This window comes from Moraxella bovoculi 237 (assembly GCF_000696305.2).
GTDB classification, from domain to species: Bacteria; Pseudomonadota; Gammaproteobacteria; order Pseudomonadales; family Moraxellaceae; genus Moraxella; species Moraxella bovoculi.
In genome coordinates this window covers 57672-115342 of sequence record NZ_AOMT01000022.1, presented here as the reverse complement: position 1 = coordinate 115342, position 57671 = coordinate 57672, and the positions used below count along the sequence as shown (strand labels likewise).

Genomic DNA, 57671 nt, shown 5'->3' with positions numbered 1-57671 from the left:
GGTAACACACCTGTTACCATCACCGTATATACCGAAGATGGTAAATACAGTGCCAGTGCTGAAGATATCTTCATCTACAAGCCCAAGAAATAAGATGGCACATCAACCAAAATTCCCAAAGTCTGCTTTGGGAATTTTTTTGTGCATACTGCCAGCTTGCCTTGTATATTTTGGGTGCCCCGCCCTTTAGCCCTACCCCAAAATATGCTAGAATACTGGTCAAATTTATCATACAGCCTGATTTCATGACCAACACTCAAAAAGAACCTTGGTACAAAAACCCCTTCATGACTATATTCGTCATCGGTCTGCCTGCACTCGTGGTGGTGATATGTATTTTCTTCATTATCTATGCCATTCGAGTTCAAGACAGCACTGTGCGTGATGATTGGTATATGGATGGTAAGATGCTCTATCAAGATGCCACGCGCGACCAGTTGGCGCATGACTTAGGCATCTTTGGTATCATGCGCTTCGATGGTGACAATGTCAGCTTTGAGCTGCGCTACCCTAGCGACACCCTGTTATCGGGTAAACTACGCGATAGTACACCATTAGAATATCCAAAGATGCTCGCTGTCAGCATCTCGCACGCCACCGACAGTACTAAGGATAAGGATCTAAGCATTCGCTACGTTGGCGAGAATCGCTATGAAGGCAAAGTCACGCTGGATGAAACCCCTGCCAAATACTATCTACAGGTAAGCAACGATGGCATCCATAACTGGCGTCTCGTTCATGTTCAAAAGCTACCTGCTAAGAACGTTGCTTTCTCACCGCTTGATAGCTTCGATGAAGAGCGCCAAGTCCTGCCTGATCAACGCGATCTACGTCCTGCTCAAAATCAATAATCCTGTTAGGATTGCGCTGGCATGGCGCCATTAAGAAGTCAATAATAAACCGTCCAAATGGATGATTTGGGCGGTTTATTATTACTGTGATTATGTGCTGCTTTTGATGAGTCTGGCGGATTGTAATGCCGCTTCTTCTTCAGCGATGACTTGGCGGGCGACGTGTAGGATGAGCTGTCTTAGCCAGCGGTGCGCCGGATGATGCTGTAGCAGTGGCGACCACGCCATTGTTAGTTCAAATTCAGGGATGAAGAATGGCGGCTCTTTCACCACAATCTGTGGATTATTATGCGCCTGTAGCTTGGCGACACGCGTGGGCAGAGTAGCGATCAAATCCTTATTCGCAGCGAGCATCGCAGGCATCTGATAATGACGGGTGAAGACGCTGATTTGGCGTTTTTGACCCAGTCGTTGTAACGCTTGGTCGATCGAACCTAGACCACCCGACTTCTCAGGATTCACCCCAAAGCCCACGCCCATGCCTGTCTTAGACACCCAGACGTGCTGAGCCTTTAGGTAGTTCTTAAGGTTAAATCGACTCACATATGGGCTGTCCGCTGACAGCAGGCAGCTGAACGTATCGCGCCATACCAGGACCTGATGGAAGCTCTGGGGAATTTCGTTAAAGCGGTTAATCGCTAAGTCCACACGCCCCTGCTCCATATCACGATAAGAGACATCCGACGGTGTCAAAAAGTCCAAAATTACGTTCGGTGCTTCGCTACGCAGTGCCTTAACCAGTCTAGGTACCAAGGTCGCCTCAGCGTAATCGCTCGTCATGATGCGAAACACGCGCGAGGTGCTATAAGGACGAAACTCGGTACGCGGCTCTAATAGCGCACTGACATCCGAGAGTATCTCTCTGATGCGCGGCTGTAGCTCGCCTGCGCGCTCGGTTGGCGTCATGCCCTCCGATGAACGCACTAGAAGAGGATCATTAAACAAAGAACGCAATCGACGCAAGATATTACTCATGGCAGGTTGTGTGATGCCAAGCTGCTCAGCAGCGCGCGTTACGTTCTTCTCACGCAGCAGCACATCCAAATACACCAATAAATTTAAATCAACTTTTTGTAAATTCACGCTTTACCCTTTTATTATTTTGACCGATGGCAGTCAATCATTGTAGACACACCGTTTGGCTTTTGGTGATTTGAATGACGCCATCGATCCGCTTGTAGTCATTAATGCGCCCATTTATATCTTCAGCACTGATCTTAATCGCCAGCATACTGCCCAAATTCTTGTACTCATATAGCATCTCATCTGCATGATGATGGATGGCTTGCATGAGATTGTCTTTTTTGTCTTTATCGTACGATATGATGTACACGCCCGTCTGCTTAGCAGTTATAGACATCAGATCTGTGCTATTCGTCTGCTTAGTATTTGGCAGACTCGCACAAGCCGTCAGTAGGCCAACATCGCCACCGATAGCACCTTAACCATACCTGATGATTTTAATACATCATCCATCAATTTAACGTCACTCATACAATATTTACCGCCGTACCGACATCCACCACATCATAAAGCCACACGATATCCTCATTGCGCATGCGCACGCAGCCATGCGACATAGGCTTGCCCATCGGCTCGGTATCGGGCGTGCCATGGATATATATGTAACGCGAAAAAGTATCGCAGACGCCATCGGCATTCTCACCCTTATTTGCGCCATCCTCACAGCCATCAAGCCACAGAATTCTGCTCAATATCCAGTCATGATCTGGGTTCTTAAGACCTAGCTCATCATCATAGATCTCGCCCGTAAATTCCCGACCGACGAACACGGCATTCATGGGATATTCGCCGCCGATTTTTTGGGCGACGGTGTGTCTGCCCAGCGGCGTACAACCCGTGTTCTTGAGCTGACCTGTGCCATTTTTAGCGGTGGATACGCTAAACTGCTTGATCAATTCATCACCATCATAGACATCAAGGGTCTGATTGGCGGTATCAATCAATAAATGAACTTTGGAAGTCGCTTGGCTCATGGGTTATCAAATTAAAAAATGATGGATATTTTATAAATTGTTAGTTTATCAAAAAATTTAAGCTTTGGGGGAAATTTTGCGCGAATTTTTGATGATGCTATTAAAATATTTTTCGGCAAATCAGCCAAACCATGCCCAAAAGTGCTATAATCCTAGAGATTCATTTGGCTCTTATTTTTAAGTTTTTTAAGGAATGTTCATGTCAAACGCCACCATCTTACAAAACCTACCTACCGGCAAGAAAGTCGGTATCGCCTTCTCTGGCGGTCTTGATACCTCTGCCGCCCTACTATGGATGAAACAAAAAGGCGCAGAACCTTATGCCTACACCGCAAACCTAGGTCAGCCTGACGAAGACGACTATAACGCCATCCCTGCCAAAGCAGAGCAATACGGCGCAGTCAAGGCACGCCTTGTCGATTGCCGACTACAGCTCGCCCTAGAAGGTATCGCAGCCATTCAGTGCGGCGCATTCCACGTAACCACAGGTGGCATGCCTTACTTCAACACCACACCGCTGGGACGCGCTGTAACTGGTACGATGCTCGTCTCTGCCATGCGTGAAGATGACGTGAACATCTGGGGTGACGGCTCAACCTATAAAGGCAATGACATCGAGCGCTTCTATCGCTACGGTCTGCTGGCCAACCCTGAACTAAAAATCTACAAGCCTTGGCTAGACCAAACATTCATCGATGAGATGGGCGGTCGTGCTGAGATGAGTCAATTCCTCATCGACAATGGCTTTGACTATAAGATGAGCAAAGAAAAAGCCTACTCAACCGACTCTAACATGCTGGGTGCGACCCACGAAGCCAAAGACCTTGAGTTTCTTAATGTCAGTCACAAAATCGTAGATCCCATCATGGGCGTGGCGTACTGGGATGAAAATGTAAAGATTGATGCTGAAGAAGTTAGCATCACCTTTGAAGAAGGCACGCCTGTGGCAATCAATGGCGAGCGCATCGAAAGCCCAGTTGATCTTATCCTAAAAGCCAACGAGATCGGTGGCCGTCACGGTCTGGGCATGACCGATCAGATCGAGAACCGCATCATCGAAGCCAAATCTCGCGGCATCTATGAAGCCCCTGGCATGGCGCTATTGCACATCGCTTATGAGCGTCTGGTGACTGGCATCCATAACGAAGACACCATCGAGCAATACCGCATTAACGGTCTTCGTCTAGGCCGCCTACTGTACCAAGGTCGCTGGTTCGATTCTCAAGCCCTGATGCTAAGAGAGACCGCTCAGCGCTGGGTGGCGCGCGCCATCACAGGTACAGTCACGCTAGAGCTACGCCGTGGCAACGACTACAGCATCTTAAACACCAAATCAGAGAACCTAACTTACGAGCCAGAACGTCTGTCTATGGAGAAGGTTGAAGATGCTGCATTCACTCCGCTTGATCGCATCGGCCAGCTAACCATGCGCAACCTTGACATCGCTGACACTCGTCACAAGCTTGGCATCTACACCCAAAGCGGTCTTCTGGGCGTGGGCGGTGGCAATGCCGTACCACAGCTTGAGAATAAGTAAGCATTTATATTCACCAAAAGCACGCTCAAATGGGCGTGTTTTTCATGTGCTATCTTTGGATAAATGATGAATTCTATTGCCTTGCAAGGGTTTTTTTGTTTGGTTTGATTGTCGCAATCGGCGCTCAGAATGGCTTTGTATTAAAGCAAGGTTTATTGCGCCAGTATGTCTTTTGGGTGTGCTTGATTTGTTTGTTATGCGATTTTATTTTAATGAGCATGGCATGCTTGGTCTAGGAAGCCTGATTAGCCAAAGTCACATTGCCACGCTCATGCTGTCGCTCGGTGCTGCGTTCTTACTTTGGTATGGTTTTCGTGCCTTCAAATCCGCCCATCAAGGCACGAGCGCATTGGCATTAGACGATCAGCGTCAAACCCACGCACTGGGCAAGACCATTGCCACCACGCATGCTTGAACATTATTAACCCCGCACGTCTATCTCGATACCGTCGTTCTGGTAGGCAGCATTGCCAGCCCACTTAGCTTGGGCGACAAATACTACTTTCTCATCGGGGCAGTGCTGGCTTCAGCGACTTGGTTCTTTGGGCTTGGTTATGGCGCAAGACTGCTTACGCCATTATTCAAAAAGTTTGCCACTTGACGAGTGCTAGACACGTTTATCGGCATCGTCATGTGAGCGATTGCATTTTCGCTAGTGCGCCATGCGCTCACGTTAGCAACCTAAGCCGTGAAATCATTTTGGCAAATGCCCGTTTCATGCTAAAATAATCAAATCATACTTTAGCGAGCCAGATCATGACCACACTCACCCTGATTCAGCCAGACGATTGGCACATCCATCTGCGCGATGGTGACGCCCTGCGCACCACCGTTACACACGCCGCACAGAGCTTTAACCGCATCATCTGCATGCCAAACCTCGTCCCACCTGTCAAGACAACCGAGCAGGCGATCGCCTATCGTGGACGTATCTTGGACGCGCTGGCCAATGCTGACATCAGCGCCGAACGCAAGCAGAGCTTCGACCCCTGTATGGTGCTATATCTCACTGATCACACCACAGCTGATGAGATCGCTGCCGCTAAGGCTTCCGGTGTAGTACGCGCTGTTAAGCTCTACCCAGCAGGTGCCACCACCAATTCAGCTGATGGTGTTACCGACATTCTAGGGCGCGCAGAAGTCTTTGAAGCCATGCAAAAACATGGCATCCCACTGCTGGTACATGGCGAAGTCACGCACAGTGATGTGGATATTTTCGATCGTGAAAAGCGTTTTTTGGATGAGATTCTGTCGATTATTATCAAAAACTTCCCCGAGCTAAAAATTGTCATGGAGCACATCACAACCGCTGATGCGGCCGATTTTTGTTTGGCTCAGGGCAGTCACATCGGTGCGACCATTACACCGCAGCATCTGCTATTTAACCGTAATCATCTGCTGGTTGGTGGTGTCAAGCCGCACTATTACTGCCTACCTATCCTAAAACGTGCCGACCACCAAAAGCGTCTATTAGAAGTGGCAACCAGTGGCAACCCCAAATTCTTCTTGGGCACAGACTCAGCACCGCATGCCACTCACACCAAAGAGAATGCTTGTGGCTGTGCTGGCTGCTATTCTGCCGTACACGCCCTGCCGTTATATGCGACAGCCTTTGAAAGCGTTGGCGCGCTTGATAAGCTTGAGAATTTCTCTAGCGTCTTTGGTGCTCAGTTCTATGGCTTGCCTGTCAATACCAGCACCATCACGCTCATTAAGCAAGAACAAACCATCCCTAAAGCCTACGACTACCTAGACGGTAAGACCTTAACACCACTAATGGCAGGTCAGAGCCTAGCTTGGACACAGGTGTCGTGATGACATCGGATAAGCCTACCGCCCTAAAGGAGCGTTTTCGCGGTTTTATGCCTGTGGTCGTCGATGTCGAGACAGCAGGCTTTAATGCACAGACAGATGCCCTGCTTGAGATTGCCTGCATTCCCATTGTAATGGATGAACAAGGTCAGCTCATCCAAGGCGAGCCACTAAACGCCCACATCGAGCCGTTCATCGGAGCGAATCTTGAGCCTGCCGCACTCAAATTCACCGGCATCAATCCTGAGAGTCCCTTTCGAAAGGCGATCAGCGAGGATGAGAAAGTCGCCCTGCGCCGCATCTTTAAGGCGTTAAAAGAAGTGCGTAGACAATACGAATGCCGTCAATGCATTCTGGTCGGGCATAATGCGCATTTTGATCTGGGTTTTTTGAATGCTGCCATCGCGCGCACCAATTCAAAGAATCACTCGCCATTTCACGCCTTTAGCGTGCTCGACACGGCAAGTCTATCCGCCCTTGCTTATGGGCATACCGTGTTGGCGCGAACCTGTGTGATGGCGGGCATCGAATTTGACAACAATCATGCCCATTCTGCATTATACGACACCCAAAAAACTGCCGAGCTGTTTTGTAAGATTTTTAATGAATTGCCTATGCTGACCGCCATGCCAAGTGTTGATGCTGAAATAGAATCGGCAGAAACAAGCGAATCATAATATTAATAATACATCATGCCATTAATTTGGTATGATGTATTATTAAAAACGCAAAATAATTATGTTGTGTTTACAATCTAAAATCACCAAAACACAGATTTTATCTTTTAGTACACCCTTGGCTTAATTCAAAGTTTAGCCAATTCGATCAAATAATGTTTATATTCTCTTCCAACTCTAAACCACTTTCTTTAATAAGTGTGAGGTAAGCCATCAAGAATTTATATTTAGTCTCTGCAAGTTTTTGCTCTGCCTCTGTTACTCCCTGCCTAGCCTGTATTACCTCCAAATGGTTTCTTATGCCGTATATTTGTCCTGTTTCAGTTGATTTGAGTTGGAGTTGTCTGCTTTTAAGTACGCGTTCTTGTGCAAGAATTTGATGGTACATAGCATTACTTTCAGTATAAGCTTGGCGTATTGCCAGTTTAATTTGTCTCTCCATAGCAACTAATTGAGCATAGGTTGCCTCATATTGATTCATTGCTTCACTTATTTTACTATTTAGGTCTCCACCTGCGAACAAAGGAATATGAAACTGCAATTGTATTGTAGCATTTCTTTGTTTATCATCAACTTTGTAGTTATTGGGAGATGATACATCTTGATATTTAATCCGCCCTTTGAGTGTAGGTAAACGATTATTTTTAGCAGCTTTAACAGCCTCTTCTTGGCTGTTAACAGCATATTTTTGTGCTAAATACCTATGATTATTCTCCAAAGCAATCGATTGCCATTCATCTAGGCTATATTTTTTAATCTGCAAAAGATAATCATCAATTTGATCAAGGATAGAAATAGGCTCAATTTGTTTACTATCCAACCCTGTATAGTTATTAAGCTGATTTTCCAAAATTTGTCTTTTTGCAATTGCGGCAATCTCTTGTGCTACAGCATTGTCATAACCCGCTTGAGCTTCGTGTATATCTAGTGCTGTAGCAACACCTTTGTCAAATAATGCCTGAGCACGCTTGACCTGTTGTTCATAAGATATTTTTTCTGCTGTATAAGCAATGATTGTTTCATTACTAAGTAACAGATTAAAATAATTCTCTGCCACATTGTATAATAGTTGCTCTTTAGCATCACTATAATTCTTCTCAGCCGCCTTACTATTGTAGATACTTTGACGATATTTGGCAATCTCACTTCCATCAAATAAAGTTTGACTAACCTGTAAATCCCAACCATAATTTTCTTTAATAGGGGTTGAAGAATGAGGTTGATTCTGATAATTGATATTCCCTGAAAGATGTGGATAGAAAACTGATTTGGCCTGCCGTTGTTTTTCTTGAATAACATTTTTTTGATAAAACGCCTCCTGATAATCTGCAGAATTTTGTTGTGCAGCAACCCACGCTTCTTGCAAATTAAACGCATAAGTAGGAGAACTATTCATAAAAAAGAGTAAAGAAAGTGAATAAGGATAAATATACTTTTTCATTTTTATATTGCTCATGGTTTCTCTGTTTGATTTGGGAGCTTTTAACAATTCTTATTACAACACTCAGTTGATCAAATTAAATAAAAGCACAGGAAAAATTAACGCTCACGAAAACTTTCATCAACTTTTGTCTGCAATGGACTTAACATATAATCCAAAACACGGCGTTTACCCGTTTTAATTTCAGCAGTAACATTCATTCCTGGTGTTAAGTTGATTGTTGCTCCATCTATATTTAATGTGCTTTTATCAAGAGAAACAAGTGCAGTATATACCAGTCCTAAATGTTGGTGATCTACGGCATCATGGCTAATGCTTTTGATTTTGCCTGTTAAATAACCATAACGCGTATAAGGAAAACTCTCAACTTTGACAATAACATCCTGACCAACCTTTACAAAGCCGATATCTTTATTTAGCACCAATACCTCTACTTCCACTTGATTGTCATTAGGCACCACAACCATGATTTTTTGTGCTGCTTGTACAACTCCACCCAAAGTGTAAGTTGCTAATTCCTGTACAGTACCACTAACAGGCGATTTAATGCTTAGCAATTTCTGTCGCTGCTTAGCTTTATTAGCTTGACCAGTGTATTGATTAATTTGCTCATTGGTTTGACGCAAAGATTCTAATGTATCGCGTTTTAGATTTTGAGTATATAACATACGGTTTTGTTCAGCTTGCATGATTGCAGCTTGTATTTTTTGAATCTGACTACGCGTACTTTGTAAATCATTCTGATTGCTAAGTAATTTACTTTCTTGCTCCAGATAGGCATGCTCGGATATAAAGTTTTCTGCTTTGAGCTTTCGATAGTCATCAGTCTTTTGGCGTTCAATTGCACCAACCGCAACCAACTTTTGTTCTTGAGATCGGGCAGACTGTAATTCTGCCTGATGCCCCTTTAAGATTAATTTTAATTGTTCATCTTGTGCCAACCATGCTTGATATTGATTTTGGGCCAAAGTTTGGGCTTCATTAATTTCCGATTCTGAAATATTTAAAGACTTTGCATATGCTAAATCAATCTTAGGATTGATACGGTGATTCAATGCTGATAAAATTGCTTCAAGGCGTAGTTTGGATAATTGTGCTGCTCGCAGGGCTTTTTCGGACTGAGCGACATCACTATCTGAACCAACCGCCACCAAATCTACCAATACCTCTCCTTGTTGAATATTTTGACCATCACGCACATGCACAGCTTTAACTATGGCCGTTTCCAAAGATTGAATAGTTTTACTACGACTACCTGAAGAAATTTTTCCCGAAGCTGTGGCAACAATATCAATCTGCCCAACCCAGGACCATAGCAAAGCAAATAGGACGAATATCATGATTATTCTAGCTGTCCACTTAGAAGAGCTGGATACAGGTGTGTCAGTGAGTTCTAGATGTGCAGGAAGAAAAGCGAGTTCTTCTTTAGTACGCTTAGGAGGGGTTAGTTGGTCTCGCACTGCCCATGTATTTCGCCAAACGGTCACATAACGAATAAAAAAATCTTTAAGTGCTTGTATAAACATGAATTATTTTCCTTGAATGTTTAATAATAGCATTAATAGAACAAACTTATCCATTCTGCAAATCATATAAATAACGATAGTAACCATCTTCTTTTTGCAACAACTCTTGATGTGTACCCTGCTCCACAATCTTCCCTTTGTCCATCGCAATAATGCGATGTGCCATTTTTACAGTAGATAGGCGATGTGCAATAATTAAGACTGTTCTATCTTGACAAATTGCCTGCATATTTTGCATGATGGCTCTTTCCGACTCATAGTCTAATGCACTAGTAGCTTCATCAAAAATCAAAATACGCGGATTTGTAATTAAAGCACGCGCAATAGCGATACGCTGGCGTTGTCCACCTGACAAGCCTGCACCTTGCTCTCCAACAATCGTATCATAACCCTCAGGCAATTCCATAATAAAGTCATGTGCCCCAGACATCTTGGCAGCCTGGATAATCAACTCTAATGACACGCCCGTATCAGTCAAGGCAATGTTATCTCGAATACTACGATTAAGTAACACATTTTCCTGCAAAACAACACCCACTTGGCGGCGCAGCCAAGCGGGATCAGCTAATGCCAAGTCGTTTCCATCAACCAATATTCGCCCATTTTCTGGTACATATAAACGCTGTACTAATTTTGTCAATGTTGATTTACCTGAACCAGAGCGTCCTACGATACCTAGTATCTCTCCAGCGTTAATCTGTAAATTTAAATTCTGTAATATTAAATGCCCATCTATTTTGTAGCGAAAATCAATATTTTCAAATGTAATATAACCCTTAATATCAGGCAAAGTTAAGCGAGATGTAGAATGCTCAGTTGGAGTATTTAAAATATCACCCAATCTCGCCACTGAAATACCTACTTGCTGAAAATCTTGCCATAGCTGTGCCAGGCGAATAACAGGGGCGGCCACCTGACCTGCCAGCATATTAAATGCTATTAATTGACCTACCGATAGCTTGCCTTCAATTACCAATTTTGCACCAATCCATAGAGTTGCCACAACAACCAGCTTTTGAATGAGTTGCACTCCTTGCTGCCCAACCATTGCCAACTTAGCAACCCGAAAACTAGAAACCACATAAGCTGCTAATTGATTATCCCAGCGACGGGTCATTTGAGGTTCAACCGCCATTGCTTTTACCGTACCAACCGCAGTAATACTTTCCACCAAAAAAGATTGATTATCTGCATTGCGTGCAAATTGATCATTTAGTCGAGTGCGTAAAATTGGGCTAATAAAGGCAGACCAAAACGCATATATTGGTAATGATGCCAAAACTACCAGTGTTAAAGTAGGGCTGTAATACCACATTACAAACAAGAATATAAAAGAAAACACCAAATCTAAAACTGAAGTAAGAGCTTGACCAGTTAAGAAATTGCGGATATGTTCCAGCTCCCGTATGCGTGCAACCGTATCACCCACCCTTCTGCTTTCAAAATAAGCAAGTGGTAAAGCGAGTAGATGACGAAATAATCGTGCTCCTAGTTCTACATCAATACGAGAGGTTGTATGAGCAAAAATATAAGTGCGTAGACCACTTAAAATGACTTCAAATAAACTTACTACCAATAAGGCAATCGCTACCACATCCAGAGTAGAAAAACCACGATGCACCAATACCTTATCCATCACAACCTGAAAAAACAATGGCGTAATCAGAGCAAAAATCTGTAGCACCACTGAAATAATAATAACTTCAAAAAAAATATAACGATATTTGATTACCGCAGGAATAAACCAAGTAAAATCAAATTTAGCCAATGAACCCAATATTGACGCACGGGAAGTTACTAGCATTAACTTACCAGAATATCTTTCAGAAAACTCACTTGCATCTAATATCATAGGACGATTTTCGATCAAATCATAGATGAGATATTTTGCAGCAGATCCCACCCCATCAATTTTAGTTAGTATAAAATGAGAGTTTAAATTTTGATCTAAATCGGGCTTATTATCACACCACACCAAAGCAGGAAGTGTTATCATTGACAATCGAGCTAAAGGCTGTTTTATAATCTTTACCTTTAATTCCAATTTCTTTGCTGCCAACATCCATTCAATTTCATTCAGGTCTCCTTTTGCATTATCAGAAAACTGATGCATAATGTCTGCTGGACTTGCAGAAATACCATAGTATTTGGCAAGGATAACCAGAGCAGATAGAGCAGGTTGTTGAGCATAATCTATCATAACTAAATTACTATTAAGGGTTTGTAAATTAAGTCTAATTAAAGAAGTATCACCACCCATATCACTAGTTTCATAATCTATAACCAATGATATGGGTGGTGATATCGTCTAGTAAATTAAATCACTAAACACTTGGAGCTAAAATACCGTGAACCGGTTGTGTAGTTGGTTGCAGGGTATTGGAGCTCACAGGATTCTCTGTACCAAATAACGCCATTGAGCCAATTAGCTTATTTAAACTGCTTGCAATGTCCGATACAGATATCTCTTGACTCTTATTTTTGTTTGCAAGCTCTTGCAATTGTTGAGATGTGATTTTCTCACCAACTTGTTTGTTTTCCAAAAGGCTATCAATTTGCTCAGAGGTAATATAAGTACCATCTTTACCAATAAGGTGCTCAATTTTGTTATCAGTTTTATGACCATGGTAATTCACTAGCTTGGATGCAATGTACCAATTTGATACATTAATACTACCAGAATTGTCATTTAGCTTGATCAATATACCTTCTTGAGTACGCTCAATAGTTAACTCTGATAAATTAGCATCTGCGAATGCCAATTTATCATTACCTTTAGAATCGTACAGTGTATCATTCCCACCCCCTTTTCGAACAATGTATACATCATCGCCAGTACCGCCATTTAATACATCATCGCCAGTACCGCCATCAAGTAGATCATTTCCATCATCACCTAAAAGTCGATCTGCACCTTTGCCACCAAATAAACGGTCATCGCCAGCACCGCCATCAAGTAGATCATCTCCATCTCCACCGTGGAAGATATCAGTGAATTTGGAGCCGTTGAAGTTATCATTAAATTGAGAGCCAATTATTTCTTCTACGGATTTTAATTGATCAGTAGACTTATACCCATATCCAACTTGTCTCAATTCATAATCACGATACTCAAGGGTCTCTGTGCGTTTACCTACCGCAGTATCTTGGCGTTTCACAACTTCATGATAAATATCACCTTTAGCCACTGTACGATTAACGATATAGCTGCCCATTTCAGTTGCATGTGTGCCGTCTACGATAATATTACCCAAGCCACCATCTTTGCTATATAAAACACGATCGTGTCCGGCTCCGCCGTCCACATTCATTTTACCTTGCCCAGCAAAGATATCATCGTTACCAGCACCAGCATTTACAATCAGCTCAATTTCCTCTACAGTTTCCTGCTCATTAATACGCTGAATAACTTTAGAGAAGTCTAATTTAGAGCTTGCATCACCATCAGTGATCTGCCAATTTTTAACACGCTCAAATTTCAATTTATTGATATAAGAATATTTACCATTACTTATGCGTTCGCGAGATTCATTACCTGCACTTAATAATGGTGAAGTAAAGTGTAATGCTTGAGTTTTCTTGCTATCTGAATTACTGATGTCTACAATTCCAGTCTTGGCATCTAATGTAATATTAACACCGGCCTCCACTTTTTTACCATCTTCAAAAGCATCTACATAAGCTTTTCCGCTCTCAACTTTCTCTCCCAACTTGGTAATACCTGCCAACTCACCGATATTATTATCCCAGCGTTGTTGTGTAATGGCAATAACACGCTCAGCTTCCAACTCTTTATTTAGCTCAGACAAAAATTGTAAGTTATTAGCCAAATAAGCAGCATAACGAGAGTCATAACCTTTGTCAAAATAGTTCTGACCACCATTTTGCTTTTCCCACTCTAGAATTCTACCTTGCAAACGATTCGCAACACTTTCAAACATTGCTTGCTTAGATGCCTCTAGAATACCAGAGATTAATCCCGTTACTCCAGCGACCAATAGGGCAATAGGTGCACCAACAGCAGATCCTACAGCAGCGGCAGAAACACCCGCAGAAACTGCACCTAATGCCGTATTAATTGTAGTTAACGAAGCTTCAATAGTGCCTACACCACGCTGATATTCAGCCAGTAGATGGTCTCCATCATAGCCGAATTTTTGGAATTGTTGTGCAAATTCATCAAGAGCATTGGCATGGTTAAATTTATCCACCGCATTCACAAATGCCAAAGGACTAATTGCCAACATAATTGAAGAGGTGATTAAAGCAGCAACTGCGCCGGTAGTTGATAGACCAGCAGCAACGCGTTGTGCTAAAACATATGAAGAAATTGCTTTTGTTACATTACCAACAACTTGATTGCTTAACTCAAAACCTGCAGCCACTTTTTTACCAGTTGATGCATCTTTATCCGCCAAAACAAAACCTGAAGAAATACCTGATAACAAACCAGTAATCACTTCCAAACCAACACTGGTTTTAGAGAAATTTAAGTTTTGCAACTTATTTCCTAAGCCAGAGAAACCCTTAGCCTGCGATATAGTGGAGCCTAGCTTTGCCAGCTGTGCAGAAAACACCTCAACTGTTTGAACGCTACTAGATAGGTTGCCAACCACTTCATTGATCAATTCAATACTGGCTTTCGCTAAATCAGTAGGTGCAGCATCGCCTTGCTTGATCAAAGAATCAAGTTCCATGCCCGCTAAAGCAGTACCCAAGAAAGAACTGAGGGTTGCCAACACACTACTTGCATCTCCTAATTGATGATCAATATTCTTTGCGCTTTTCAGCCCTTGTGCCAACTTATTGGCAGAATGTTTTTTTAAGAGTTCATCTAGTTTTTTTGCAGAGATAGCAACACCGGTTTGCGTAAGAGAGAGTAGCTGATTTGCCGTATCAATAGATTTTTTTGCTGTTTCAGTGTGATTAGGCTCTTCTGCCAAACGAGCAATTCCCAACTCATCGGCAGCTTTGATGAAGTTATTTAAGCTCCCTTCCTTTTGCGGATCATAGTCCTTAGGAATGGCCAAATAAAGACTTTTTAGTCCAGACTTAGTGGAGCTTAAACCGGCTTGAATATTAGTTTTAATTACATTTATTTTAGACATGGCTATTTACCCTAATTATTTTAAAAAGGTTTGAATTAATTATCTTTAGATATAATAAAATTATTCTGAGTTGATAGTTTGCTCATCAGATCTTCGTGGTATTGCGCAAACATTTTTGAGGCCAACTTTGGATCAACAGATTTTCCATGGAATTCAGTTATCTTACCATGCGAAGAATTTTCTTCCACACGGATAGCTCTAAACAATTCATCTGCAAACAACTCTCTCATGTGTTTTGTCAGTCTCAGACTATCACCAAATGGGGTAATCCAGTCAATAAACCAGTTTCGATTACCCGACTGCCAATCTTCCAACTTAAGAGAGGTAACATCGTTAATATATTTAACCTCATTTTCCAAACTAAGCTTAGCCCAACTACAATATGCTACAGGCATATTATCTCTTCTTAGCAGTACATACTGCTTCGTTTCAATTGCTGGAATAACATTTGTTGTTAAGAGAGAAAGCGTCCAATTCTTATGCAAATTAGAATTAGCCCACAGCCAAGTAATCGCTCCAAGTTCTGTAAAATTATCATTCATGAGTATTCAACTCTCTAAGTTTTTTAAATTAAGTAACTCAAATAGATTTATACATTAACTTCAGCTCAACACAATTTGATACCCCCAAACCAAAGAATCATAATACCAATTTAATTCAAAATATCATTTAACATCACTTTGGTACAGAACGAGCAACCTATCAGCATATGTTTACCCACGCCAAGGAGTCTATACCAAGCGATGGAAAGCCAAAATAATCCCAAAAAAACTTATAACAGCCTTAAACTACCGCCAAAAATACCAAGATTCATTCATCCAAGCTAGGACTTTGGGATTAACGAAAGTGCGGCATACAAAACCATCCTATAGATACAAAGCATACCGAATAAGCATAAAAGATTTTGCACACCTCATCAAAAGTCATTATGGACAGACACTAATATTGACACCGTGCTAATTGATGCAACCAAAACATCCTTTAGACAGCTTAAAATAGTAAGGCGAAAAGAGTCATCAAACCATAAAGATTCAAATGGTCACATTTGAGTGCATTCTGACTATCAAGACATTCAAGAATATAATACCGAAAGCCAGTTACTAAAGAAAAACATCAGTCTACTCAATAAGGCAGATAAAAAAGCCAATCATAAATTATCTGTCAAACATATTTTAATGAGCATTTACTGATTAAATTAAACGCTTTTAAAAATTGTCTTGCCGCAATCGTAGAGAGCAATTTAAAAGGAAATCTAATTTTTGAGATTTACTTTTAAATTGAGTTAAAAAAGTATTTAATAGAATTATTTATAAAGCAAAACAATAAAATTTAAAACTATTTAATCTTTTGGTCAATTATAATATAGCAATAACAAAACATCAACCAACTCAGTATAATCATACTACAAATTTTCACATAGAATTAAGAAGGTTGATCAACATAGGACTCCGAAGAAGTCAAACCAGAAAGCGTATTTTTCAGATTGGGCAGAATCCAAAAAGAGCTCTAACTAATAACAAAAGTTCGTGCACATTTTTAGACACCCCCTTTCATCACAAAATCGTCGCTTTTGATGGCATTGTGTGATAACATAACCTTAATATGTGATTACAATATTTGACTAGGGTTTAGTATTTCTACCAGTCTTTAGACATCCAAAAAACAGATTGCTAAAACTTATCATAACACCCATCAAAGAGGAAATATTATGCCATCATTTGACATCGTATCAGAATTAAACGTTCAGGAAGTGCGTAACGCCATTGGCAACACCGACAAAGAGATCGCCACGCGCTTTGACTTTAAAGGCAGTGACATCACCGTCGAGCTGAACGAAAAAGCCAGAACTGTAACCATCACCTGCGATAACGAGCTTCAATCAGACAACGTTTACGCCATCTTCGAAAAGCAGCTCATCAAGCGCGGCGTCGATTTACAAGTCCTCGACCCACAAGATAAAGCCCAATCAGGCAAAACCGTCAAGCAAGTCATCAATCTAAAAGACGGACTAGACTCAGACACCGCCAAAAAGATCAGCAAAGCCATCAAAGAAAGCGATTTAAAAGTATCAGCCAGCATTCAAGGCGACAAGATTCGCGTCAATGACAAAAAGCGCGACAATCTACAAGCTTGCATGGCATTTCTAAAAGAAAAATCATTTGGCGTGCCACTGCAATTCAACAACTTCAAAGATTGATTTTTTAAAATAATTTTTTTATATAAATCAAATATTTACAAATTATTTTAAATTTTTGAAAAATAATCGCTTGACGGATAAAAATAATTTGCTATAATAGCGCCACTTTTGAGAAACACGGTGAAAGCGTTCAAAAGTTGGTAAAGCGATTTGAATAAAATCAGTTTTACAGTCCTTGTGCTCCATTCGTCTAGAGGCCTAGGACACCGCCCTTTCACGGCGGTAACAGGGGTTCGAATCCCCTATGGAGTGCCAATATTCTAAAAACAGCCCTTAATTTTAAGGGCTGTTTTTTATTATTTATTTATTAACAATGAAAATAAAAGAGCAGGCATGAACGCCCGCTCTTTTATTTATACAGTTAAGCTTACTGACGCACCAGACGCTTAACCTCGCCCACATCACGATGATAGACGCGCACAGGGTTAATGTCGATGCCACCACGACGAGTGTAATTGGCAAGCACTCTCAAGAACACAGGGCGATAATGAATCATACAGTCGGCAAATATCCGCTCGACGCACTGTTCATGAAAGCCGTTATGCTGTCTAAATGACAAAATGTATTTTAAGAACTCACCAAAATCTAATTCATATTCGGTGGTAATCTCAATCTGCAACGCCCCCCAGTCAGGCTGATTGGTCACTGGGCAGTTCGACCGCAGTAGATTAGAGTAGAATTTATACTGAGTTAGCGCGCTCCTCTTGGCATTTTTCAAGAATGTATTATCAATATCATCCAGCAGCGGAATTTCTTTTTTGGTGTTATCTAAAACGTCATCAATACAGATGCCCACCGGCGCATGAATATCTAGCCCATCATCGTTTAGACCAATGATTTCCACGCCCACATTCGCTCCCGCACAAGCAGATAAATCTTTTTGTAAAGTGGTTTTTAATTCATCAATACTGCTAAATTTAGTAAAGTTTAAGCTATTTAGATATAGCTTTAAGGATTTGGATTCTACGATATTTGGCGAATTGGCAGGAATGGTAAAACGAGCCATTGCCACTTGTGAAATGCCAATCGGATTTAGCCATGACAATTCAAAGGCTTGCCAAATATCCACGCCATTTTTTAATTCATGATGGTAATTATTAAAATCAAATCCCACGTCTTTTAAAATCTCATCTCGTCCGATTTGCCGAGATATGGGATATAAAATGGTAGGGTCATAGGTTTTTGAATAAGTGGTGCTTTCGCCTAGTACGCCGTGAATGCTCATTTATGTTTGCCTTTTATTTGATTTTATTGGGCAAATTGCAATTCACCCCTACAAATTTAAATTTAATATTAAATTAAGAAAGCCGAATTCTTTTACCGTCTTTTAATATTTTATATGCCACGCCATAAAACACCGCACAAAATATCAAAATCGCCAATAACGAATAACCGACATTGACATCAGAATGCCCCAATATGCCATAACGAAAGGCATTGACCATATAAACAATGGGGTTAAGTAGAGATAAATTTTGCCAAAATGGCGATAGGTTTTCTAACGAATAAAATACCCCGCCCAAATAAGTCAAAGGCGTTAAAATAAAACTTGGCACAATAGAAATATCATCAAACGAGCGGCCAAATACCCCATTGATAAAACCGCCCAATGAAAATAATACGGACGTGCCAATGATGGTAATCAGCATGATTGGCAAATTACTAATGCTTAATTGAGTAAAAAATAACGCCACAATGCTGACAATCAAGGCAATGGCAAGCCCACGAAATACGCCACCACCCACATAACCCAATAATATGGCGTGCTTGGATATGGGCGACACCAGCATTTCATCAATACTGCCATGAAATTTGGTGCTAAAAAATGATGATGCGACATTAGAATAACTGTTGGTAATGACTGACATCATGATAAGACCCGGCACGATAAACTGCATATAGCTGACCCCGCCCATTTCTCCGACACGAGAGCCAATCATTTGTCCGAATATCACAAAATACAGCGTCATGGTAATGACAGGCGGTAATAAGGTTTGGGGCCAAATACGAACAATGCGTTTGATTTCTTTAAATAATAGGGTGTTAAAGGCGGTCAATTGATTATTCATGATTTTCCCCATTATTTAATTTATTCTCGTCTTTCATTTTGCCTTTATGAAAATGGCTATCTACCACACCCATAAATAATTCTTCTAGGCGATTGGCTTTATTTCTCATGCTGACAATTTGGATATTTAGGTGATTTAATTGCGTAAATACGTTATTTAAATGTTGGGTTTTATTAAGCGTGATTTCTAAAGTTTTATTATCCACCAAAGTGATATGGCTAATGTTATTTAGAGTTGGGGTATTTTTTAATTCATCTTTTAAATCAAAAACAAAAGTTTCTAATGATAACTGCGTAAGCAATGATTTCATCTCGGTGTTAATTAAAATTTCGCCATGATTTAATATGGCGATGTATTTACACAACTGCTCGGCTTCTTCTAAATAATGGGTTGTCAAAATAATACTTGTGCCTTCATCTTTATTAATACGCTCCATAAAATCCCACATAGAACGGCGTAATTCAATATCCACCCCTGCGGTCGGCTCGTCTAATATCAAAAGTCTAGGGCGATGCATTAAAGCACGGGCAATCATCAAACGGCGTTTCATACCGCCAGAGAGCGAACGAGCCTTTGTATCTTTCTTATCCCAAAGCCCCAATTCTTTTAATAAAAATTCGGCTCTTGGCAAGGCGTCTTTCTTTTTTATGCCATAATAGCCCGCTTGCGTGATAAGAATGTCCAAGCATTTCTCAAATTGGTTAAAATTAAATTCTTGGGGAACAATGCCCAAATAAGACTTAGCAAGGCTTGGATTTTTGTGCAAATCCACACCAAAAATCTCCACCGTGCCGTCTGTTTGGGGAAATAATGAGCTGATGATGCCAATCATCGTGGATTTGCCCGCTCCATTTGCCCCAAGCAAGGCAAAAAATTCACCCTGCGGCACGGTCAAATCCACGCCTTTTAGGGCGGCAGTGCCATTGGGATAGGTTTTCTTTAGATTGCGGACTTTTAGGGCAGGCATTTCATTCATTGTCATTTTAAATTTTCTTTGCGTTTAAAAAGCTATTAATAAGGTTAATCGCGTTATTTTTAAAGACCAACGATGAACAACATCAATAAAATAAAACACAAAAACACCAAACAGCCCAAATATTGAATTTAAGCCATTCGATGTTTATGGGTATTGACGAATGATGTTAGCTAGACTGCTCGATCATGTAATCAACAGCGTTCTTAACTTCGTCATCAGAGATGTCAGCACCACCACGCGCTGGCATAGCACCAAAGCCATTGATGGCGTGATCGTATAGAGTCGCTTTACCTTTACCGATACGAGAACCCCAATCGCCAGCATTACCAACTTTTGGCGCACCTACGAGACCAGCATCGTGACAGGTAGCACAGATTGCCTTATAGAGCTGATCACCAGGGCGAGCCTCACCTTCTACAGCAGGTGCTAGAACGGTGATGTTGATGTCACATTCTTCACCATCAAAGCAAACCTTACCATAAGGGGCGATACGCGAGATTAGTTTAGGGTGTAGTGCGATTAGTTTTTTGACATGGTCGCTGTCTTCTGGGATGGCTTCGCCAGCAGGTGCAGCCTCTGCAGCAGCTTCTGTAGCAGGTTGATTCGTTTCAGCGGCAGCTTCTGCGGCTGCAGGCGTGGTAGCTTCTTGAGCTTGGGTCGCCATGGTAAAAATCGCCAACGTAGCGGCGGCAGATAACATTACAATTTTTTTCATTGTCATCATCTCGTCTTAGCCTTGAGCAATATGCACTCTGGGTATGTTGGGTAGTTTGGCAAATTCGCGAACACACCCCAACGAATTAAAATTTTCTCCCTGCTATTATAAGGGAAAAGCAGAGTAAAATGCCACGATTTTTATGTAATATCTCAATAAATCGGTAAAATTTTGGTAATATTTTTAAAAATAAGCTACTTTTTGAGTGAGCGGGTGGTATTTTTAACAAAAACTTGGTAGAATTTGCGCTTGAAAAATCCAAATACATCCAAAATTTTGCACCTATAGCTCAGTTGGATAGAGTGTCAGCCTCCGAAGCTGAAGGTCGTGGGTTCGATTCCCGCTAGGTGCGCCACATAACATTCCTACAGGGTTCAAATCAGTATTTGAACCCTTTTATTTTAAAGGGTTTTATTGGTTTTATTGTCCTATACCGTCCGTATAAAACCGTTTAAATCCACGAAAAAAACTGGTATATTTACTGGTATAAAATTTAATACAGGAAATATACCAGTATGAGCCTTACAGATACCGCCATTAAAAAACTAAAACCGTCCGAAAAATGCAAACCGAACCGACCAGATAAACATGCTGACGCTGGTGGGCTTTGGCTGTATGTGAGAAATACAGGCAATAAAGTATTTATGGCGGTTTATCGCTACATGGGCAAGCAACATGAAATCACTTTGGGCAAATATCCAGCCATGAGCCTAAGCCATGCACGAAGTGAAAATATAAAAATCAGAGAATTACTAGAACAAGGCAAGAACCCAAAAGACATCATCAAAGCTGAAAAAGCCAAAAAGGATAATCAGACTTCTTTTGATTTTTTCGCCCAAAAATGGCTACATCATCAAAAAAATAATGTTAGTATCAAAACCTATGAACGAGATTTAAGCATTTATAACAATCATATCAAAAGAGCGTTTGGCACAAAGGGCATTCACGCTGTTAATCTGACCGACATTTTAACACTGACAGAAAACCTAACCAATCAAGGGGCTACATATACCGCAAGGCGTATCATCGGACAACTCAACAGCATTTATAGCTTTGTTGTACTCAAACAATTAACGCCAAACCTATATAACCCCATTCCAAGAAACATCAGACGCACCATCACACACAAAGAAATCAAATACGCACGAATTAAAATACAAGAATTACCCAAACTCATGCTAGACATCGACACCGCCAACATTGAACCCATGACCCGTTACGGCTTTTATCTGCTGGCTTATACTTTTGTACGAACTGGCGAACTGCTAGGCATGACATGGCAAGAAATCGACCTAAATGCCAAAGTTTGGCGAATACCAGCCCACCGCATGAAAAACGGCTTACCCCACATCGTCCCACTTGCCCCGCAAGTGATAGAGATACTACAGAAAATTAAATCTTTTGGCTTTGATAGTGATTATGTGCTGTATAGCAACCGAAGCAAGACAGGCGCAATGAGTGAAAACGCCTTTACAACCGCATTAAAACGCATGGGCTATCAAGGCAAAATGACTGGACACGGCTTTCGTGGATTGGCAAGTACCAGCCTTTATGAAATGCAGTACAACCCCAAAGCCATTGAATTACAGCTAGCCCATATCAGCAGAGATAAAACCGAACGGGCGTACAATGACGCTGAAATGCTACCCAGACGCATTCAAATGATGAACGACTGGGCAAATATCGTTGATGAAGTCCGACAAAGCGACTTCAAAACCTACCAAAACCGCCTTACTGCTGATACCAGCACCGACCAGCTTACTCTATTTTTAGAACGCTTGAATAAAGAAAAAGCCAGCCATGCACCAAACACACAACCGCTGGAAATCCAAGCCATGCAATAAAAACCGCCACGCCTGCACGCCCAAAAATGATTAAAAATATAAATCAAAAGGGAATATTTATTTTAAAGAATATATGTAATGTTATAATATAACAAAAAAGTGCAAAAATTTGTGCCAGTACCAGCTAATTCAAACAAAAAACCACCCAAAAAAATATATAAAAAATAAAAATAATATTTTTTATATATATTTATCCTTTTGCCGTTTGCCGTCTTTGATTTTTTTATGTACCGTTGGTTTTTGGTTTTTCCGTTCGTGCTTATTCGGTGTTTTTGCCAGCTTTGGCGGTGTTGTTTTTTATGGGCTTGCCACGCCTGCAATTTTTTTATATGTTATGTTATATCTTTTCATTTTTTAGCCATTCCAGCCATTCCAGCCATTCCAGCCATTCCAGCCATTCCGACAACAGGCGTGAGTGTGAGCCGTGTAACCAATCTTGCCCAAAGCTGACCCCTTTTTTACGTTAATTGGCGTTTGTCATGGTTCGGTGCTAGGGCTTGCGTGCTTGTTTTTATTATTAACATAACCACACCTTTTGAATGATGAATTTAAAAACACACCCCTAAAAGTCTGCTAAGTTTGCTAAGTTATTCAAAAAAAGCCTTGTAAGCCTTACGCCATAAGGGTTAAAAACTTTCCACCCATTTGCTAAGTTTTGCTAAGTTATTATAAATTCTACCCCAAACACCATAAAAACCAGCATAACCACGACTACACCAAACACATTCAACCCCTTTATCTATAAGGCTTTGCGGTGTTTTATTATCAGAATTGAATAACTTAGCAGGGGTGGGAATAACTTAGCAGATATATGAATAACTTAGCAGGGCTGGTAGTGGTTATCATCTTTGAATTTTCGGATTTTTTAAAGGTGATGAGTGTGTTATGTTGATGATATCAACATATCTATGCTATCATGTACACAATACAGACACACAAGGGGATAAACCCATGCAAGCAACCGAACGCATAAATTTACGCACCACCGCCCACGCCAAAGCCATCATAGAAAAAGCAAGCCAACAATTAGGCGTAAGTATGAGCTATTTTATTTTGGATTGTGCTTATCAAAAGGCAAGCCAAACCATCAAAGATAATTCCCAAATTGCCCTAAATAGCGATGATTGGCAAAGAGCCATTGACCGCCTAGACGAACCAGCCAGCCCCACGCCTGCCATGCAAGCATTATTTGACAGGGGTTTTGTCAATGTTGATAGCTAAACTTGCCAAAGAACATGACAAAAGCGGTTTTGATTGTGAGAATGAAGCCTTAAACCGTTTTATCAGACAGCAGGCGAGCCAGCTATTAAAACGCCATGAAACAGTAATTTATGGGGCGGTTGATGGCGAACGCCTTGCAGGGTTTTATACTTTGTCAGCGTGCCAGATTATGCAATCAGACGATACAGAGTTATTAAAACGCCAAAGCCCGCACAGTCCCATAGGGTGCGTACTGTTAGGACGGCTGGCGGTGGATAAAGCGTACAAGGGGCGTAGATTGGGTGCTGACCTATTGCTACACGCCATGCAGACGGCTAAAAAACTATCACAGATGATGGGGCTTGCTTATGTGATTGTGGACGCTAAAGACGACACCGCCAAAGCCTTTTATGAGCGTTTTGGGTTCGTGGAGCTAAGCCAGCACCCTTTGCGGTTATGCTATGCGATTAAAGATATTCCGAATTTTTAATAAACCCTTTTGCAGGCTAGGAGTAGCTACCGAACGGCGGTTATTTTTCATACCTTAGACCGCCCCGCCTGCACTCTTTTTTTGGTTAAGGTATGGTAAGGTATGAGATGGGATTGCTAGATGTGGTATTAAACCCCTTAAAGGATTATGTCAGCTTATCCGACTTGCTGTTATTGATTGGCGAAAATACACAAAACCCCTTGTATGATATTTGCCTTTATTTGCAGTCGGTAAAATTTGGCGAAGCAGTAACCCCCTACAAAATCAATCAAGATTTTGCATTGTACGAGTGCAAAGACTTTATCAAAAACATGGACGGCTTGAATGCTGTTTCAAGTATTATTGATGACATTGCCAATCATCTGAAACAAGATGAAAGTGATAGAAAATTGGTTGTTCAAAGTTTGATGGGACTAAATGAGATTTGTGGTTGGCAAGAACACATTAAACGCTACTTTTATCAGGAATGGCAAAAAGAATACTATTTCAAGCGACAAGATTTATTGGCATTTAAACCACTTGCAAAATGCCTAGAGCTGAATTTTGCCATGCAGGAGGAGTACAGGGAAATCGCACGGCTAAGAAGGCAATTACAGCAGGTGTTAGATGGGCGTTATTTATCCAGCCTTATATCGCAAAATGACCGCCTAAGAAAAGAAAACGAGACGCTACAAGCCAAACTACAACCCAACATCAAAAAATATGGCACGCTTAGCGAACAACTAGAACAACAAACCCAAACCGAGACCATCAGCGAACTACAAAACCGTATAGCAGAGCTTGAAAGCCAGCTTGCTAGTCAGTCAGAGAATGGCACGCCTGCTAGTGAGCCATATTTTGATAAAGATGATATTTATACTTATCCACCTGAATTAGATATGGCGGTTCGGATATGGCACGAGATTTACCGAACTGATAATATGCCAAAGCATTTTACAAATCATAGTGAGAAATTTACGCAGGCGTGTAGAAATTTAAGGTTCAATTTTACCGAAAGTGCAATAAAAAACCGCCTGCAAAAGGTAACCACACCCCAAAGCCAAAAAAACAAAACCAAAAATAAAAATAGCTTAAATTAAATAAAATCAATCACTTATCAAAGGGTAACCCTTCAAGGGTAACCCTTTTTTTCTATGTTACCCTTTGCGGTTACCCATACCCCACCCCCTAAAATACACCCATGCACCGCCTAGTAGTGCTACAGCCCAAATCGGACAACTAAAAAAAGGCGTATTTTATGACCCCAAAAACCCAATCTCCCAAACCCACCCCCTGCGACACCTTCCCGCGTCAAGGCATTAGCAGAATTAAAGCCGTGTGCATGATGACAGGATTATCCAAATCCACGATTTATAACTGGGTAAAGGCTGGCAAATTCCCAGCACCCATTAAGTTATCCCCCACAATGACCGCATGGCGTAACAGCGATGTTTTAGATTGGATTAACAGCCTAGAAACGGTTGATGACTATCCAGCCATTTCACAGACCACCAGCACCAAACAATAACCAGCACCCATCATAGGAGCGAAACCATGCTACCCATTTCCCATAATCAAAAAAGCCATCAAGCCATACAGGTACTACAAGCCATGCTAGACGGCGTGGAAGTACATATCAAGTACGCCATTAACACGATGAACATAGCCAGCTTGTCAGCCCGAATTGCGGAGCTAAAAAAGATGGGTTTTGTCATTGATTGGCGTTGGCAAAATAGCCCAAACTCACGCTATAAAGTCTATTTCATCAAAGATAAGACCACCGCCAAACAGCGTTATCAAGAAATCCTAGACGGAACGGCAAGCATTTATCAAGTCGTCGCACAAGCACAGCAAACCAAACCAGAAACCACCAACAAACCCAAAACCAAACGCCGAAACAACGGCAAACCACAAGGAAAATAAGCCATGACACAATCTAACAAATTTACCCTAAAGCAAGCCCACGCAATACTGAAGCTATTACCCAACCATGACAGCACTTATAAAAACTATGATAAATTGCAGTCGTTTTATCATGATAGCTTTCGTGGGCAATATCCCGAACTTAGAGAAAAAGGCGAAAGATTACTATCAAGCCTTGTCGTCTTTTTGAATGAGCTGTATCGCACCACCGAGCTAATCAGCTACAAAATTCGCCACGCTGAAGAGAGCGGTAAAACACGCATTTCGCTAACAGATGCTGAATATTCAAGAGTTTTGCACATTAAAGATTGGCATTTAGGCAATATTCAAGGCGTGGTTAATCCGTCAATACTACTAGGTGGTTTGCTACCAGCATTAACACAAGATGAATTTGATGCCATTTGGGAAGTAATCCGATAAACCAAAATCAACTTGCAGGCGTGAGCCGTGCGACCGAACCGCCACCCCTGCAATCTTAATCAATAGGAACGGCAATGACCCAATACGAAAAAGACAAGCTTAGATATTTCATCAAACGAGCTTATGACAAGCTGGACGAACACACCGCCCACGCTGATTACTTCAAGGCATACGCCCACGCTGTTTTACGAGCGGATACGCTACAAGAGAGTTTGGAGCAACTGCAAGCAAACAAAACGCCCCTAATGAATTAGGAGCGAATTTAAGAGAAAAGCAAATAAGAGACACAGATTTTAAACGCATCAGAGATTATAACATGAAAGAAATTTCATTAAAACAAGAATTGATTAAAAATATTTCACTTGCCAAAAATGCAGGCGTGAAATATGATGAGCCTCTCTCTCAAAATTACAAAGCCGTTACGCCAAACGGTTTAAATTGGCTTTTTTTACGCCCAAACACCGCCAAAGCTGGCATTGGTGTAGGCGTAAGCCCATCATATATGCAAACTTTGCCCATACTGGCAAATTTTCGCCCCTTTATGGTGTGGTTGATATTACAAAATAAGCCTATTGGCGAATATGTAAAGCGGTATCTTTGTAAACCGAGAGTGAGACCACACCACCCATTTTTAGGGCTTTTAACTCAAAATTACAAAGGAGCGTCAATCATGACAGCATTTCTTACTGGCATTCTAGCCAAAAATTCCCTTGCAAAATCGCACGAGTTCGGCAATAATACCGCCACTACTAAACGAAAAGCGGTAAAGCCAAACCGTCATTCATTGGCTATTTTTACGCCTACTGTTAGCAATAACAGCACCACAGGCGTAAATGCGTCATCACAAGATAAGCACGCCCCATCATGGGTAATCCGTGCTTTATCATCAGTTTTTGGCGGGTTGATAGGGGTAAATACAAAACCGAAAGGAAATAGCCCCAGCCGTCTTTTCGCGGTAGTTGAGACCTGCCACCCTATTTGTGGGGTGGTAAAACTAACTAAACGAAAAGGAACACCCACCATGAATAATACCGTTATTCATCACTCCCTAACCGTCCTAGCAGACGAATACCACCTTTACAACGCCCTACACGCTGACAATCCCTATGCAGGGCATGGCGACCGTGCAAACGCCATCTACAACGCCATGAATGAGCTGGTAAAGCTAATGAATGCACAAGATGGGGCAAATGTACCAGCTAAGCCAAAAACCATCACAGAACGCATTACAGCGTTATTTGGCACGCCTGCTGTCCGTGTTTTTGCCAAAGAAGGTGCAAGATGATTAAATTTATACTTGCTACACCAGCCAACGCCAACGCCGTGTATATTTGCCCACCATGCAACCAGCAAGAATGCCATCAAAGCACACCATACACCAACCCAGCCATCACATTTAGAGACATTCAGCCGTTTTTACCGCCTGCTTGTGTGTTTGGCAATGGCAAAGATAAGCACCTTGTTATTACTTGCCATCATTTTGACGAGCTGGGGCAAGCCATCAAGTACGCCCAAAGCATCGCAAGTAACGAAAGCGTCAGCGTCGCCATCAAAACCATCACAGAGCAATTTTAATCTAAGGGGAAAATATCATGAATGTAGTTATCAACACTGGCACAACCGCCAATCTCAACCAAACCACCAGCAACAACCACGCCAACCAATCGCATTATTCATTTGATGAGCGTGTGAGTGTATCAAGAAATGACATAGCGTGTTCAGCAGATGAATTTAATTTAGCATCTACAAATTTTTGTTTGTTATCTGAAGCGGTGGAGCTACTCAAAAAGCATAGAGATGACAAATCAGACTTTAACACCCTATGCGAGATAATCCAGCAGGCGTGCTACAACATGGCAAATAACGCTGAACACAACAAAAAAGACCTGCAAGAGCTGTTGGCAAGTGCTGACAGTCAGCAATCAGCCTAAGCCATGCAATACACCCAAAAAAAGCCGTTTATCTATTTTGGGTAAATGGCTTTTATTGTCTGCATTGTCGTCTGATGGCTGGATTATCAAGCTGGCGACCGAACCGCCAGCACCAGCCCAAATACTGATTAAGCAAATGATTAAAATTATCTCAATGGAAGTTATCATGACAAACGCCCACGATTTATTAAACCGCCCATTATTCACCGCAAACAGCTTTTTTAACAAGCGACCATTTGCCAATCATCACAGCACCACCATAAACGCCCATAACAAGCCAAAAACGCATAACATGGGCAACAACACCAGCCACCACCACAAAACGCCAAATAGACCCCATACAGGCGAAAATGGAGCGGCTGGCAAGACATACGCCCACACCAACCGTCAAGTAAGCCAAAACCACGCCATGCGATTTGATACGAATAATAAACCTGACCCAGTGAGTTTTTACGCACGCTATGGCATACACCTAAAAGGTAAGCAGACCAATATTAAATGCGTTTTTCACAGCGACAAAACGCCCAGCCTAAGCATTAACGCAGATACAGGGGCGTTTTATTGCTTTGGTTGTGGTGCGTCTGGCGGTGATGTGCTGGATTTTTACCAGCGGTATCATGGTGTGGATTTTTTGACCGCTTGCCACGAGCTGAATTTATCGCAGTATTAGGCAAATATGGCGAAAATAGAGCGGTTCACAGTAATTCGGAGTAATTCGGAGTAATACCACACCAAAAACCGCCCACATTTTCCCAAAGTTTGCCAATATTTGCCCATTTTTTTAAAACTATAGAGAAAAAACGACAAAACAGAGACTAGCAAATGAGCCAATTTAATCACACTGGCACAACGCCACCGCCAAAGTATCCAAGCTTTGACAATCAAAACCGCCATTTTATCCAGCTTTTGACAAATTTTCTAATCGGAGCTGACAAAGAGCTGGCACAAAACGGCTACACGCCTGCACACCTGACCGCCATTTACCATTATTGCGACAAAGACGGCAATTTATTGTATTTTAAGCCTAGATTTGACAAGGACGGCAAAAAATGGATTAAGCCGTGTTGGTATGATGGCAATCGCTGTTATCTAGGCGAACCGACCAAAGGCGAACACGCCCGTTATTCGCCCAAAGCCAAACCGCTGTATCTGTTACCAGATTTGGCGACCGCCCACCCCACTCAAGTGGTGTATTTTGTGGAAGGGGAAAAGTGTGCAAGTGCGTTAAACCGTTTGGGCTTTGTCGTAACCACCGCTGGAGCATCTAGCAGTACCAATACCACCGATTTAACGCCCCTTATTGGGCGTAGCGTGCGATTATGGCGTGATTATGACACGGCTGGCAAGAAATGGCTAGACGACATGGCGAACGCTTTAGATGGGCTTAAAATCGCTTTTGATGTGGTTGATGTGGATAGCATGGCACAAAGTACACCGCTTGCCCCATCAGACGACGCACACGACCACATAACACGGCTAGAAAATGCACAAGCTGGCACGCTAGACATTTACCAAAACATTCAAAATTTACCGCTTATCGCTGGCACGGCATACCTAAAAGCAATGCACGCCCCAAAATCGGTAAATAGTACCGCCCCTGCCAAAGATGGGGATAATGACAAATGGGGTAAGATGGTTGCGTTTGATGAAGTTAAAAACATAGAAACGCCATTCCCAGTAACCGCCTTTCCCCCATTACTTGCCAAAGTCGTTGAAAAAACCGCCTATTATCAGCAAGTCCCCTTGTCTATGGCTGGCTTTGGCGTATTGGGTGCGTTAAGTCATATTGGACAAGGATTTATTGACGCACCTTATATCAACAGCGACTACAACCCAGCTAGCCTATTTTTGGTGGTGCAGGGCGAAAGTGGGAGCGGTAAAACCCAAACCATCAAAATTACTCATAAAGCTATTTTGGACTTTGAGCGGAGCGAATACGAGACATACAAAGATGATAAGCGAATGTATGATAACGAATTATCCAGCAAAAGCAAAAAAGAAATCAAAGCCTTTCACGAACAAAACCACAAGCCAGCCGACCCACGCAGTATGTTTGGTAGTGGGAGCGTTCAAAAAGTCATGCAAGGCTTTACTGATGGCAATTATCAAAACGCCAGCTATACAGCAGACGAAGGGGCGAACCTGCTGGACGGTGCAAGCCTGAAAGCTGAAACAGCAGGTTCAAGCATTGGTGCGATTTGTGATATTTATAGTAAGGGTATCGCAGAGCGTATCACAATAAGCAATACAGGCAATCAAATAGCGTACGGCGTGCGTTTGACGCTGTTTTTGTGTGGGCAAGATGTAGCATTAAAGCCAGCACTAAATAATCCACGCCTAACCCAACAAGGGCTATTGCCACGCTGTTTATTTGCCTTTCCCCCTGACAACAGGGGTAACAGAATGCTAATTACTGATAACTTTGCCACTGATGAAACCCTGCAAGAATACTGGCAAATTTGCCATAACTTCTTATCATTGCCACCAGAACAAGGCAAACGCAAACAGCTGGCATGGCAAGCACAGGCATTGAAGCTGGCACAAAGCTACTGGCAAAAGGTGGAAAACAGCCAACAAAAAGGCGGTATCAATCACAATGCCAAAGCCTATGCCAGCCGTATGGTTGAGAATGCCAGCCGTATTGCGTCATTGTTCGCTTGGTTTAATGGTAAAAATGCCATTGGCATTGACGACATACAAGGTGCTATTGAGATTGTAGAGTATTCCGCCAGCGAACGCAGACGCTATGATGACATTGCCACCGACATTACAGACGCTGAAAAGCTGTTACAATGGCTGGTTAAAAAAGCCAAAGAGACAGGACAAGATAAGTTTTATTTGTCATATCTACAAACGAGCGTAACACCCCAGCATTTACGAATTAAACAAACACTAGAAACAGCATTGGAATTGTTAAGCGATAACAATTATATCTATCTGGACACCGAGACCACCAACCGCCGTCCAAAGCGTGTGATAGAGCTAAACCCAGCATTATTAAATCAATGTTAGTAAAACAGGCTTATCATACAAGCAATACAAACAACAAGGGTGAGCGTTCGCCCTTGTTACTTTTTTATCGGTGCTTTATTTGGATATAACAACCGCTAAAGCATAGAGTACGCAAACACCAGCCCCACCGCCCAGATATAGCCATCAACAAAGATAAGCACCAGCACCGAACGAACCGACCACCAGCACCGAACCGCCCCAGCATGGGCAAGCATACCAGCACCGACCAGCAGGCGTGAACCGTGCGACCGTGCCAGCCATTCCAGCCACTACCAGCCCTGCTAAGTTATTCATATATCTGCTAAGTTATTCAATTCTGATAATAAAACACCGCAAAGCCTTATAGATAAAGGGGTTGAATGTGTTTGGTGTAGTCGTGGTTATGCTGGTTTTTATGGTGTTTGGGGTAGAATTTATAATAACTTAGCAAAACTTAGCAAATGGGTGGAAAGTTTTTAACCCTTATGGCGTAAGGCTTACAAGGCTTTTTTTGAATAACTTAGCAAACTTAGCAGACTTTTAGGGGTGTGTTTTTAAATTCATCATTCAAAAGGTGTGGTTATGTTAATAATAAAAACAAGCACGCAAACACCAGCCCCACCGCCCAGATATAGCCATCAACAAAGATAAGCACCAGCACCGAACGAACCGACCACCAGCACCGAACCGCCCCAGCATGGGCAAGCATACCAGCACCGACCAGCAGGCGTGAACCGTGCGACCGTGCCATCTGGTATGTGATGGGGTAGATTTAAAGTAAAAAACCCTTGTCTTTAAAGACCGCCACCCTAATAATTTTTCCGTGTGGGCAAAATTCCATAGGGGGTATATCCACCACCAAAACCAGTCGGGGGGTGTGCAAAAAATGCCAAACACCACACCAGCGGACACCACGCCCCTACCCGTGCATAAAAAAAATTCTGTTTTGAAAAAAACTCCGAAAAGATGGAGAAAGTGGGGGCTGTAACAAAGTTACATAAAATTACATAAAACCACCCCTATTTTCGCCAACTTTCGCACGCCTGCATGATGTGGTTGAAAATGGGGTAAAATGGCAAAAATAGGGGGTTACTTTGAAAAAAACTGGTATATTTGCTGGTATAACTGAAATTTAATATAAAATAATTATTTAAATATCAATAACTTATGTGTTTTGTGTGATGCCCGCTAGGTGCGCCATTTTATAAATACAAGAAAAATCACCCGATGATGACATCGAGTGATTTTTTGTTTTTAGTTTTGGCGATAGTTTGGTGCTTCTTTAGTGATTTGAACATCATGCACGTGTGATTCTTTCATGCCAGCAGACGTTACTTTCACAAAGGTAGTATTCTTACGCATCTCTTCGATGGTGTGGCAGCCGGTGTAACCCATTGATGATTTTAGACCGCCCGCCAACTGGTTAATGATGCCAGTCACTGGGCCTTTATAAGGAACGCGACCCTCGATGCCCTCTGGCACTAACTTCTCAACACCATCTTTGGCATCTTGGAAATAGCGATCTGATGAGCCGTTCTGTCCGCTCATCGCGCCCAATGAACCCATGCCACGATATGCTTTGTAGTAACGCCCTTGGAACAGCTCAACGTCGCCCGGTGCCTCTTCTGTACCTGCCAGAAGGCTACCCACCATAATGCAAGAAGCACCTGCTGCGATAGCTTTTGCCATGTCGCCTGAGAAGCGAATGCCGCCGTCAGCGATTAGCGGAATGCGATCTTTAAGAGCGCTGGCAACGTTATCAATCGCGCTAATCTGTGGTACGCCAATGCCTGCAATGATACGGGTGGTACAGATAGAGCCTGGTCCGATACCCACTTTAACTGCGTTCGCACCCGCATCCATCAGGGCAAGTGCGGCATCGCCTGTGGCGATATTGCCACCGATTACTTGGATGTTTGGATAGTTTTTCTTGATCCATGCCACACGATCGATAACGCCTTTTGAGTGTCCATGAGCGGTATCTACGATGATCACGTCCACATTCGCACCAACCAATGCCTCAACTCGTGCTTCGGTATCTGCGCCCGTGCCCACTGCCGCACCCACACGCAGACGACCTTTATCATCTTTGCATGCATTTGGATTATTTTCTGCTTTGGTAAAGTCATTAACTGTAATTAGACCTTTTAGGCGAAAATCATCATCAATCACCACCACTTTCTCGATGCGGTGCTCGTGTAGTAGTGCTTTGATTTGTTCTTGTGGCGTACCTTCTTTGACAGTGACCAATTTGTCTTTTGGTGTCATCACATTCGCCACTGGCTGATCTAAATTAGTCTCAAAACGCAAATCACGATGCGTCACAATACCCACCACGCAATCTGTACCGCGCTCTACCACAGGCACGCCGCTGATTTTATGGTCTTTAGTAATGCGCAATAGCTCACCCACGGTCGCCTCAGGATGTACTGTGATAGGATCGGCCACTGTGCCCGCCTCGAACTTCTTGACGTGACGCACACGGCTGGCTTGATGCTCGATGTCCATGTTCTTGTGGATGATGCCCAGACCACCAAGCTGCGCCATGGCAATCGCCATCTTAGACTCAGTCACGGTATCCATTGCAGCGGAGATGATTGGTAAGTTTAGGTTGATGTCAGTAGTAAGTCGGGTGGTTAGTTTTGTTTCTTTTGGCAGGACTTCTGAATAGGCAGGCAGGAGTAGCACGTCATCAAAAGTTAAAGCGTCGTAGGCAATGCGTAGCATAGGTTATTTCCTTGGTGGTTGCCCTGCGATGAATCACGGAAAATGACCGCCATTCAATGAAAGCAGGTTATGAAATAACGCCGTATTGTATCAAAATTTCTAAGAAAAAAGCAAGTAATTTTTAGCTAATTTGTCAAACTTGCTAAAATTTGCTAGCAAAGGTAGGTAATTTTTGGCATAATAAATAAATTTTATTTGGCTATATAATGGCATTATAATGAGCATTTTTACAAACCGTACTTTTAATAAATTTGGCTTGGTTGGCGCCCTTGCCTGCTTAACTGTATTAAGCGCATGCGACAATAAGGCAAATAGCGACACAGCCACGCCGACCATCGCCTTAAGCACAGCCCTACCTTCTGATGATGCTGTGGTCAGCGCCCTTCAAAAGAACCTACAAGCGTCAGGCGTAAACCTCACCGTTAAATCCGCCATGCCGACCGACATGCCCAACATGTACTGGGTGATGTTCGATGAAGCGCCGCCGATGTTCGTTGATGCCAACGGCGAATACATCATTCAAGGTCAGATCGCCAAAGTCGGCGGCGAAAAACCAGTTGATATCACTACCGCCATGCAATCTACCATCGCCAAAGAGATGTTATCAGCGGTCGATAAGAATGAGATGATCATCTATCCTGCTGTTGGCGAGACCAAAGCTGCTGTGTATGCATTCACCGACCCAAGCTGTCATTATTGCCAAAAGCTGCACAGCGAGATCGATGACATCACAGCTCAGGGCGTTGAGGTTCGTTATTTGGCATGGCCTAGAACTGAGCGATTCGTTCCCGTAGCCGAGGCCATCTGGTGTAGTGCCGATCAAAAAGACGCCATCACTCGCGCCAAAAAGGGTCAAAACATCACTGCGCCCGCCTGTGATAACCCTGTGGCAAAACACATGGGGCTTGGTCATGCAATTGGTGTGAGTGGCACGCCTGCGATCTTTAGCGAATCCGGTTATCAAATCGGCGGTTATCTACCTGCTGATGAGCTCGCTAAGCTGGCGATCAAACATCGCTGATAGGTAGTGACTGCTTTTTAATACTTTCATAAAATTTTCACAAAATCACGTGAAAATTGTTGGTAAGTTTTATAAAGTTATGCTAAGTTAAGCAATCTTCTTTATCCTATATACAATCCATCAGCCGATAGACGCCAATTTTAATTAAGAAATGGATGATTCGATCGGCGCCGATTGTGATTATTATGAAACTTATAACATCAAACTTGACAACTTTTGAGAAACGATACCGTGAATAAGTCAATCAATCTTGCCGTATTAGGTCTGGGTACCGTTGGTACTGGGGTGGTTAGTCTTCTAAAAGATAACACCAATGAGCTGGCACGCCGCAGCGGACACATCATCAACATCACTCACGTCGGCACGCGCCGTCATCGTGATGACATTGACAGTAACATCAAACAAAGCGCTGATCTGCTTGCCATCGCAGAGGCTGATGATGTGGACATCGTCATTGAAGTCATTGGTGGCACTGATGTTGCCAAGGATGTCATAATGCACGCAATCCGCCACAAAAAACACGTCGTTACCGCCAACAAGGCGTTGCTTGCCAAGCACGGCAATGAAATCTTCGCCTTAGCCGAAGAATACGGCGTACAAGTACGCTATGAAGCGGCGGTCGCAGGCGGCATCCCCATCATCAAAATTATCCGTGAAGCATTGGCCGCTAACAAAATCGACTGGCTAGCTGGCATCATCAATGGCACTGGCAACTTCATCATGACCGAAATGCAAACCAAAAACCGCAAATTCGGTGATGTGTTGGCAGAAGCTCAAGCGCTAGGCTATGCTGAAGCTGATCCTACTTTTGACGTTGAAGGTATTGATGCTGCGCATAAATTATCACTGCTGGCATCGATCGCTTTTGGTATCCCGATTCAGTTTGATAAAGTATATTGCGAAGGCATCACCAAGGTCAGCCTACAAGACGTGGTGTACGCCAAAGAGCTTGGTTATAGCATCAAGCACCTAGGCTTCGCCATTCGCCGCGAAAATGGCTTTGAGCTACGTGTACACCCCACCCTTATCCCAGACAGCACCTTACTAGCTAACGTGAATGGCGTAAAAAATGCTGTGATGGTCGATGCTCATCCACTGGGTCAATCCCTGTATTATGGCGATGGTGCAGGTGCAGGTGCGACCGCATCAGCAGTCATGGCTGACGTGATGGATCTGATCTATGTCATCACCGCCGCCACGCCAAGCGACGTGCCCCACTTGGCATTCGTCCCCGAGGAGCTATCAGATACGCGCATCCTATCTAGCGACGAGATGACTTCTGGCTACTATCTGCGCCTAACGGTTAAAGACGAGCTTGGCGTGCTTGCTGACACCACACGCATCCTAAGTGACAATGGCATTAACATCGATGCAATCTTACAGCGTGATGCTCATAAATCAGGACTGGTGCCAATCATTATCCTGACCTTTCCAGTGCTTGAAAAGCAAATGAACGAAGCCATCAAGCAAATCGAACGGCTAAATGCCGTTACCGAGCCTGTGGTGCGCATCCGCCTAGAAAGCCTAGAAGAATAAATCAACTCAATAAAAAAAGAGCGTTATCAGCGCTCTTTTTTATTGTTCAAGCAATCATTAGATTCGGCGCCAGGTCGTACCTGCACGACTGTCTTCTAATTCCACGCCTTTGTCTTTTAGTTCATTACGAATGGCGTCCGCTCTGGCGAAGTCTTTATTTGCCTTGGCATCAGCACGCGCTTGGATTAATGCTTCAATCTCATCGGCACTTAGACCATCATCCGATAGGCTTGCTTGCAAGAACTCATTGGCAGATACCTCAAGCAGACCAAGCCCGCTTGCCAGCGTCTTAAGCAGTACGCCGTAGTTTCTGACAGCTTCATTATCGCCCGCATTGATGGCTTTATTTATCTCGCCTGCCACCGAGAATAGCGTACTGATCGCCTTAGGCGTATTAAAGTCATCATTCATCGCCTGCACGAATTCATCAGCATAAGCTTTGGCGAAGTCCGCTTGAACGATATCGGCATCAACGATAATCTCAACCACACTCTCGGCTGATTTTAGGGCGTGATATAGGCGGCTGATGGCAGTATGAGTCTCGGTAAGTGACGTATCAGAGAAATTGACCTGACTGCGATAATGACTGGATAAGATAAAGAATCGCACTGTCTCGCCGTGGAATTTGGCAAGCACGTCTTTGATGGTTGAGAAATTCCCCAAAGACTTACTCATCTTCTCGCCATCGACATTGATAAAACCAACATGTAGCCAATGATTGGCGTAGGTCTTGCCTGTGCAAGCTTCGGACTGGGCGATTTCATTCTCATGGTGGGGAAATTGTAAATCATGTCCACCGCCATGAATGTCAAAAGTCTCACCAAGGCAGCAGCCGCTCATCGCCGAGCATTCAATGTGCCAACCCGGGCGACCATCACCCCAAGGACTTTCCCACGCAGGTTCGCCCGCTTTGGCGCGCTTCCACAGCACAAAGTCAAAGGGATTGGCTTTATCATCTGCCACGTCCACGCGCCTACCCGCCTGCATCTCATCAAGATTTCGCTTGGACAGCTTGCCATAATCCTTAAAACTATCAACCGCATAATACACATCGCCGCCCTTAGTATAGGCATGATTCTTGTCCATCAAAGTACTGATGATATTCTGCATCTCATTGATGTGCTCAGTCGCCTTAGGCTCAATGTTCGGACGCAGACAGCCCAAGGCATCTGCATCCTCATGCATGGCTTTGATGAATCGCTCGGTGAGCTGATTTATGCTCTCGCCATTTTCATTGGCGCGGTAGATGATCTTATCATCAATGTCGGTGATGTTGCGCACATAACTCACATCAAAGCCAAGCGACATCAAGTGTCGATAAATCACGTCAAACGCCACCATCACGCGCGCATGACCGATATGACAATAATCATACACCGTCATGCCGCACACATACATGCCGACCTTACCTGCTTCTAGCGGAACAAAGGTTTGCTTATCGGCGGTCATGGTGTTGTAGAGTTTTAGATTGTCTTGATGGTTGGCAAAAATACTCATGGCAAATCCGAATTGTCAATTTAAACGCATTATCATACCGAAAATTTACCCAAAATGCCATAATTTCCCCCACAAAACCACACCAAAATCAGAAAAACACAACAAATTTAATCTTAGAATTCATACAGTTCAATAAAAATACCAAACGCAGAATAGATTAAGCCGCCATCATAGCAGCCACAAAAAAACACCCTTAATATTAAGGGTGTTTTTGATTCAACAATCCAAGGATTAGTTAAATAGGTGATCAATCGCTGAACGCTCTTCTTCTAGCTCTTTAAGCGTGATGTTGATACGCTCTTGGCTGAATTCGTCGATCTCAAGACCTTGAACGATTTCGTATTCACCATTTTCGGTCGTTACAGGGAAGCCGAACATTACGCCTTCTGGGATACCGTATGAACCATCAGATGGGATACCCATGGTTACCCACTCACCGTTTGAGCCTAGAGCCCAGTCACGCATGTGGTCGATGGCTGCGTTCGCTGCTGACGCTGCTGATGACAGGCCGCGCGCTTCGATGATCGCTGCGCCACGCTTACCGACGGTAGGTAGGAAAGTGTTAGCATTCCACTCTTGGTCGTTGATCATGTCTTTTACAGATTCGCCATTGACTGTCGCAAAACGATAGTCTGCGTACATGGTTGGGCTGTGGTTACCCCATACAGTCAGGTTTTTGATGTCTTTAACTGCAGTGCCAGTTTTCTTAGCTACTTGAGTTAGCGCACGGTTGTGGTCTAGGCGAAGCATTGCGGTGAAGTTCTTAGCAGGTAGATCTGGCGCTGACTTCATGGCGATGTATGCGTTGGTGTTTGCAGGGTTGCCTACCACCAATACTTTAACGTCACGGCTAGCTACGTCGTTTAGTGCTTTGCCTTGAACGGTGAAGATTTTTGCGTTTTCTTGAAGTAGGTCAGCACGCTCCATGCCAGGACCACGAGGACGCGCACCTACCAATAGGGCATAGTCTGCATCTTTGAATGCCACGTTTGGATCGTCAGTACCAATCACGTCTTGAAGTAGTGGAAATGCGCAGTCATCTAGCTCCATGATAACGCCTTGTAGAGCTTGTTGTGCTTTTTCGTTCGGGATTTCTAGTAGTTGTAGAATGACAGGTTGATCCTTGCCAAGCATCTCGCCTGAAGCAATACGGAACAGTAGGCTATAACCGATTTGACCAGCGGCACCAGTTACCGCAACACGGACAGGTTGTTTGCTCATGATATTATCCTTATACAGAAGTAAAATTTTGGTAATTTTGCAACTTCAAAACCATTTCAAAAATCACAAAATCATCTTAGTGTAGCACTTTTTGATGGCATTGACAAAGTTTTTTGCCATAAAATTAACGCGCTTATTTAGGTGCTGTTCTTGATGTCGCTCATCATTGACCATAAGATTATTACATCAATCAAAGCAGCGACTCAATCGGCAGCCACGACATGAGCCACACGGCAAAGCGCTTGTGCCACTTGGTATCAGGATCTTGATAATGAACAGTGTGAGTACCATCATCATCTTGGCTATGCCAAGCAAGCTTATCCTGCTCAAGCTTTAGCTGATATGCCATGTCAGTCAAGCGCGCACGAATTTGACGCTCCGCGACGGCTGCCATCTCTGGTGTATCAAAAATAATCCCCATCTCAGTGTTGTGTATCGCAGAACGCGGATCGAGATTGTACGAGCCGACGAATAAATAACGCTCATCGACAATAAAAGTCTTAGCATGAAGACTCGAACCACTGCCACCTCTATAGCTACCGCCCAAGCCTTGGTTTTTCTTTTGGATGAGTGGCGCGGCTTCGGTTTTAAGTTCGTACAGACCGACGTTGCCATTTAATAACGGCTTTCGGTATTTGGCGTAGCCACTATGCACGGCAGCGACATCGTTGGCAGCGAGCGAATTGGTAAGAATCTTAACATCGGTATCTCTGGCGATGTTATTAAACAGCACCACGCCGCCATCAGTCGGCACAAAATAAGGCGAAACAATAGTCAAGGTGCTATTAGCCTTTTGAAAATAAGGCGTAATCTGAGACGTAACAGTATCCTCCCAGTCCTCATCCGCACGCATGGGATTATCACTAATCAATCTGGCATCTGTCCAATAAAATTCAATTGTATGATGAATCAGTTTGCTGGTATAATCCGACTGTCTAAGCTTATCGATGTACTGCTTGGTAGCTTGCGTATTGATCGGCTTGGCGCTGATGGCGGCAGGCTTGGTGTCATCTGGAATGATCGCATTGGCAGGATAAGCACGCTCACTCGCCCAATAACCATCAAAATCCTCATTCAGCGCTGGCATCACCTTACCAACCACCGCCACATCCATGTCAGCGAACATCATGCCATCGCCTGCACCAAAATATTCATCACCGACATTGCGCCCACCCACGATCGAGATTGTGCTATCAGCGGTGAATGATTTGTTATGCATGCGCTGATTAAGCCGATCAAAATCATTCAAAAACCCAATCCAGCGGAAACGACGATGCATAAATGGGTTAAATAACCTCACCTCGATATTAGGATGATTATCCAGCGCCTTAAGCACGCCATCCATGCCCGCCATGCTATTATCATCAAGCAGTATTCGAACGCGCACCCCACGATCGGCTGCCGCGAATATCCGCTGAGTGAGCAGCGCGCCCGAGATGTCATTCTTCCAGATATAGTAACGAATATCGAGCGAATGCTTTGCCGTCTCCACCAAGGACAATCGCGCCACAAAAGAATCAAGACCATTAGCAAAAGGATAAACACCCGTCTTATCAGGATGCTGACTTGTCTCTTGCATGATGTGATGGACAAGCAAGCTTGATTCATCCATGGGCAGCGTCGTGGATGGCGTGCGTGCATCATTCTGTGGAAGCGGTCGATAGCTTATTATGGCAGCCATGACCAGCAATGCCAATAGCAATACAATCGCCGCCACCATGTATTTTATAATTTTCATAAACCCCAGCAATATCTTAAAACACACCCATCATAAAACATTCATCCAATAAAAACCACATAAAATAATGACCCAGGTGGATAAATAAAAACACTGCTTATGATAAACGGTGTTTTACTATCGATGCTGATTCGCCTAGTATCTGGGCGATACCGTACCCATGCGCTGACTGATGGGTATTGGGTTGCCAAGTAGCGTACTATAAATCGTTGCATTTTCCATGACATGCTTGACATAATCACGAGTTTCAAAATAAGGAATCGCCTCAACATATTGATCCGCACTGATCGCACCATGCGATGGCAACCATTTTCTTGCCGCACCCAACCCAGCATTATAACCTGCGGTGGCCACCGTAATCTGCCCACCAGACTTATTTGCCAAATCATTGAGATACCAGGTACCATAGCGAATATTCGTCTCTGGGCGATTCATGTTGCCTGATGGCTCACCCATGCTGCGAGCAATTTGATTGGCAGTGCTTGGCATGATTTGCATCAAGCCACCTGCACCCACTCCTGAGCGTGCCGTCGGTTGAAAACGACTTTCTTGACGCATGATGCCGTATGCCCACGCAGGGTCGATGCCGACATTGCGACTGTATGACATGACGCTATTCTGATAAGGCATCGGGTGAGACAGCGCGGCAGCTCTTAGGTTTGGCATGTTGTCGATGGCGTAGATGCTACGATGATACAGTCCTAGATCATGCGCGCGCTTGGCAGCAGCCAATGCCAGCGTGTTATCGTTGGCATCGCGGGCTTTTTTGACCGCCCAGTTCCACTCACGCCCTGAATGCTCAGGGCTGACATTATTGCTCATCATAACGAATGCGCGCGCAAAGTGTGGATCCCTCATCACGCGTGCGCTGTCTTGGGCGCTGATGTTCGGCAGTGCATTACCGCCAATCTCAGATAGGCTTAGCTGCTGACCCAATCTGTCTTTTGCCAGCAGTCCATAATAATCCACGCCTGTGGCTAGGCTTTGGTAGATTTTACGGGCGTCGTTTTGTTTGCCGGTTTGTTCATAGCCGCGCGCCAGCCAGTATTGCCAAATGCGTTCACCTTGATGGATGGCACTCATCTGAGTGATGGCTGACACCACGTCCTGCCATTGTCCAAAATAAATCGCCGCCTGCGCATAGTCTTCAGCTTCTTCTAGGTTGAATGGCTCGCCCATGCTGTTTCTAAACCAAGTCACCGCATCCATGCTAAAGCCGTCATCAGTATTCATGTTCATGCGCTTAACAGCGATACTACGGTAAGCATAACGGCGCGCCATGTCAGACAGCAGCTTGGTTGAGCGGTTGTTGTCTTGGCTGATGTCATAGCTTAGCTGCATGATCGCTTCATTGTATGAGCGATGCGCCAGCTGACTGATGGCATAGATGTACAGATACTGATTCACATCGCTGTAGCCTTGGCTGCTAAATTGCCCAAAAAAACCGTTTGGATTATTGGCAACCCCGCGCAACGTCTCAAAGGAAATCGGCAGACCCAATCGTGATGACAAATCTAGAATCTCGCTCACTTTGTCCAGTGGTGCTCGACGACTTGACAGCTGTCTACGATCGATGCGCATCATTCGGATCAGCTGCTCATGCTGGTCAGTGCGCGTGATGCGTGGGTTCGCTGCCATCTCGTGGGCAAGCTTATCGCACAGTGATTGCTTAATGTTGGTGTTTAGCCAGACGTTAGGTTTTTGTTCTAATGCGCGATAAGACTCACTACTTTGGTTAAAGCCCAATGCAATCGCACAAGCCTCCGACGCATCAGCATTCTCCACATTGGCTGCGACCGCGCGCACTGACGCATAATCACTCTCACGCGCCTTGACCTCGGCATAGTCAGCGACCAGTTTTTCACTCATCACCTGACCGGGGTGCTTGGTGACAAAGTTATTCACCGTCTGCGGATCTTGAGCAGATAGGTTATAGTTGAGTCGCCAGTATTCAGGGTAGGCAGCAAACAGTGATCCTTGCATGCTTTGCTCGTATTGGCGCATCGCGTTGGGGCTTGATTTTTGGCGTTCAGCATCGATAAACTGATAAATACTTCCATCACCAGCATTGCCCTGTGCACACGCCACCTGCATTAAGATCGCTCCGCACAGCGCCGATAACAACCCCAGTTTTTGACCATTTTTGCTAAATTTTGGCATAACACCCTTCTTCAATCTGCTTTAAGTCTTAAAATCAATCCATCTCGCCAAACTCAACACCTTGAACATCGCAAAACAGACAAATGCAACATAGCCTAACAAATTCATCTAACAACCTTGTATAAAAGTTGTAAATTCCCTGCTTTTAGCTAAATCTTGGGCGTTTTTTGACAAAAAATTCGCTCAATGCACCAACCCATGTTATAATGATGAGTTTTTTGAAATTCCTTTTGTCAGCAATCCCTTGGAGAAAACCATGACCGTTGCTACCTTCAATCCCAAAGCACATCAAAAACCTACCCAAACCATAGAACACCAAGAGTTGTCAGTCATGGCAAATTCTGGCGACATCAAGTCAAGCGATGCACCAAAAAAAGTCTACATCGTCACGCAAGGCTGCCAGATGAACGAATACGACTCCAAAAAAATGGGTGATGTGCTTGGCGACAGTCATGGCATGCTAGTTACCAACGACATCAATGAAGCAGATGTGCTCATCATGAACACTTGCTCCATTCGCGAAAAAGCCCAAGAAAAAGTCTTCTCCGAACTGGGTCGCTGGCGCAAACTAAAACTTAAAAATCCCGACCTCATCATCGGCGTGGGCGGCTGCGTGGCATCCCAAGAAGGCGACAACATCCAAAAGCGCGCGCCTTTTGTGGACATGGTATTTGGTCCGCAGACCCTACACCGCTTGCCAGAACTTTATAATAAATCCACCAAACAAGTCGATGAAGTGCCACGCAATCGCATCGGTGTCGTGGATGTTTCGTTCCCAAGCATCGAAAAATTCGACTTCCTACCAGAACCACGTGTCGAAGGCTATAAGGCATTCGTCTCCATCATGGAAGGCTGCTCAAAATACTGCTCATTCTGCGTCGTTCCTTATACGCGTGGCGAAGAGCTGTCTCGCCCGTTAGATGACGTACTTGCCGAGATTGACAGCCTTGCCGAACAAGGCGTCCGCGAAATCAACCTTCTGGGTCAAAACGTGAACGGCTACCGCGGCGAGAAAGACGACGGCAGCATCTGCCGCTTCAGCGAGCTGTTGCACTACGTCTCGCACATTGACGGCATTGAGCGCATTCGCTACACCACCAGCCACCCGCTTGAATTCACCGATGATATCATCGATGCCTATAAGACATTGCCAAAGCTCGTCTCACACTTGCATTTGCCTGTCCAAAGCGGCTCGAACAACGTGCTGGCAGCGATGAAGCGCAACCACACCATTGATGTTTACATCAATCAAATCAGCAAATTAAAAGCGATCCGTCCCGACCTACACCTATCCTCCGACTTTATTATCGGCTTTCCAGGTGAGACGGATGCAGATTTTAATGACACGCTGCAGCTTGCCAAAGATTTGGATTTTGATCATTCTTATAGCTTTATTTACTCAAAGCGCCCTGGCACGCCTGCATCAGATCTGCCTGATGATGTCAGCCTAGACACCAAAAAAGCACGACTGGCCGCCTTCCAAGAAGTCATCAAAGACTCCACCTTTGCCAAGACGTACGCCATGGTCGGTCAGACTGTACGCGTACTGGTCGAAGAGCACGCCAACCGCCGCGAAGGCTACCTTCATGGCACGGCAGACAACACCCGCTCTGTGATCTTCAAAGGCAGTGATGAGCTGCTGGGCAAACTTGTCAATATCCACGTGACACGCGCCATCAGCATGCATCTAGTGGAAGGTGAATTGGTTGAGATTTTGGATTAATCTGTCCAAAATCTCGCCTACAAAAGCCGTACATTCTAGCAAGATTTTAGCCTTATAAAATTTTTTAACTGTGTTACAATCAATCTATCGATAAGCAAAAAGCCTGTCGAGATCACACAGCCAACAAGGAGAAAATCATGCTAGGTGACATCGAATACAACATCAACGAACTATTCAAACAATTAGGACTAGAATGCTCTGACGAAGCAGTGGATACCTTCATCAAGGCCAATCAGCTACCTGAAGAAGTAAAACTGGTGGAAGCACCATTTTGGACAGAGCAGCAGCGCGCTTTCTTAAAAGAAGAGTATAAGCTTGATGCGGTTTGGACAGGTCCAATTGATGAGCTAAATTCACGCCTGCACTCGGACAATATGCAAAACTAATGCAAAGTACAATATGAAGCGCAATGAAAGCACCCAATGGAGGTGCTTTTATTTTGGCATGATAGATTAATCAGACAATCTGAGCGCGCCAAGCCAATAAATCCGCAACATCTTTAGTGATGCCTGCTTTTAGCTCATCAAGATTGGCATACTTTTTTTCGCCGTGCAGATAGGTTAAGAACACCACTTTTAAGGTCATGCCATACAGATCAGCATTAAAATCAGGCAAGTGCACCTCAAGACGATAATCTGAGCCATTGACACTTGGGCGTGTGCCGACATTGACCGTACCGAATAGACTACCCGCTTGTATGCCTAATACACCACCGCCAAGCGCGGACAAATCAATCACTTTGCCTTCTTTATAAGCAAAAACATCCGCACCATAGATGCCATTGACGGCAGGCTTAAGGCGGCTCAAACTAACATTCGCGGTGGCAAAATCAAGCGTTCGACCAATTTTATTACCATGAACCACCTCGCCTGTGATCGCATAATCTCGCCCAAGCAATGTCTTAGCCAGCGCAAGATTCTGCTCAGACAATGCCTCTCTGACCGCTGTCGAGCTGATGCGAACATCATCGTTCGATACCGTTGATAGATGATCAACGCTAAGCCCTGACCGAATCAAAAAATCCGTATCACCCATGCGATCATGACCAAAGCGAAAATCATCGCCAAGCACCAGATGCTGGGTGTTCAACTTACGCAAAAGCTCAGCAAAGGCATCTGCTGACAGCTGACGTAACTCATCATCAAATCGCGCCACGATCAGATAATCAACACCTAAGCCTGTCATGATTTGTGCTTTCTCAGGCAGGCTGGTTAAGCGCGGTGGTGGATCATCAGGGCAAAAGAACTCTCGAGGCTGCGGCTCGAACACCATCACCGCAGATGCCAGACCCTTTTGTTGTGCGTCTTTGATAAGTGCGCCAAGCATTGCCTGATGTCCTTGATGCACGCCATCGTAGTTGCCGATGGTAAGCGCCAAGGGTGGCAGGTTAGCAGGATGGGCGATATTTAGATCAATGACTTTCATAAAATGAGCGATACGCTGACAAAATGGCTATTTTAGCACATTTTGTCATGCTGATAACGGTCTTTGGCTTATTGTTTTTTCGCCATTGCATCGATGAACAGCGCCCCATCCTTCTGTGCGGCAACTTCTTGGGCGGTTTTTGCATTAACATCAAGCCCCTTGATGATGGGCAGGCTCATGACATCAATGCGTTTTTTGGTGGATAAACTGACAGGCACCATACGCGCGAACTCGAACAGGTGCAGCCACATCTCCTCGCCCACCTCAATCTCTTCTTCGTCATCTAGGCGAATGGCGGCGATCTGCGATAGATCTTTGATCACTTCGCGCTCTTCGGCGGTCAGGCTAACACCCGTCACACCGATGCCTGTAATATAGCCACCCGCCCAATCTTTTAGGGCAAGCACGCGTTCATACAGGTCATGCTCATCATCTGGCACCAGCGGCTCATAAGCATAGGCGTCATCTTTGTCTTTAAGGGCGAAGCTGACATCCTCGCCATACTCAGTTAATAGCTCCAATGCCTTTTGATTTGGCAATGCAAAGCTAAGTTCTTCTAGCAGTCGAGTCCAGCCCTCTTCATCGGTCGCATGACATGCTGTCATGACACCCGTCATGATGCCGTGCAGCTCACTGATCGACACATCAGACCAATCAGCAAACGCTGCCGACCAATCATCCCAACCTGACAAAAAATCACTCATAGCCATCTCCGATAAAATAACCCTATTTATGCCATCATTTTCAAAAAACACAAGGGCTGGGCGATGATTTTGGACATATTTCACGCAAATTCGCTCAATTAAAAGAAAAATTTGACAGCTGTGTACACTGGCGTGATAATATGGGAGAAATATTTTTAAATTGCTCCGATGACTTACAAGGACACACCATGATCAGACAGCTTCAAGCGCTTGAACAAACCATTTTAGAGATGAAAAAGCAGTACAACGTCACCGCAACCGAGCTTGCCAACCTAAAGCATAAGCTTGCCAATGACACCAGCCCTGCCATCATCAGCGATTTGCAGCTTCGCCTTGAGAAAACCACCCAAGAGCTACACTCACAGACAGATCGGGCCAATTCTCTTGAGCAGTCTCGCAATGCCCTACAGGCTCAGATTGAAGAATTGGTTGAACAAAATCAATCTCTTAACACGCACAACCGAGAACTTAAAGACAAAAATGCACTTGCCATCTCGCGCGCCGAAATAATCCAAGAATGGCTAACTCGCATCGACAACCAACACTAAAATAACAGCAGATAAAAGGACATCGCCATGACAGACCAAATCCAAGACACAAACCCAAGCGAGCTAATCGTAAAAGACCAACCTGAATTTAAGCCTGTTCACATCAGCATCGCAGGCACGCCGCATCGCATCATCTGCCCTGTCAATGAAGTAAAGTCTCTTGAAGCGGCCGCTGAGAAGTTGAATGAAAAAATTCGCGACATCCGCCGTGAGATCAAAGGCAAAGCCCCTAATAACGAAGAGCTTCTAGTGCTCGTCTGTCTAGATCTATACGACCAAGTACAAACCTTAGCTCAAGACGCTCATAACCGCAGACACGAGAATAGTCAAGCGACCGCCCTGATCGATAAGATCAATAAAGACGCACAGTCGATTTTAAGATAATCTCCTAACACACCCAAGCAGTCGCCAAGCTCCGACAAGATTCATCACCTGAACGAATCTTGTTGAGATTTGGCGATTTTTTTTGATTATCAATAAAATCATTTGCGTAAGATGTATTGACAAATTATTTCAATTTAGTTAAATTGCGACTTTAACTTGCGCCCTGTACGCATCTTATGCTGTGCCGAGACGCATTTGGCGACGGCTTTATTTTTAGAGATTTTTAAAGGAAATCACCATGGCAATGACATTAAAAACTTTGGCATTAGCAATGACGCTTGGTCTATCTGCTGCGCTGCTAGCTGCATGTGGCGGCGATAAAGCCGAAACGAAAGCAGGTGATGCTGCTGCGGTCACAGCTGCTGATAAGCTAGAAACCAAATTCGTAACCGTTGGTACAGGCGGTGCATCTGGCCCTTATAACATCATTGGTACGGCGATGACCGAACAATATGCCAAAGCCTTTGGCGTGAATGCCAAAACCCAGACCACAGGCGCTTCAGTTGAGAACCTAAACCTACTGGCTCAAAAGAAACTAGAGATGGCATTCGTCATGAGCGACGCGCTAAGCGATGCCATTAATGGTCAAAATAGCTTCACTACCAAGATCGATGGCGTCTCTCAAATTGCCAGCCTATATCCTAACTACGTGCAAATCGTAGCATCAGGCGCATCAGGCATCACATCCATCGAAGATCTAAAAGGCAAGCGTGTGGCAGTTGGCGCTCAAGGCTCTGGCGTTGAAGTGGCAACTCGCGCCCTACTTGAAGGCTTTGGCATCACTTATAAAGACATCAAAGTCGATTATCTGGGCTATGCAGAAGCTGCCGACAGCCTAAAATCAGGCAAACTGGATGCAGCATTCCTAACCAGTGGTCTGCCAAACTCATCACTCATGGAGCTAGAACAAGGCTTCGATTTACAGATCGTCAGCGTTCCTGCCGACAAACTGGCACAAATCGCTCAAACCAAGACTTTCTTTATCCCGATGGACATCCCAGCAGGCACTTATGGCAACGAAGCTGACATACCGACCGCAGCCATCTTGAACGCTCTGGTGGTGCGCTCTGACATGAGCGATGACGACGTGTACAAGCTAACCAAATCATTCTTTGAAAACCTTGAGACACTAAAAAGCGCTCACCAAGCTGCTAACGACATCAGCGTTGAGAACGCCCAAAACGGTCTTATTGCACCGCTACATCCAGGTGCTAAACGCTACTATGATGAAGTCGCTAAATAATCATTAATCGATTATGGCAACTCATTACATTAAAGCAGCTGTCGTGATGGCAGCTGCTTTAATGGCGATTGGCATAACACTGCCAATCAAGCCAACCATTGTGATTCATGCACAGCCCATTCATTGCCAACTGCCTGATACCTTTAGTCTAAAATGGCGACACTCGGTCGAAAAACAGTATTGGCAAGAAGTATATCAACTACATTATCCTGATCTTATTGTAACCAAAACCTATCTACAGACCTTTGGTGCAGGTACGCCCAATCTTGGTGAACCGACACGCGCACCTGATGGCTATCTAGGACAGCTCGTTAATCTACCCATGGATGAACTTAATTGGCTTGTATCGCATAACATGCAAGGCGAGATTGTCATGGGCGATGCTGTAGAAGCACACTCCGCCATCATGCCAATTCATCAGATGGTAGAGGATCGCAGCGTGGTGAACATTCGCCCTAAGAAGCTAACCGCTTGGCAATATATCACCCTACCACAGTGCAAGGCCATGTCGAATGGTACGAATGGTTAATTGGATACTGAATTGATGGGAAAGCATTTATCACGCCAAGTTTATGGCATTGTAAGTCAGTCACTGGATTTTATTTATGAGTAACAACACGCCATCGCCTGAGGCGAATGTACAAGAAATTCTAGAAAAATACGATCGCGAATCGGTCACGCGTAATGGTCTTAGCAAGACCACCAATTACATCATTGCCGCCATCGCCATCGCTTATTCTATTTTTCACCTTTATATCACTTTTAACCCCCTGCCTGAGCTGATTCAGCGCTCTGTTCACGTTGCTGTGGGCGTGGGTCTGATTTTTCTTATCTATCCTGCCACCAAAAAATCAGTGCGTAATAAAGTCACGCTTATCGATTGGGCGTGGCTCATCGCATCATTTTCAACGGCAGGTTATTTGATTTGGCAATATCAAGACATCGTCACCGTGCGCGGCGGCATACCGAATCAGCTTGACATTATATTTTCAGCCATCACGGTGCTTGTCGTATTAGAGAGCGCAAGACGCATCACCGGCTGGATTCTGCCGGTATTTGCACTGATATTCTTGGCATATCCATTTGTCAGCCACATGGACTTTATGCCCAATCGACTGCTGACCAGACCGTATGATCTGGGTGATATTTTTGGGCAATTATACCTAAAAACCGAAGGTCTGTACTCGACCGCCATCGGCGCCTCTGTGACTTTTATTTTTCTGTTTATCTTGTTCGGTGCTTTCTTAGCACGTTCTGGCATGGGGCAGCTGTTTAATGACTTGGCACTTGCTTTGGCGGGTCATAAGCAAGGCGGTCCTGCCAAAGTCGCGGTCATCTCAAGTGGCTTCATGGGCTCAATCAATGGCGCTGCGGTTGCTAACGTTGTCGGTACAGGTGCATTCACCATTCCGCTGATGAAGCGCGTGGGCTACAGCAAGGACTTTGCTGGCGCGGTTGAGGCCAGCGCCTCTGTCGGCGGGCAGATCCTACCGCCAATCATGGGCGCGGCTGCCTTCATCATGGCAGAGACCACAGGTGTCAAATATAGCACCATCGCCTTGGCGGCGGTACTACCTGCACTGCTTTATTATCTAGGTGTCATCGCTCAGGTGCATTTTCGAGCAGGTAAAAACAACCTGCGCGGCGTCCCAAAAGCTGACTTACCACGCGCCAAAGAAGTGCTAAAAGCTCGCGGTCACATGCTACTGCCTATCGCCTTTTTGGTGTATTTACTGGCGAACAATGTGCCTGTTGGCTATGCTGCTGCCTACACGATCGGCGCAACGGTTGTCATCAGCTGGTTTCGCCCTGAGACGCGCATGGGGTTCTCCGACATCGTGGCGGCACTCGTAGATGGCGCGAAACAATCCCTGTCTGTCATGGCGGCCTGTGCGGTGGTCGGCATCGTTATTGGTGTGGTTAACCTAACCAGCTTTGGCACGGTGATGACATCATCGATCGTAACTCTGGGCGCAGGTTCGCTATTTTTGACATTGCTATTGACCATGCTTGCCTCAATGGTGCTTGGCATGGGTCTACCGTCAATTCCTGCCTATATCATCACTGCAACGATGGCGGCACCAGCTTTGGCAAGCTTTGATGTGCCTGTGTTAGTGGCTCACATGTTTGTGTTCTACTTTGGCATCTTTGCTAACATCACTCCGCCTGTCGCTCTGGCAGCCTTTGCAGGTGCGGGCATCTCGGGTGGCGACCCGATGAAGACAGGTTGGCAGTCATTGAAACTTGCGCTAGCAGGCTTCATCGTGCCATTCATGTTCGTGTATAACCCCAACATGATGATGATCGATGTGGCAGACGCAGCAGTTACTGCCAAAGAATTTGCAATGCCTGCATGGCACGTCATTGCCACTGTGGCCGCGACCTCGATCGTTGGTGTATTGGCGTTATCAGCCGCTGTTGAAGGCTATTTTAAGACCAATATGCCATCATGGCAGCGCATTGTGCTGGCTGCAGGTGCATTCTGCCTAATCATTCCTGAGACCATGACTGACCTTATTGGTGTCGTCGTGGTTGTGCTGATTATCGGCCTGAATATCAAAATGTCAAAGCGCGCAATCGCTTAACCAGCATAAAAACAAAAAGCCAAACTAAGAAGTTTGGCCTTTTGTTTAGTATCATCACAACATCCCACTAAACTGATGCTGATCGCCTGCGTGCCACAGCTGCGCAACTGTAGCGACCTGCCCACGCGAGTGCGTCTTACGACCTAGTAACAGCACCGCATCATGTGACTGGATCTGTAGAGCAGCCGCTACCTGATCATCAGCATTGACAGCACTTATGGTATAGCTGCCATATTCCAGCGGCAAATTAGCAATCAGAAATTCACTCGTGTTCACCTGACTAAAATCCTGCTCAATGAACTCAGGCAAAAGCTCAGCATTCACCCAGCGCTCCTCATACTGCACAGGCGTATCATCCGCTAAGTGTAGAACCTTTACCTCGAAGATTGCCGGCTGATCGCCCTCCAAGCCATCGGAGATAAGTGCAAATTCATTTAATAATGCCGATCTTAGGTGGGATTCTATGTCAGCATGGCAGATGATGGATTTAGAAAGGACTTTGGCGGTATAACGTTTGCCCTGCTGCTCAATGTCATGAGCGATGTTACGGATATTGACATAGGCTCGGTTGAATTTTTGCTGCGCGACGAACGTCCCTGAACCTTGGCGACGCTCAAGCACTCGCTCATCAGTCAGCTCCTTTAAGGCGCGATTCACCGTCATGCGCGCCACACCAAACTCCTTCGTCAGCACCATCTCTGTTGGGATGGCTGAGCCGACAACCCACTCCCCTGCGTGGATTCTGGTCAGAATGTCCTGTTTGATGCGAAGATAAGCGGGTGTTTTGGCGGTCATGATTATCTACTGCTTAAAATATACATCATACTAAAAGCCTTTGGGTTATTCAATGAATTTAGCGCAAGTTTGAGAACTTAGGTCATATTTTGGTCACATTGTCTTTTTATAATCTTGTCACCTTCTTTTTATTATGGGTTTTTTATGAATCGATCTAAATTTGCTCGCAGTTTACTTCCTTTAATGCTACTTGGCAGCGTGTTCGCTCATGCCGACAACACCGTCAAAGTCCCAGCCATCTTGGCGGGTCATGCCATACAACCTGCGCAAACTTTCGTACAAGCACCAAAAGATGCACCCAATTCGCTCAGATACAGCGGCAAACACACCACCGCTACACGTACCGAAGCGCTTGGCTCAATCATGGGTAAATCCGCCGGTCGTCCGACAGGCATCACCCTTCCTTTTGATGATCAGCCCATCCAAGGTCATTCAGGCATTCAGCGTATGCCAGATGGGACTTTTTGGATTTTAACGGATAATGGTGCTGGCGCAAAAGCCAATTCGCCTGATTTTATGCTGCATTTGTCACAATACGACATTGATTTTAATGATGGTCAATTCCACAAAAAACAAACCATCTTCTTGCATGACCTCGACAAAAAAGTCCCGTTTCACATCACTAACGAGACCACTCAGAGTCGCTATTTGACGGGTGCTGACTTTGACCCAGAGAGCTTTCAGATTATTGGCGATACCTTATGGATTGGTGATGAATTCGGCCCTTATCTGATTAAAGCGGACCTAACAGGCAAAGTGCTTGGAGTGTTTGAGAGTAAGCTTGGCGACACACCATTAATCTCGCCAGACCATCACAGTGTTCGTACACCTAACACTCCAAAGGACACCGTTAGCTTTAATGTCAAGCGCTCCAAAGGCTATGAAGGCATGGCAAACGATGGCAAATATCTATACCCAATGCTCGAAGGCGTGCTATGGGACTCAGCAAGTCAAGAATACCAAAGTAAAGACGGAAAGCCATATCTGAACATTCTACAATTCGACACACAGACGCAGTCATGGACGGATAAGGTGTGGTATTACCCACTAGAAGATGCCGCTCATGCCATTGGTGATTTTAACATGATTGACGATGAGCGCGCCTTAGTCATCGAGCGTGACGATGGTGAAGGCGTCATTGAATATGCCTGCAAGGATGGCGCGGACAAGACGACTTGCTTTGACAAATTACCCAAATTCAAGCGAGTGTATCTGATCAAATTCAACGATACTAATGCAGGTAATTTCGTCCAAAAATTAGGCTATATTGATTTATTAGACATCAAAGATCCCAACAGCATCGCCAAGACACCACACAGCCAAGGTCGCTTCCAATTTCCATTCTTCACCATCGAGAATGTGGACATCGTCGATGGCGAGCATATCGTCGTTGGCAATGACAACAACCTACCCTTCTCAAGCAGCCGATCGCCCAACGTCGCTGATGACAACGAGCTCATACTGCTGCACGTACCAGAGCTTCTAAAACTAGGAAAATAACAACAAAAACCACTCAAAAATGAGTGGTTTTTTAATTTGTATTTCTCTTACGATTAAAATTCAATTGAGCTATTTTCACCCAAACTATCAGCAATTTTTCCACCGCCAACTGCCGCTGCGGTCATCTTGAACATATTTACAATGGCGTTTCCACTTAGCCAATATTGAGCGCCATTAGGAATAACTTTAATCAATTGAACGTTCTTATCCTCTTTGCCGTTTTCAAAAAATGCATTGTAAACCGCAGACCAAAGTTCTTCTAACTTAGCAGGATCATTAATCAACTGGGCTTTACCATTAATTGACAGATAATCTTTGGCATTATTTGATGTATAGGCAAGGTTGACCTGTGGGTTATTTTTTATGTCCTTAACGGTTTCGGTTCTAGCATCACCAATAAACCAAATTTCCTTTGTTTCTAAATTAAAATCGCTGGTCGTCATTGGGCAAGCGTGCAAATGACCCTCTGAAGTTACTGTAGTTAGCATGGCAAATTTCACATCTTTTACCATGTCATTGATTGTTTTTAATTGCTCGTTGCGATTTTGATTGGTCATACTTAATCCCTTTTTGAGTTAAAGTTGTGTTGTGATTGGTACAGCGCATCATTCACGCTAAATCCACTTTATCAAAAGCAGCAGTCAATTAGTGTAATTTTATGTGAAGTTTGGTATTGGTTTGTAACTCTCCAAAATAGACTTTGAAGAGCTAAACGCCAATTCAGTCATTATAAAAATCATTCGCCTTAAACAACAAAGCAAGCAGCGCTGCATAACAAAAAATACTGATCAGCGCCAAATACATCAAATTCACCGCACTGCGCTCAGGGCTAACAAAGCCAGACAGTGGGTTAAGGTTCGCCGCCTGTCCCCAGAACACATAATTCACCAGCAGCTGTAAAACAAAACCAACAAGACAAATGCGCCCGAGCAAACGCTCAACCTGATAGGGATGCTTTCTTACGATGTACATTCCTGCCGTCAATACAATCGCATAAACCACCAAAGAAATCAGATAAATCATCGCACACCCCTTTAAATGTTACATGTTTAGCAATAATTATAAGGTATTTTAGTGTAGCGGTTAAGTATTTTTGCTGGGTTTTTTCAGTCATTTTATGATGGAGTGTTGGGAAAACATCAAAGATACGCTACACTATCCAAAAACATCCCACCTCCATTCTCATGCCAAAAATTTACTTCACCATTTTAATTCTAAGCTTAATATTTAGCATTCGCGCTGCCCATTCGCTGACATTAATACAAACACACCAAAGCGATCCGACCGCCTTCACGCAAGGGTTTGAATACATGGGCGATGATCGGGCAGTCTTGGCGACAGGGCTGTATGGGCGGTCCAGCATAGGCATTCTGAATGTCAAAACAGGCGAATACACCATCAAGGACACTCTGCCGCGGGCATTTTTTGGCGAAGGCATCACGCAGACCCCTTATGGGATTTGGCAATTAACTTGGCGAGCGAATGTCGCTTTTTTACGAGATGCTGATGATTTTGCCATCTTAGATACCGCCTATTACAGGGGCGAGGGCTGGGGTCTCGCCTATCGCGCTGATCAAGACATTATCTATATGTCAAATGGCTCATCAATGATCACAGTACGAGACGCCAAAACCTTTAAAATAAAATCACGCATCAACGTCCGCCATCAAGGCGCGAACATCGACCAATTAAACGAGCTTGAATTTGCCAACGGCTTTATCTATGCCGATATCTGGCAAAGCAATCTGATCGCCAAGATCGACCCTAATACTGGTAAAGTCGTTAAATTTTATGATCTTAGCGACCTATTGGCGAATGCCGACATCAGCGACCACGACCGTCAAAACATGGACGTGCTCAACGGCATCGCCCACATTGAGAGTAATCGCTTCTACGTCACAGGGAAATTTTACCCGATGATATTTGAAGTGACACTTGATTAGCCAATAAAAAAGCAGACCGTGAAGTCTGCTTTTTTGGTTAGGTTGATTAATTTAACCGTAGCTTATCAAACGTCAATACCCCATTTTCTACCCCCACCGAAATGGTATCGCCTGCGACAAACTCACCTGCTAGGAGTTTTTGGGCAAGGGGATTTTCAATCTCTTGGACAATGGCACGTTTGAGCGGTCTTGCCCCAAACACAGGGTCGTACCCCACCGACACCAGCTCATTCATCGCTTCGTCTGATAAGACAAGACCAAGCTCACGCTCTTTTAGTCTGGCTCTTAGGCGGTCAAGCTGAATGGACGCAATGCCTGCCATTTGCGACTGCGCAAGCGGATGAAAGACCACAATCTCATCAATACGGTTGATAAACTCGGGGCGAAAATGAGCGTTCACCGACTCCATGACCGCCGATTTTATCTCTTCGTACTCGTCCCCTGCCATGTCAAAGATTTTATGACTGCCAAGGTTTGATGTCATGATAATCACGGTGTTTTTAAAGTCCACCACACGCCCCTGAGAGTCGGTCAAACGCCCGTCATCTAAGACTTGTAGTAGGATATTAAACACATCAGGGTGAGCCTTTTCCACTTCGTCAAATAGCACCACACTATACGGCTTACGGCGAACCGCTTCGGTCAAAACACCCCCTTCTTCATAGCCAACATAGCCGGGGGGAGCTCCCACCAGACGACTCACGCTGTGCTTTTCCATAAACTCGCTCATGTCAATTCGTACCATGGCCGTCTCGTCATCAAACAAGAAATTGGCAAGCGATTTGGTAAGCTCAGTTTTACCCACGCCTGTCGGACCTAAAAATAGGAACGAGCCACTTGGGCGGTTGGGGTCGGACAGCCCTGCACGGCTACGGCGGACGGCATTGGCAACCGATTTGACCGCTTCGTCTTGACCGACCACACGCTCATGCAAAATCGTCTCCATGCCAAGCATCTTATCACGCTCGCCTTGCATCATCTTGGCAACAGGAATGCCTGTGGCGTGCGACACCACTTCGGCAATCTCATTGTCCGTTACCTTGTTTCTTAGGAGCTTTGGCGTGCCTGTGTCATCATGCTGTTCATCGGCAAGCTGTTTTTGCAAATTAGGAATAATCTCATATTGCAAACGCCCTGCCTGCTCCCAGTTGCTCTCACGTTGGGCTTTTTCTAGGGCAATGCGTGCCTTATCAAGCTCAATTTGGGCGTGCTTGGTGCCTTCTACTAGGGCTTTCTC

55 protein-coding genes, 2 tRNA genes and 1 pseudogene (2 of these 58 cut by a window edge) are annotated in these 57671 nt (G+C 44.1%); 33 read left to right on the top strand and 25 right to left on the bottom strand.

What is annotated here, in order from left to right; translation table 11 throughout:
• Positions 1–93: the final stretch of a cytochrome c oxidase accessory protein CcoG gene (ccoG, locus tag MBO_RS05195; protein WP_052585325.1), read on the top strand. The gene continues 1266 nt to the left of window position 1, outside the view; only the last 93 of its 1359 coding nucleotides appear in the window; its start codon lies off the left edge, out of view; it ends in the stop codon at positions 91–93.
• Positions 94–245: 152 nt separating this feature from the next.
• Positions 246–851: a FixH family protein gene (locus tag MBO_RS05190; protein WP_036365037.1), complete on the top strand. Its 606-nt coding sequence runs from the start codon at positions 246–248 to the stop codon at positions 849–851.
• Positions 852–941: 90 nt separating this feature from the next.
• On the opposite strand, the gene MBO_RS05185 is transcribed toward MBO_RS05190, so the two are convergent.
• The 3 genes from MBO_RS05185 to MBO_RS05175 all read right to left on the bottom strand — a co-directional run bounded on the left by MBO_RS05185 (position 942) and on the right by MBO_RS05175 (position 2848).
• Complete coding sequence (locus MBO_RS05185; RefSeq protein WP_036365034.1) at positions 942–1934, bottom strand: LysR family transcriptional regulator; 993 nt, start codon at positions 1932–1934, stop codon at positions 942–944.
• 37 nt (positions 1935–1971) lie between these two features.
• A complete protein-coding gene (locus MBO_RS05180) occupies positions 1972–2211 on the bottom strand; it encodes a hypothetical protein (protein ID WP_036365031.1) in 240 nt (79 codons plus the stop codon).
• A 130-nt stretch (positions 2212–2341) separates the two neighbouring features.
• Positions 2342–2848: a L,D-transpeptidase gene (locus tag MBO_RS05175; protein ID WP_036365028.1), complete on the bottom strand. Its 507-nt coding sequence runs from the start codon at positions 2846–2848 to the stop codon at positions 2342–2344.
• 199 nt (positions 2849–3047) lie between these two features.
• On the opposite strand from MBO_RS05175, the gene argG reads away from it, so the two are divergent.
• From argG to rnt, 4 genes and pseudogenes are all read left to right on the top strand, one after another.
• A complete protein-coding gene (gene argG / locus MBO_RS05170) occupies positions 3048–4385 on the top strand; it encodes an argininosuccinate synthase (protein WP_036365025.1) in 1338 nt (445 codons plus the stop codon).
• Between the two features lie 44 nt (positions 4386–4429).
• Positions 4430–4983, top strand: a pseudogene (locus MBO_RS05165) (LysE/ArgO family amino acid transporter); the annotation flags it as partial.
• 155 nt (positions 4984–5138) lie between these two features.
• Entirely contained in the window at positions 5139–6200 is a 1062-nt protein-coding gene (gene pyrC / locus MBO_RS05160; protein ID WP_080702198.1) for a dihydroorotase, read from the top strand.
• A complete protein-coding gene (gene rnt / locus MBO_RS05155) occupies positions 6200–6874 on the top strand; it encodes a ribonuclease T (RefSeq protein WP_052585319.1) in 675 nt (224 codons plus the stop codon). The genes pyrC and rnt overlap by 1 nt, the downstream gene beginning before the upstream one ends.
• A 148-nt stretch (positions 6875–7022) precedes the next feature.
• On the opposite strand, the gene MBO_RS05150 is transcribed toward rnt, so the two are convergent.
• From MBO_RS05150 to MBO_RS05130, 5 genes are all read right to left on the bottom strand, one after another.
• Positions 7023–8330, bottom strand: a complete 1308-nt coding sequence (locus tag MBO_RS05150) for a TolC family protein (RefSeq protein ID WP_187648941.1) — start codon at positions 8328–8330, stop codon at positions 7023–7025.
• Positions 8331–8413: 83 nt separating this feature from the next.
• Positions 8414–9841, bottom strand: a complete 1428-nt coding sequence (locus MBO_RS05145; protein ID WP_036365018.1) for an HlyD family type I secretion periplasmic adaptor subunit — start codon at positions 9839–9841, stop codon at positions 8414–8416.
• A 46-nt stretch (positions 9842–9887) separates the two neighbouring features.
• Entirely contained in the window at positions 9888–12101 is a 2214-nt protein-coding gene (locus MBO_RS05140; protein ID WP_080702197.1) for a type I secretion system permease/ATPase, read from the bottom strand.
• Between the two features lie 64 nt (positions 12102–12165).
• On the bottom strand, positions 12166–14949 hold the full coding sequence (locus MBO_RS05135; RefSeq protein ID WP_036365015.1) for an RTX family hemolysin: 2784 nt from the start codon (positions 14947–14949) through the stop codon (positions 12166–12168).
• Positions 14950–14984: 35 nt separating this feature from the next.
• Positions 14985–15491: a toxin-activating lysine-acyltransferase gene (locus MBO_RS05130; RefSeq protein WP_019520343.1), complete on the bottom strand. Its 507-nt coding sequence runs from the start codon at positions 15489–15491 to the stop codon at positions 14985–14987.
• A gap of 1166 nt (positions 15492–16657) precedes the next feature.
• On the opposite strand from MBO_RS05130, the gene MBO_RS05125 reads away from it, so the two are divergent.
• Positions 16658–17146, top strand: a complete 489-nt coding sequence (locus MBO_RS05125; protein WP_036365001.1) for a YajQ family cyclic di-GMP-binding protein — start codon at positions 16658–16660, stop codon at positions 17144–17146.
• 179 nt (positions 17147–17325) lie between these two features.
• Positions 17326–17401: transfer RNA gene (locus tag MBO_RS05120), tRNA-Glu, on the top strand.
• A gap of 112 nt (positions 17402–17513) precedes the next feature.
• Here MBO_RS05120 and queF read toward each other — a convergent pair.
• The 4 genes from queF to MBO_RS05100 form a co-directional block, all read right to left on the bottom strand.
• Entirely contained in the window at positions 17514–18371 is an 858-nt protein-coding gene (queF, locus tag MBO_RS05115; protein WP_036364998.1) for an NADPH-dependent 7-cyano-7-deazaguanine reductase QueF, read from the bottom strand.
• 73 nt (positions 18372–18444) lie between these two features.
• A complete protein-coding gene (locus tag MBO_RS05110; RefSeq protein ID WP_036364994.1) occupies positions 18445–19215 on the bottom strand; it encodes an ABC transporter permease in 771 nt (256 codons plus the stop codon).
• A complete protein-coding gene (locus tag MBO_RS05105) occupies positions 19208–20191 on the bottom strand; it encodes an ABC transporter ATP-binding protein (RefSeq protein WP_187648942.1) in 984 nt (327 codons plus the stop codon). The genes MBO_RS05110 and MBO_RS05105 overlap by 8 nt, the downstream gene beginning before the upstream one ends.
• A 166-nt stretch (positions 20192–20357) precedes the next feature.
• Positions 20358–20915 (bottom strand): c-type cytochrome, encoded by a 558-nt coding sequence (locus tag MBO_RS05100; protein WP_036364987.1) that lies wholly within the window; start codon positions 20913–20915, stop codon positions 20358–20360.
• Between the two features lie 269 nt (positions 20916–21184).
• On the opposite strand from MBO_RS05100, the gene MBO_RS05095 reads away from it, so the two are divergent.
• The 14 genes from MBO_RS05095 (at position 21185) to MBO_RS05030 (ending at position 31705) form a co-directional block, all read left to right on the top strand.
• Positions 21185–21261 (top strand) — tRNA-Arg (locus tag MBO_RS05095).
• 160 nt (positions 21262–21421) lie between these two features.
• Positions 21422–22750, top strand: coding sequence for a tyrosine-type recombinase/integrase (locus MBO_RS05090; RefSeq protein ID WP_052585318.1), 1329 nt, complete (start codon positions 21422–21424; stop codon positions 22748–22750).
• 951 nt (positions 22751–23701) lie between these two features.
• Complete coding sequence (locus MBO_RS05085) at positions 23702–23971, top strand: type II toxin-antitoxin system TacA family antitoxin (RefSeq protein ID WP_036364985.1); 270 nt, start codon at positions 23702–23704, stop codon at positions 23969–23971.
• Positions 23958–24440 carry a GNAT family N-acetyltransferase gene (locus tag MBO_RS05080; RefSeq protein ID WP_036364981.1) on the top strand — a complete coding sequence of 161 codons (483 nt, stop codon included), beginning with the start codon at positions 23958–23960 and terminating at the stop codon, positions 24438–24440. Before MBO_RS05085 ends, MBO_RS05080 begins: the two co-directional genes overlap by 14 nt.
• A gap of 107 nt (positions 24441–24547) precedes the next feature.
• Positions 24548–25519, top strand: coding sequence for a hypothetical protein (locus tag MBO_RS05075; RefSeq protein WP_036364979.1), 972 nt, complete (start codon positions 24548–24550; stop codon positions 25517–25519).
• 158 nt (positions 25520–25677) lie between these two features.
• The gene (locus MBO_RS05070; protein ID WP_036364978.1) at positions 25678–25947 is read left to right on the top strand and encodes a helix-turn-helix transcriptional regulator; all 270 of its coding nucleotides are present in this window, start codon (positions 25678–25680) and stop codon (positions 25945–25947) included.
• A gap of 26 nt (positions 25948–25973) precedes the next feature.
• Positions 25974–26342, top strand: a complete 369-nt coding sequence (locus MBO_RS05065; RefSeq protein ID WP_036364977.1) for a helix-turn-helix domain-containing protein — start codon at positions 25974–25976, stop codon at positions 26340–26342.
• A 3-nt stretch (positions 26343–26345) separates the two neighbouring features.
• A complete protein-coding gene (locus MBO_RS05060) occupies positions 26346–26762 on the top strand; it encodes a hypothetical protein (protein WP_036364606.1) in 417 nt (138 codons plus the stop codon).
• Positions 26763–26836: 74 nt separating this feature from the next.
• Positions 26837–27016, top strand: a complete 180-nt coding sequence (locus MBO_RS05055) for a hypothetical protein (RefSeq protein ID WP_036364604.1) — start codon at positions 26837–26839, stop codon at positions 27014–27016.
• 416 nt (positions 27017–27432) lie between these two features.
• Positions 27433–28047, top strand: a complete 615-nt coding sequence (locus tag MBO_RS10060; protein WP_227712673.1) for a hypothetical protein — start codon at positions 27433–27435, stop codon at positions 28045–28047.
• Positions 28044–28337, top strand: coding sequence for a hypothetical protein (locus tag MBO_RS05045; RefSeq protein ID WP_036364602.1), 294 nt, complete (start codon positions 28044–28046; stop codon positions 28335–28337). The genes MBO_RS10060 and MBO_RS05045 overlap by 4 nt, the downstream gene beginning before the upstream one ends.
• A gap of 17 nt (positions 28338–28354) precedes the next feature.
• Positions 28355–28693, top strand: coding sequence for a hypothetical protein (locus MBO_RS05040; RefSeq protein ID WP_036364600.1), 339 nt, complete (start codon positions 28355–28357; stop codon positions 28691–28693).
• Between the two features lie 166 nt (positions 28694–28859).
• Positions 28860–29363 (top strand): CHC2 zinc finger domain-containing protein, encoded by a 504-nt coding sequence (locus MBO_RS09930; RefSeq protein ID WP_197971991.1) that lies wholly within the window; start codon positions 28860–28862, stop codon positions 29361–29363.
• 152 nt (positions 29364–29515) lie between these two features.
• On the top strand, positions 29516–31705 hold the full coding sequence (locus tag MBO_RS05030) for a DUF3987 domain-containing protein (protein WP_036364598.1): 2190 nt from the start codon (positions 29516–29518) through the stop codon (positions 31703–31705).
• 144 nt (positions 31706–31849) lie between these two features.
• On the opposite strand, the gene MBO_RS05025 is transcribed toward MBO_RS05030, so the two are convergent.
• The 3 genes from MBO_RS05025 to guaB form a co-directional block, all read right to left on the bottom strand.
• The gene (locus MBO_RS05025) at positions 31850–31999 is read right to left on the bottom strand and encodes a hypothetical protein (RefSeq protein WP_160169667.1); all 150 of its coding nucleotides are present in this window, start codon (positions 31997–31999) and stop codon (positions 31850–31852) included.
• A 265-nt stretch (positions 32000–32264) separates the two neighbouring features.
• Positions 32265–32435: a hypothetical protein gene (locus tag MBO_RS05020; protein ID WP_160169666.1), complete on the bottom strand. Its 171-nt coding sequence runs from the start codon at positions 32433–32435 to the stop codon at positions 32265–32267.
• A gap of 503 nt (positions 32436–32938) precedes the next feature.
• Positions 32939–34411, bottom strand: coding sequence for an IMP dehydrogenase (gene guaB, locus MBO_RS05015; protein WP_036364595.1), 1473 nt, complete (start codon positions 34409–34411; stop codon positions 32939–32941).
• 217 nt (positions 34412–34628) lie between these two features.
• On the opposite strand from guaB, the gene MBO_RS05010 reads away from it, so the two are divergent.
• Positions 34629–35432, top strand: a complete 804-nt coding sequence (locus MBO_RS05010) for a thioredoxin fold domain-containing protein (protein ID WP_152545104.1) — start codon at positions 34629–34631, stop codon at positions 35430–35432.
• Positions 35433–35663: 231 nt separating this feature from the next.
• On the top strand, positions 35664–36968 hold the full coding sequence (locus MBO_RS05005) for a homoserine dehydrogenase (RefSeq protein WP_036364589.1): 1305 nt from the start codon (positions 35664–35666) through the stop codon (positions 36966–36968).
• Positions 36969–37025: 57 nt separating this feature from the next.
• On the opposite strand, the gene cysS is transcribed toward MBO_RS05005, so the two are convergent.
• The 4 genes from cysS to MBO_RS04985 form a co-directional block, all read right to left on the bottom strand.
• Positions 37026–38465, bottom strand: coding sequence for a cysteine--tRNA ligase (gene cysS / locus MBO_RS05000; RefSeq protein ID WP_036364587.1), 1440 nt, complete (start codon positions 38463–38465; stop codon positions 37026–37028).
• A 231-nt stretch (positions 38466–38696) separates the two neighbouring features.
• Complete coding sequence (locus MBO_RS04995) at positions 38697–39686, bottom strand: malate dehydrogenase (protein WP_036364585.1); 990 nt, start codon at positions 39684–39686, stop codon at positions 38697–38699.
• A 190-nt stretch (positions 39687–39876) separates the two neighbouring features.
• A complete protein-coding gene (locus tag MBO_RS04990) occupies positions 39877–41424 on the bottom strand; it encodes a phospholipase D family protein (RefSeq protein ID WP_036364583.1) in 1548 nt (515 codons plus the stop codon).
• 135 nt (positions 41425–41559) lie between these two features.
• The gene (locus MBO_RS04985; protein ID WP_036364580.1) at positions 41560–43584 is read right to left on the bottom strand and encodes a lytic transglycosylase domain-containing protein; all 2025 of its coding nucleotides are present in this window, start codon (positions 43582–43584) and stop codon (positions 41560–41562) included.
• Between the two features lie 256 nt (positions 43585–43840).
• On the opposite strand from MBO_RS04985, the gene miaB reads away from it, so the two are divergent.
• Together miaB and MBO_RS04975 are read left to right on the top strand one after the other, a co-directional pair.
• Complete coding sequence (gene miaB / locus MBO_RS04980) at positions 43841–45307, top strand: tRNA (N6-isopentenyl adenosine(37)-C2)-methylthiotransferase MiaB (protein WP_036364577.1); 1467 nt, start codon at positions 43841–43843, stop codon at positions 45305–45307.
• A 137-nt stretch (positions 45308–45444) separates the two neighbouring features.
• Entirely contained in the window at positions 45445–45693 is a 249-nt protein-coding gene (locus MBO_RS04975) for a DUF2789 family protein (protein ID WP_036364574.1), read from the top strand.
• A 70-nt stretch (positions 45694–45763) separates the two neighbouring features.
• On the opposite strand, the gene ribF is transcribed toward MBO_RS04975, so the two are convergent.
• Positions 45764–46732 carry a bifunctional riboflavin kinase/FAD synthetase gene (gene ribF / locus MBO_RS04970; protein ID WP_036364571.1) on the bottom strand — a complete coding sequence of 323 codons (969 nt, stop codon included), beginning with the start codon at positions 46730–46732 and terminating at the stop codon, positions 45764–45766.
• Positions 46733–46800: 68 nt separating this feature from the next.
• Entirely contained in the window at positions 46801–47436 is a 636-nt protein-coding gene (locus MBO_RS04965) for a UPF0149 family protein (protein WP_036364568.1), read from the bottom strand.
• A 188-nt stretch (positions 47437–47624) separates the two neighbouring features.
• Between MBO_RS04965 and MBO_RS04960 the strand changes: the two genes are divergently transcribed.
• The 5 genes from MBO_RS04960 (at position 47625) to MBO_RS04940 (ending at position 52196) form a co-directional block, all read left to right on the top strand.
• A complete protein-coding gene (locus MBO_RS04960; protein WP_036364564.1) occupies positions 47625–47984 on the top strand; it encodes a hypothetical protein in 360 nt (119 codons plus the stop codon).
• Positions 47985–48011: 27 nt separating this feature from the next.
• The gene (locus MBO_RS04955) at positions 48012–48368 is read left to right on the top strand and encodes a cell division protein ZapA (RefSeq protein WP_036364561.1); all 357 of its coding nucleotides are present in this window, start codon (positions 48012–48014) and stop codon (positions 48366–48368) included.
• A 238-nt stretch (positions 48369–48606) separates the two neighbouring features.
• Positions 48607–49611, top strand: coding sequence for a TAXI family TRAP transporter solute-binding subunit (locus tag MBO_RS04950; RefSeq protein WP_227712672.1), 1005 nt, complete (start codon positions 48607–48609; stop codon positions 49609–49611).
• A 13-nt stretch (positions 49612–49624) separates the two neighbouring features.
• Entirely contained in the window at positions 49625–50140 is a 516-nt protein-coding gene (locus MBO_RS04945; RefSeq protein ID WP_052585314.1) for a DUF1850 domain-containing protein, read from the top strand.
• A 76-nt stretch (positions 50141–50216) separates the two neighbouring features.
• A complete protein-coding gene (locus MBO_RS04940) occupies positions 50217–52196 on the top strand; it encodes a TRAP transporter permease (RefSeq protein ID WP_036364558.1) in 1980 nt (659 codons plus the stop codon).
• 54 nt (positions 52197–52250) lie between these two features.
• On the opposite strand, the gene MBO_RS04935 is transcribed toward MBO_RS04940, so the two are convergent.
• Positions 52251–52991: a UTRA domain-containing protein gene (locus MBO_RS04935; RefSeq protein ID WP_036364555.1), complete on the bottom strand. Its 741-nt coding sequence runs from the start codon at positions 52989–52991 to the stop codon at positions 52251–52253.
• A 144-nt stretch (positions 52992–53135) separates the two neighbouring features.
• Between MBO_RS04935 and MBO_RS04930 the strand changes: the two genes are divergently transcribed.
• Complete coding sequence (locus MBO_RS04930; RefSeq protein ID WP_036364552.1) at positions 53136–54491, top strand: esterase-like activity of phytase family protein; 1356 nt, start codon at positions 53136–53138, stop codon at positions 54489–54491.
• Between the two features lie 53 nt (positions 54492–54544).
• Here MBO_RS04930 and MBO_RS04925 read toward each other — a convergent pair whose 3' ends face one another.
• Together MBO_RS04925 and MBO_RS04920 are read right to left on the bottom strand one after the other, a co-directional pair.
• On the bottom strand, positions 54545–55048 hold the full coding sequence (locus tag MBO_RS04925; RefSeq protein ID WP_036364549.1) for a pyridoxamine 5'-phosphate oxidase family protein: 504 nt from the start codon (positions 55046–55048) through the stop codon (positions 54545–54547).
• Between the two features lie 163 nt (positions 55049–55211).
• The gene (locus tag MBO_RS04920) at positions 55212–55514 is read right to left on the bottom strand and encodes a hypothetical protein (RefSeq protein ID WP_036364546.1); all 303 of its coding nucleotides are present in this window, start codon (positions 55512–55514) and stop codon (positions 55212–55214) included.
• A 161-nt stretch (positions 55515–55675) separates the two neighbouring features.
• Here MBO_RS04920 and MBO_RS04915 point away from each other — a divergent pair, with 161 nt between their 5' ends.
• Positions 55676–56434: a glutaminyl-peptide cyclotransferase gene (locus MBO_RS04915; protein ID WP_080702196.1), complete on the top strand. Its 759-nt coding sequence runs from the start codon at positions 55676–55678 to the stop codon at positions 56432–56434.
• A gap of 46 nt (positions 56435–56480) precedes the next feature.
• On the opposite strand, the gene clpB is transcribed toward MBO_RS04915, so the two are convergent.
• Positions 56481–57671, bottom strand: partial view of an ATP-dependent chaperone ClpB gene (gene clpB / locus MBO_RS04910; RefSeq protein ID WP_036364543.1) — the 3' portion only. 1383 nt of this gene lie beyond the right edge of the window; only the last 1191 of its 2574 coding nucleotides appear in the window; its start codon lies beyond the right edge, outside the window; the stop codon is at positions 56481–56483.

What these genes read in the sequence shown, in the direction of transcription:
- MBO_RS05145 (WP_036365018.1), bottom strand. Translation starts at nt 9,841, where the DNA reads ATGTTTATACAAGCACTTAAAGATTTTTTTATTCGTTATGTGACCGTT.
- MBO_RS10060 (WP_227712673.1), top strand. Translation starts at nt 27,433, where the DNA reads ATGACAGCATTTCTTACTGGCATTCTAGCCAAAAATTCCCTTGCAAAA.
- MBO_RS05075 (WP_036364979.1), top strand. Translation starts at nt 24,548, where the DNA reads ATGGGATTGCTAGATGTGGTATTAAACCCCTTAAAGGATTATGTCAGC.
- rnt (WP_052585319.1), top strand. Translation starts at nt 6,200, where the DNA reads ATGACATCGGATAAGCCTACCGCCCTAAAGGAGCGTTTTCGCGGTTTT.
- MBO_RS05020 (WP_160169666.1), bottom strand. Translation starts at nt 32,435, where the DNA reads ATGGCACGGTCGCACGGTTCACGCCTGCTGGTCGGTGCTGGTATGCTT.
- MBO_RS04950 (WP_227712672.1), top strand. Translation starts at nt 48,607, where the DNA reads ATGGCAATGACATTAAAAACTTTGGCATTAGCAATGACGCTTGGTCTA.
- MBO_RS09930 (WP_197971991.1), top strand. Translation starts at nt 28,860, where the DNA reads ATGACAAACGCCCACGATTTATTAAACCGCCCATTATTCACCGCAAAC.
- cysS (WP_036364587.1), bottom strand. Translation starts at nt 38,465, where the DNA reads ATGAGTATTTTTGCCAACCATCAAGACAATCTAAAACTCTACAACACC.
- MBO_RS04930 (WP_036364552.1), top strand. Translation starts at nt 53,136, where the DNA reads ATGAATCGATCTAAATTTGCTCGCAGTTTACTTCCTTTAATGCTACTT.
- MBO_RS05190 (WP_036365037.1), top strand. Translation starts at nt 246, where the DNA reads ATGACCAACACTCAAAAAGAACCTTGGTACAAAAACCCCTTCATGACT.
- MBO_RS04975 (WP_036364574.1), top strand. Translation starts at nt 45,445, where the DNA reads ATGCTAGGTGACATCGAATACAACATCAACGAACTATTCAAACAATTA.
- MBO_RS04935 (WP_036364555.1), bottom strand. Translation starts at nt 52,991, where the DNA reads ATGACCGCCAAAACACCCGCTTATCTTCGCATCAAACAGGACATTCTG.
- argG (WP_036365025.1), top strand. Translation starts at nt 3,048, where the DNA reads ATGTCAAACGCCACCATCTTACAAAACCTACCTACCGGCAAGAAAGTC.
- queF (WP_036364998.1), bottom strand. Translation starts at nt 18,371, where the DNA reads ATGAGCATTCACGGCGTACTAGGCGAAAGCACCACTTATTCAAAAACC.
- MBO_RS05135 (WP_036365015.1), bottom strand. Translation starts at nt 14,949, where the DNA reads ATGTCTAAAATAAATGTAATTAAAACTAATATTCAAGCCGGTTTAAGC.
- miaB (WP_036364577.1), top strand. Translation starts at nt 43,841, where the DNA reads ATGACCGTTGCTACCTTCAATCCCAAAGCACATCAAAAACCTACCCAA.
- guaB (WP_036364595.1), bottom strand. Translation starts at nt 34,411, where the DNA reads ATGCTACGCATTGCCTACGACGCTTTAACTTTTGATGACGTGCTACTC.
- MBO_RS04985 (WP_036364580.1), bottom strand. Translation starts at nt 43,584, where the DNA reads ATGCCAAAATTTAGCAAAAATGGTCAAAAACTGGGGTTGTTATCGGCG.
- MBO_RS05090 (WP_052585318.1), top strand. Translation starts at nt 21,422, where the DNA reads ATGAGCCTTACAGATACCGCCATTAAAAAACTAAAACCGTCCGAAAAA.
- MBO_RS05080 (WP_036364981.1), top strand. Translation starts at nt 23,958, where the DNA reads ATGTTGATAGCTAAACTTGCCAAAGAACATGACAAAAGCGGTTTTGAT.
- MBO_RS05180 (WP_036365031.1), bottom strand. Translation starts at nt 2,211, where the DNA reads ATGTCTATAACTGCTAAGCAGACGGGCGTGTACATCATATCGTACGAT.
- MBO_RS05130 (WP_019520343.1), bottom strand. Translation starts at nt 15,491, where the DNA reads ATGAATGATAATTTTACAGAACTTGGAGCGATTACTTGGCTGTGGGCT.
- MBO_RS05025 (WP_160169667.1), bottom strand. Translation starts at nt 31,999, where the DNA reads ATGAATAACTTAGCAGGGCTGGTAGTGGCTGGAATGGCTGGCACGGTC.
- MBO_RS05125 (WP_036365001.1), top strand. Translation starts at nt 16,658, where the DNA reads ATGCCATCATTTGACATCGTATCAGAATTAAACGTTCAGGAAGTGCGT.
- MBO_RS04945 (WP_052585314.1), top strand. Translation starts at nt 49,625, where the DNA reads ATGGCAACTCATTACATTAAAGCAGCTGTCGTGATGGCAGCTGCTTTA.
- MBO_RS04990 (WP_036364583.1), bottom strand. Translation starts at nt 41,424, where the DNA reads ATGAAAATTATAAAATACATGGTGGCGGCGATTGTATTGCTATTGGCA.
- MBO_RS05110 (WP_036364994.1), bottom strand. Translation starts at nt 19,215, where the DNA reads ATGAATAATCAATTGACCGCCTTTAACACCCTATTATTTAAAGAAATC.
- MBO_RS05045 (WP_036364602.1), top strand. Translation starts at nt 28,044, where the DNA reads ATGATTAAATTTATACTTGCTACACCAGCCAACGCCAACGCCGTGTAT.
- MBO_RS05060 (WP_036364606.1), top strand. Translation starts at nt 26,346, where the DNA reads ATGACACAATCTAACAAATTTACCCTAAAGCAAGCCCACGCAATACTG.
- MBO_RS05175 (WP_036365028.1), bottom strand. Translation starts at nt 2,848, where the DNA reads ATGAGCCAAGCGACTTCCAAAGTTCATTTATTGATTGATACCGCCAAT.
- MBO_RS04915 (WP_080702196.1), top strand. Translation starts at nt 55,676, where the DNA reads ATGCCAAAAATTTACTTCACCATTTTAATTCTAAGCTTAATATTTAGC.
- MBO_RS05085 (WP_036364985.1), top strand. Translation starts at nt 23,702, where the DNA reads ATGCAAGCAACCGAACGCATAAATTTACGCACCACCGCCCACGCCAAA.
- MBO_RS05140 (WP_080702197.1), bottom strand. Translation starts at nt 12,101, where the DNA reads ATGGGTGGTGATACTTCTTTAATTAGACTTAATTTACAAACCCTTAAT.
- MBO_RS05150 (WP_187648941.1), bottom strand. Translation starts at nt 8,330, where the DNA reads ATGAGCAATATAAAAATGAAAAAGTATATTTATCCTTATTCACTTTCT.
- MBO_RS04955 (WP_036364561.1), top strand. Translation starts at nt 48,012, where the DNA reads ATGACAGACCAAATCCAAGACACAAACCCAAGCGAGCTAATCGTAAAA.
- MBO_RS05105 (WP_187648942.1), bottom strand. Translation starts at nt 20,191, where the DNA reads ATGAATGAAATGCCTGCCCTAAAAGTCCGCAATCTAAAGAAAACCTAT.
- MBO_RS05070 (WP_036364978.1), top strand. Translation starts at nt 25,678, where the DNA reads ATGACCCCAAAAACCCAATCTCCCAAACCCACCCCCTGCGACACCTTC.
- MBO_RS04965 (WP_036364568.1), bottom strand. Translation starts at nt 47,436, where the DNA reads ATGAGTGATTTTTTGTCAGGTTGGGATGATTGGTCGGCAGCGTTTGCT.
- MBO_RS05055 (WP_036364604.1), top strand. Translation starts at nt 26,837, where the DNA reads ATGACCCAATACGAAAAAGACAAGCTTAGATATTTCATCAAACGAGCT.
- MBO_RS05010 (WP_152545104.1), top strand. Translation starts at nt 34,629, where the DNA reads ATGAGCATTTTTACAAACCGTACTTTTAATAAATTTGGCTTGGTTGGC.
- MBO_RS05030 (WP_036364598.1), top strand. Translation starts at nt 29,516, where the DNA reads ATGAGCCAATTTAATCACACTGGCACAACGCCACCGCCAAAGTATCCA.
- MBO_RS04940 (WP_036364558.1), top strand. Translation starts at nt 50,217, where the DNA reads ATGAGTAACAACACGCCATCGCCTGAGGCGAATGTACAAGAAATTCTA.
- MBO_RS04920 (WP_036364546.1), bottom strand. Translation starts at nt 55,514, where the DNA reads ATGATTTATCTGATTTCTTTGGTGGTTTATGCGATTGTATTGACGGCA.
- MBO_RS05040 (WP_036364600.1), top strand. Translation starts at nt 28,355, where the DNA reads ATGAATGTAGTTATCAACACTGGCACAACCGCCAATCTCAACCAAACC.
- MBO_RS05100 (WP_036364987.1), bottom strand. Translation starts at nt 20,915, where the DNA reads ATGATGACAATGAAAAAAATTGTAATGTTATCTGCCGCCGCTACGTTG.
- ribF (WP_036364571.1), bottom strand. Translation starts at nt 46,732, where the DNA reads ATGAAAGTCATTGATCTAAATATCGCCCATCCTGCTAACCTGCCACCC.
- MBO_RS04925 (WP_036364549.1), bottom strand. Translation starts at nt 55,048, where the DNA reads ATGACCAATCAAAATCGCAACGAGCAATTAAAAACAATCAATGACATG.
- MBO_RS05065 (WP_036364977.1), top strand. Translation starts at nt 25,974, where the DNA reads ATGCTACCCATTTCCCATAATCAAAAAAGCCATCAAGCCATACAGGTA.
- MBO_RS04995 (WP_036364585.1), bottom strand. Translation starts at nt 39,686, where the DNA reads ATGAGCAAACAACCTGTCCGTGTTGCGGTAACTGGTGCCGCTGGTCAA.
- MBO_RS04960 (WP_036364564.1), top strand. Translation starts at nt 47,625, where the DNA reads ATGATCAGACAGCTTCAAGCGCTTGAACAAACCATTTTAGAGATGAAA.